Source organism: Streptomyces sp. 549 (genome assembly GCF_030124175.1).
Classification (GTDB): Bacteria; Actinomycetota; Actinomycetes; order Streptomycetales; family Streptomycetaceae; genus Streptomyces.
Window position 1 is genome coordinate 55,014 of sequence record NZ_JASKMT010000017.1, and the last position, 56,197, is coordinate 111,210.

General features: G+C 71.9%; 53 protein-coding genes, 2 tRNA genes and 1 other RNA gene (2 of these 56 only partly in view). 37 read left to right on the forward strand and 19 right to left on the reverse strand.

The features are described from left to right. The 5 genes from QNO07_RS18880 to crcB all read left to right on the forward strand — a co-directional run. Window positions 1-531: the 3' portion of a hypothetical protein gene (locus QNO07_RS18880; RefSeq protein WP_283993341.1), read on the forward strand. It extends 720 nt beyond the left edge of the window; only the last 531 of its 1,251 coding nucleotides appear in the window; its start codon lies beyond the left edge, outside the window; the stop codon is at window positions 529-531. After that, on the forward strand, window positions 528-911 hold the full coding sequence (locus QNO07_RS18885) for an effector-associated constant component EACC1 (RefSeq protein ID WP_283993342.1): 384 nt from the start codon (window positions 528-530) through the stop codon (window positions 909-911). The genes QNO07_RS18880 and QNO07_RS18885 overlap by 4 nt, the downstream gene beginning before the upstream one ends. Further along, on the forward strand, window positions 908-2,062 hold the full coding sequence (locus tag QNO07_RS18890) for a caspase family protein (protein WP_283993343.1): 1,155 nt from the start codon (window positions 908-910) through the stop codon (window positions 2,060-2,062). The genes QNO07_RS18885 and QNO07_RS18890 overlap by 4 nt, the downstream gene beginning before the upstream one ends. Before the next feature lie 190 nt (window positions 2,063-2,252). Then, on the forward strand, window positions 2,253-2,801 hold the full coding sequence (locus QNO07_RS18895) for a fluoride efflux transporter FluC (RefSeq protein ID WP_283993344.1): 549 nt from the start codon (window positions 2,253-2,255) through the stop codon (window positions 2,799-2,801). Then, a complete protein-coding gene (gene crcB / locus QNO07_RS18900) occupies window positions 2,798-3,172 on the forward strand; it encodes a fluoride efflux transporter CrcB (RefSeq protein WP_283993345.1) in 375 nt (124 codons plus the stop codon). Before QNO07_RS18895 ends, crcB begins: the two co-directional genes overlap by 4 nt. 35 nt (window positions 3,173-3,207) lie before the next feature. On the opposite strand, the gene QNO07_RS18905 is transcribed toward crcB, so the two are convergent. After that, a complete protein-coding gene (locus QNO07_RS18905; protein ID WP_283993346.1) occupies window positions 3,208-3,930 on the reverse strand; it encodes a polyamine aminopropyltransferase in 723 nt (240 codons plus the stop codon). A 223-nt stretch (window positions 3,931-4,153) separates the two neighbouring features. Between QNO07_RS18905 and QNO07_RS18910 the strand changes: the two genes are divergently transcribed. Beyond that, window positions 4,154-4,678 (forward strand): SigE family RNA polymerase sigma factor, encoded by a 525-nt coding sequence (locus QNO07_RS18910; protein WP_283993347.1) that lies wholly within the window; start codon window positions 4,154-4,156, stop codon window positions 4,676-4,678. Continuing rightward, on the forward strand, window positions 4,678-5,517 hold the full coding sequence (locus QNO07_RS18915) for a hypothetical protein (protein WP_283993348.1): 840 nt from the start codon (window positions 4,678-4,680) through the stop codon (window positions 5,515-5,517). Before QNO07_RS18910 ends, QNO07_RS18915 begins: the two co-directional genes overlap by 1 nt. Before the next feature lie 102 nt (window positions 5,518-5,619). Here QNO07_RS18915 and QNO07_RS18920 read toward each other — a convergent pair whose 3' ends face one another. The 3 genes from QNO07_RS18920 to QNO07_RS18930 all read right to left on the reverse strand — a co-directional run bounded on the left by QNO07_RS18920 (window position 5,620) and on the right by QNO07_RS18930 (window position 9,233). Further along, complete coding sequence (locus QNO07_RS18920) at window positions 5,620-7,374, reverse strand: cation:proton antiporter (protein ID WP_283993349.1); 1,755 nt, start codon at window positions 7,372-7,374, stop codon at window positions 5,620-5,622. Window positions 7,375-7,426: 52 nt separating this feature from the next. Then, entirely contained in the window at window positions 7,427-8,089 is a 663-nt protein-coding gene (locus QNO07_RS18925) for a hypothetical protein (protein ID WP_283993350.1), read from the reverse strand. 118 nt (window positions 8,090-8,207) lie between these two features. Next, window positions 8,208-9,233: a universal stress protein gene (locus tag QNO07_RS18930; RefSeq protein ID WP_283993351.1), complete on the reverse strand. Its 1,026-nt coding sequence runs from the start codon at window positions 9,231-9,233 to the stop codon at window positions 8,208-8,210. A 132-nt stretch (window positions 9,234-9,365) separates the two neighbouring features. Between QNO07_RS18930 and QNO07_RS18935 the strand changes: the two genes are divergently transcribed. From QNO07_RS18935 to QNO07_RS18945, 3 genes are all read left to right on the forward strand, one after another. Further along, window positions 9,366-10,187 (forward strand): hypothetical protein, encoded by an 822-nt coding sequence (locus tag QNO07_RS18935; protein ID WP_283993352.1) that lies wholly within the window; start codon window positions 9,366-9,368, stop codon window positions 10,185-10,187. A 369-nt stretch (window positions 10,188-10,556) separates the two neighbouring features. Beyond that, window positions 10,557-11,261: a restriction endonuclease gene (locus QNO07_RS18940; RefSeq protein WP_283993353.1), complete on the forward strand. Its 705-nt coding sequence runs from the start codon at window positions 10,557-10,559 to the stop codon at window positions 11,259-11,261. Between the two features lie 223 nt (window positions 11,262-11,484). Next, entirely contained in the window at window positions 11,485-13,746 is a 2,262-nt protein-coding gene (locus tag QNO07_RS18945) for an MMPL family transporter (protein WP_283993354.1), read from the forward strand. 91 nt (window positions 13,747-13,837) lie between these two features. Here the strand turns inward: QNO07_RS18945 and QNO07_RS18950 are convergent, their stop codons facing one another. Next, the gene (locus tag QNO07_RS18950; RefSeq protein WP_283993413.1) at window positions 13,838-14,182 is read right to left on the reverse strand and encodes a hypothetical protein; all 345 of its coding nucleotides are present in this window, start codon (window positions 14,180-14,182) and stop codon (window positions 13,838-13,840) included. Window positions 14,183-14,833: 651 nt separating this feature from the next. On the opposite strand from QNO07_RS18950, the gene QNO07_RS18955 reads away from it, so the two are divergent. Beyond that, window positions 14,834-15,100 carry a hypothetical protein gene (locus tag QNO07_RS18955; protein ID WP_283993355.1) on the forward strand — a complete coding sequence of 89 codons (267 nt, stop codon included), beginning with the start codon at window positions 14,834-14,836 and terminating at the stop codon, window positions 15,098-15,100. Between the two features lie 73 nt (window positions 15,101-15,173). Here QNO07_RS18955 and QNO07_RS18960 read toward each other — a convergent pair whose 3' ends face one another. The 6 genes from QNO07_RS18960 to QNO07_RS18985 all read right to left on the reverse strand — a co-directional run bounded on the left by QNO07_RS18960 (window position 15,174) and on the right by QNO07_RS18985 (window position 21,792). Next, window positions 15,174-17,804, reverse strand: coding sequence for a heavy metal translocating P-type ATPase (locus QNO07_RS18960; protein WP_283993356.1), 2,631 nt, complete (start codon window positions 17,802-17,804; stop codon window positions 15,174-15,176). A 195-nt stretch (window positions 17,805-17,999) separates the two neighbouring features. After that, window positions 18,000-18,908 (reverse strand): F510_1955 family glycosylhydrolase, encoded by a 909-nt coding sequence (locus tag QNO07_RS18965; RefSeq protein ID WP_283993357.1) that lies wholly within the window; start codon window positions 18,906-18,908, stop codon window positions 18,000-18,002. A 115-nt stretch (window positions 18,909-19,023) separates the two neighbouring features. Next, window positions 19,024-19,653, reverse strand: a complete 630-nt coding sequence (locus QNO07_RS18970; RefSeq protein ID WP_283993414.1) for a DUF305 domain-containing protein — start codon at window positions 19,651-19,653, stop codon at window positions 19,024-19,026. Window positions 19,654-19,766: 113 nt separating this feature from the next. After that, window positions 19,767-20,270, reverse strand: coding sequence for a DUF6153 family protein (locus tag QNO07_RS18975; protein WP_283993358.1), 504 nt, complete (start codon window positions 20,268-20,270; stop codon window positions 19,767-19,769). A 106-nt stretch (window positions 20,271-20,376) separates the two neighbouring features. Then, a complete protein-coding gene (locus QNO07_RS18980) occupies window positions 20,377-21,270 on the reverse strand; it encodes a phosphorothioated DNA-binding restriction endonuclease (protein ID WP_283993359.1) in 894 nt (297 codons plus the stop codon). Between the two features lie 102 nt (window positions 21,271-21,372). Beyond that, a complete protein-coding gene (locus tag QNO07_RS18985; protein ID WP_283993360.1) occupies window positions 21,373-21,792 on the reverse strand; it encodes a hypothetical protein in 420 nt (139 codons plus the stop codon). A 310-nt stretch (window positions 21,793-22,102) separates the two neighbouring features. Here QNO07_RS18985 and QNO07_RS18990 point away from each other — a divergent pair, with 310 nt between their 5' ends. Together QNO07_RS18990 and QNO07_RS18995 are read left to right on the forward strand one after the other, a co-directional pair. Continuing rightward, window positions 22,103-23,359 (forward strand): hypothetical protein, encoded by a 1,257-nt coding sequence (locus QNO07_RS18990; RefSeq protein WP_283993361.1) that lies wholly within the window; start codon window positions 22,103-22,105, stop codon window positions 23,357-23,359. 5 nt (window positions 23,360-23,364) lie between these two features. Beyond that, window positions 23,365-23,682: a hypothetical protein gene (locus QNO07_RS18995; protein WP_283993363.1), complete on the forward strand. Its 318-nt coding sequence runs from the start codon at window positions 23,365-23,367 to the stop codon at window positions 23,680-23,682. 243 nt (window positions 23,683-23,925) lie between these two features. Here the strand turns inward: QNO07_RS18995 and QNO07_RS19000 are convergent. Then, a tRNA-Ser gene (locus QNO07_RS19000) sits at window positions 23,926-24,010 on the reverse strand. Between the two features lie 95 nt (window positions 24,011-24,105). On the opposite strand from QNO07_RS19000, the gene ffs reads away from it, so the two are divergent. The 10 genes from ffs to QNO07_RS19050 all read left to right on the forward strand — a co-directional run bounded on the left by ffs (window position 24,106) and on the right by QNO07_RS19050 (window position 32,228). Then, an RNA gene (gene ffs / locus QNO07_RS19005) (signal recognition particle sRNA small type) lies at window positions 24,106-24,204 on the forward strand. 151 nt (window positions 24,205-24,355) lie between these two features. Beyond that, the gene (locus QNO07_RS19010; RefSeq protein ID WP_283993364.1) at window positions 24,356-26,821 is read left to right on the forward strand and encodes a DNA polymerase III subunit gamma and tau; all 2,466 of its coding nucleotides are present in this window, start codon (window positions 24,356-24,358) and stop codon (window positions 26,819-26,821) included. Window positions 26,822-27,060: 239 nt separating this feature from the next. Then, complete coding sequence (locus tag QNO07_RS19015) at window positions 27,061-27,396, forward strand: YbaB/EbfC family nucleoid-associated protein (protein ID WP_283993365.1); 336 nt, start codon at window positions 27,061-27,063, stop codon at window positions 27,394-27,396. 84 nt (window positions 27,397-27,480) lie between these two features. After that, a complete protein-coding gene (gene recR, locus QNO07_RS19020; RefSeq protein WP_283993366.1) occupies window positions 27,481-28,080 on the forward strand; it encodes a recombination mediator RecR in 600 nt (199 codons plus the stop codon). Further along, window positions 28,073-28,744, forward strand: coding sequence for a DUF5063 domain-containing protein (locus QNO07_RS19025; protein ID WP_283993368.1), 672 nt, complete (start codon window positions 28,073-28,075; stop codon window positions 28,742-28,744). Before recR ends, QNO07_RS19025 begins: the two co-directional genes overlap by 8 nt. Before the next feature lie 142 nt (window positions 28,745-28,886). Beyond that, window positions 28,887-29,402 carry a pyridoxamine 5'-phosphate oxidase family protein gene (locus QNO07_RS19030; RefSeq protein ID WP_283993369.1) on the forward strand — a complete coding sequence of 172 codons (516 nt, stop codon included), beginning with the start codon at window positions 28,887-28,889 and terminating at the stop codon, window positions 29,400-29,402. Between the two features lie 490 nt (window positions 29,403-29,892). Continuing rightward, on the forward strand, window positions 29,893-30,303 hold the full coding sequence (locus QNO07_RS19035) for a hypothetical protein (protein ID WP_283993370.1): 411 nt from the start codon (window positions 29,893-29,895) through the stop codon (window positions 30,301-30,303). Between the two features lie 2 nt (window positions 30,304-30,305). After that, window positions 30,306-31,118, forward strand: a complete 813-nt coding sequence (locus QNO07_RS19040) for a transcriptional regulator (protein ID WP_283993371.1) — start codon at window positions 30,306-30,308, stop codon at window positions 31,116-31,118. A 37-nt stretch (window positions 31,119-31,155) separates the two neighbouring features. Then, window positions 31,156-31,590, forward strand: coding sequence for a roadblock/LC7 domain-containing protein (locus QNO07_RS19045; protein ID WP_283993372.1), 435 nt, complete (start codon window positions 31,156-31,158; stop codon window positions 31,588-31,590). A 263-nt stretch (window positions 31,591-31,853) separates the two neighbouring features. Further along, window positions 31,854-32,228, forward strand: coding sequence for a hypothetical protein (locus QNO07_RS19050; protein WP_283993373.1), 375 nt, complete (start codon window positions 31,854-31,856; stop codon window positions 32,226-32,228). 125 nt (window positions 32,229-32,353) lie between these two features. Here the strand turns inward: QNO07_RS19050 and QNO07_RS19055 are convergent, their stop codons facing one another. Beyond that, window positions 32,354-32,587 (reverse strand): DUF7848 domain-containing protein, encoded by a 234-nt coding sequence (locus QNO07_RS19055; RefSeq protein WP_283993374.1) that lies wholly within the window; start codon window positions 32,585-32,587, stop codon window positions 32,354-32,356. Window positions 32,588-32,880: 293 nt separating this feature from the next. Next, window positions 32,881-33,915, reverse strand: coding sequence for an EamA family transporter (locus QNO07_RS19060; protein WP_283993375.1), 1,035 nt, complete (start codon window positions 33,913-33,915; stop codon window positions 32,881-32,883). 151 nt (window positions 33,916-34,066) lie between these two features. Between QNO07_RS19060 and QNO07_RS19065 the strand changes: the two genes are divergently transcribed. The 5 genes from QNO07_RS19065 (at window position 34,067) to QNO07_RS19085 (ending at window position 40,058) form a co-directional block, all read left to right on the forward strand. Further along, a complete protein-coding gene (locus QNO07_RS19065) occupies window positions 34,067-35,089 on the forward strand; it encodes a LysR family transcriptional regulator (RefSeq protein WP_283993376.1) in 1,023 nt (340 codons plus the stop codon). Window positions 35,090-35,260: 171 nt separating this feature from the next. Then, window positions 35,261-36,532 (forward strand): aspartate kinase, encoded by a 1,272-nt coding sequence (locus QNO07_RS19070; RefSeq protein ID WP_283993377.1) that lies wholly within the window; start codon window positions 35,261-35,263, stop codon window positions 36,530-36,532. Window positions 36,533-36,994: 462 nt separating this feature from the next. Then, window positions 36,995-37,570, forward strand: coding sequence for a SigE family RNA polymerase sigma factor (locus tag QNO07_RS19075; protein ID WP_283993378.1), 576 nt, complete (start codon window positions 36,995-36,997; stop codon window positions 37,568-37,570). Continuing rightward, window positions 37,567-38,982 (forward strand): hypothetical protein, encoded by a 1,416-nt coding sequence (locus QNO07_RS19080; RefSeq protein ID WP_283993379.1) that lies wholly within the window; start codon window positions 37,567-37,569, stop codon window positions 38,980-38,982. The genes QNO07_RS19075 and QNO07_RS19080 overlap by 4 nt, the downstream gene beginning before the upstream one ends. Window positions 38,983-39,161: 179 nt before the next feature. Next, a complete protein-coding gene (locus QNO07_RS19085) occupies window positions 39,162-40,058 on the forward strand; it encodes an SURF1 family protein (protein ID WP_283993380.1) in 897 nt (298 codons plus the stop codon). Window positions 40,059-40,095: 37 nt separating this feature from the next. Here the strand turns inward: QNO07_RS19085 and QNO07_RS19090 are convergent, their stop codons facing one another. The 3 genes from QNO07_RS19090 to sp36 form a co-directional block, all read right to left on the reverse strand. Next, window positions 40,096-41,880, reverse strand: coding sequence for a S9 family peptidase (locus QNO07_RS19090; protein ID WP_283993381.1), 1,785 nt, complete (start codon window positions 41,878-41,880; stop codon window positions 40,096-40,098). 100 nt (window positions 41,881-41,980) lie between these two features. Further along, a complete protein-coding gene (locus QNO07_RS19095) occupies window positions 41,981-42,454 on the reverse strand; it encodes a RidA family protein (RefSeq protein ID WP_283993382.1) in 474 nt (157 codons plus the stop codon). After that, window positions 42,451-42,609 carry a Sp36 family protein gene (gene sp36, locus QNO07_RS19100; protein ID WP_003967454.1) on the reverse strand — a complete coding sequence of 53 codons (159 nt, stop codon included), beginning with the start codon at window positions 42,607-42,609 and terminating at the stop codon, window positions 42,451-42,453. The genes QNO07_RS19095 and sp36 overlap by 4 nt, the downstream gene beginning before the upstream one ends. A 44-nt stretch (window positions 42,610-42,653) precedes the next feature. Here sp36 and bagA point away from each other — a divergent pair, with 44 nt between their 5' ends. Together bagA and bagB are read left to right on the forward strand one after the other, a co-directional pair. Continuing rightward, complete coding sequence (gene bagA / locus QNO07_RS19105) at window positions 42,654-43,655, forward strand: ATPase BagA (protein WP_283993386.1); 1,002 nt, start codon at window positions 42,654-42,656, stop codon at window positions 43,653-43,655. After that, window positions 43,652-45,145 (forward strand): ATPase BagB, encoded by a 1,494-nt coding sequence (bagB, locus tag QNO07_RS19110; protein WP_283993387.1) that lies wholly within the window; start codon window positions 43,652-43,654, stop codon window positions 45,143-45,145. Before bagA ends, bagB begins: the two co-directional genes overlap by 4 nt. Here bagB and QNO07_RS19115 read toward each other — a convergent pair. Further along, entirely contained in the window at window positions 45,115-45,474 is a 360-nt protein-coding gene (locus tag QNO07_RS19115) for a WhiB family transcriptional regulator (RefSeq protein ID WP_283993388.1), read from the reverse strand. The genes bagB and QNO07_RS19115 overlap by 31 nt on opposite strands. 398 nt (window positions 45,475-45,872) lie before the next feature. On the opposite strand from QNO07_RS19115, the gene QNO07_RS19120 reads away from it, so the two are divergent. Continuing rightward, window positions 45,873-48,284 carry a transglycosylase domain-containing protein gene (locus QNO07_RS19120; protein WP_283993389.1) on the forward strand — a complete coding sequence of 804 codons (2,412 nt, stop codon included), beginning with the start codon at window positions 45,873-45,875 and terminating at the stop codon, window positions 48,282-48,284. Window positions 48,285-48,400: 116 nt separating this feature from the next. Here QNO07_RS19120 and QNO07_RS19125 read toward each other — a convergent pair whose 3' ends face one another. Continuing rightward, on the reverse strand, window positions 48,401-48,865 hold the full coding sequence (locus QNO07_RS19125; protein ID WP_283993390.1) for a GatB/YqeY domain-containing protein: 465 nt from the start codon (window positions 48,863-48,865) through the stop codon (window positions 48,401-48,403). A 225-nt stretch (window positions 48,866-49,090) separates the two neighbouring features. On the opposite strand from QNO07_RS19125, the gene QNO07_RS19130 reads away from it, so the two are divergent. The 6 genes from QNO07_RS19130 to QNO07_RS19155 form a co-directional block, all read left to right on the forward strand. Continuing rightward, a complete protein-coding gene (locus QNO07_RS19130; RefSeq protein WP_283993391.1) occupies window positions 49,091-50,017 on the forward strand; it encodes a metallophosphoesterase in 927 nt (308 codons plus the stop codon). 129 nt (window positions 50,018-50,146) lie between these two features. Beyond that, window positions 50,147-50,220: transfer RNA gene (locus QNO07_RS19135), tRNA-Pro, on the forward strand. A 172-nt stretch (window positions 50,221-50,392) separates the two neighbouring features. Beyond that, the gene (locus QNO07_RS19140; protein WP_283993392.1) at window positions 50,393-50,839 is read left to right on the forward strand and encodes a very short patch repair endonuclease; all 447 of its coding nucleotides are present in this window, start codon (window positions 50,393-50,395) and stop codon (window positions 50,837-50,839) included. A gap of 224 nt (window positions 50,840-51,063) precedes the next feature. Then, window positions 51,064-53,616: a Z1 domain-containing protein gene (locus tag QNO07_RS19145; RefSeq protein ID WP_283993394.1), complete on the forward strand. Its 2,553-nt coding sequence runs from the start codon at window positions 51,064-51,066 to the stop codon at window positions 53,614-53,616. Next, a complete protein-coding gene (locus QNO07_RS19150) occupies window positions 53,613-54,632 on the forward strand; it encodes a PD-(D/E)XK motif protein (RefSeq protein WP_283993395.1) in 1,020 nt (339 codons plus the stop codon). Before QNO07_RS19145 ends, QNO07_RS19150 begins: the two co-directional genes overlap by 4 nt. After that, window positions 54,629-56,197, forward strand: the 5' portion of a protein-coding gene (locus QNO07_RS19155; RefSeq protein WP_283993397.1) for a hypothetical protein. Its footprint extends 396 nt past the window's final position; the window shows 1,569 of its 1,965 coding nt (coding positions 1-1,569); its start codon is at window positions 54,629-54,631; its stop codon lies off the right edge, out of view. Before QNO07_RS19150 ends, QNO07_RS19155 begins: the two co-directional genes overlap by 4 nt.

Here is a 56,197-nt window from a genome sequence, read left to right on the forward strand (position 1 = left end):
GCCGTTCCGTTCGCGGCCCACGCCGCCGCCTTCTACGAGTGGCTGCTCGGCAGCGCGGCGTCCGAACCCGCCTACCGTGTCCGCATCGTGCTCGCGTCCGACCGGCCCGTCCCGCACGGCCTGCCCGAACTGGTGGCCTCCACGGTCACCGGTCCGCCGCCGCCCGGTGAACGTCCGCGTCCGGGCGCCTTCGTGGGGCGGGTGAGCGCACCAGCCGATGTCCGGCAGGCGTGGCGCGCGTTCACCACGATGCACGACGTGTGGCTGCCGGACGTCCACCAGCAGGGTGTACCGCCGGCGCTCGGCGCCCTCGAACGTGTGCTCGCCGACCGGGTGGTCGTGCCGGAGACGTCGTCCGCGTTCCGGCTGCCGTACGAAGTGCCCGGCCGCGGCATGTTGTTCCGCATGTCGGCGGACACCGGTCGACCCGCTCCCGCGCCGTCACCACCGCCGCCCGGCCCGAGCGGGGTCCCGTTCCCCGAGCCGCCGGACTTCACCACCGCACCGCACCACCACCGGGGGATCACATGACCGCTCAGCTCACCATCACCTTCCAGGCCCCGCCCGAGGAAGCCGACCAACTCGCCCGCGAGGTCAGCGACTGGTACGAGGACGACGAGGAACTCCGCCCCACGGTGAGGCTCGTCATGGCCGAGGCGGAGTCCGGGAAGATGGGCGGCCTCGCGACGGCGGTGGAACTGGTCGGCGCCGTCGAACCGCTGCTCACGGCGGCCGTCGGGGCGTTCGGCTACTGGCTCGGGCAGCGTGTCTCCGCGCGTCCGGTCAGCTTCGAGGTGACCCGTCCGGACGGCAGCAGCCGGAAGATCACCGCCACGGAGGGCACGCTCGACGACGCCCTGCGCCGCTTCGAGGAGTTCGCCGATGATCAGCCCGCGGACGGGACCCCTTGACGGGCTCGGACTCGGACTCGGACTCGGGCTGCGGCTCGGACTGGGCGGCGGTCCGGCCCCGCCGCAGCCACACGCTGGCCGTGCTCACGGGCACGGCCGGCCAGGTGCATCCGAGCAACCTGCGCAGCATTCCGCAGGTCACCCGCAACATCGCCGGGCTGGCCGCCGCGCTGACCGTCCCGGGCGGCTGCTGTGCACCCGAAGGCGTGCGCATCCGGGTCGACCCGCACACCCGCAGCGACGTCCTCGACCTGATCCTGCACCGCCCAGACGGAACACCGCCGGCCGACGGCGGAGAGCTGGACGTGCTGCTCTTCTCCTACGCGGGACACGGTGTCGTGCCCCGCGACGAGAGCCACGTCGGCCTGGCCCTTCCCGGCACCATGGACCGCTCGCCGCGCTCGGGCAGCACCTCCCTGCCCGTCGCGGAGGTCTTCGCCGCGATGCGCAAGGTCCCGGCCCGCCACCGCGTCGCCGTGCTCGACTGCTGCTTCTCCGGCACCGCCCTGCACGCCGCGCACGCCGAACGCATCCACCTGCTGACGGCCACCGAGGCCAAGCGCCGCGCCGACTACAACACCGACCGCCCCGACGAACCCACCGTCTTCACCCATGCGTTGCTCACGCTGCTGCGCACCGGCATCCCGGACGGCCCCGAACACCTCGACCTCACGACCCTGCACCGCCGCCTGGCCATCACGCTCGCGGCAGCGGGCAAGGAGGAGCCCCTGCTCCGCACGGTCAGCCCCGGCGGTGACCTGGCGCTGTTCCCCAACCCCGCCCACGGCACCGCCCGCACCCGCGAAGGCCTGTGGAGACGCGCCGAGTTCGCCGTCACGACCCGCAACGCGGCCCATCGCGCCCGCGCCGCGCTCAACGAGCTGACGTGGCGTCACCGCATCGGCGGCGCGGCCCGGCTCGCGCAGGGCATCGCCGAGGACGGCGGCCGGACCCTCGCGGAGCACGATCCGCACCTCCTCTACTACCGCCAGCTGCTCGGCTCCCTCCTCCACGAGGCGGGCCGCACGGAGGAGGCGGCGCGGGTCCTGGCCGACCTCGTCGCCACCCTGACCCGCGTCGCCGGCCCCGACGACCCCCGCACCTCCCAGGCTCGCGCCGTCCACGCCGCCCTGCGGCCGGACCGCGCCTGAGCCGGGACCGGCCGGCGGGGGGAGCGGGACCGCAGGCGACGACGGCGGTAGCCTGGTGACCAGCGGTGGCGGCCACCACCGCGCGGCGGTGGGGCCCGCCGTTCCCGAACCGCGGCGCTGCCCGCCGCCAACGGTCCCTGCTTGCGGAGGAGCGCGCCCGCGCGGCGCCCGGCGAGTAGGAGGACAACCGGTGAGCAGCCCCCGGCCCCGACCGGTGGAACCCGTCGACCCCGACGTGGACCTGACCGACCCGTCCCAGCGGCGGCAGCGGTGGCGCGACGAGACGCCCGTGGTCGCGGCGGTCGCCCTCGGCGGCGGCCTCGGCGCCGCGGCCCGCTACGCGGCCACCCTGTGGTGGCCGACGCCTCCCGGCGGCTTCCCCTACGCCACCCTCGCCGTGAACGTCGCGGGCTGTGCGCTCATCGGCGTGCTCATGGTCCTCGTCACAGACCTGTGGACGACGCACCGCCTGGTGCGGCCGTTCGTCGGCACGGGTGTGCTGGGGGGTTTCACCACCTTCTCCGCCTACGCCGAGAACATCGAGCACCTGATCACAGGCGGGCACGCCGCCGTGGCGCTGGCCTACCTGGCCCTGACGCTGCTCGCCGCGCTCGCCGCGGTCTGGACGGCCGCGCTGCTCACCCGCCGCCTGGTCCGCGGCCGGGGCGGCTCCGGCCGTTCCAGGGCTGACCAGGCTGACCAGGCCGGCCAGGCCGGCCGGAGTGGGGGGACGGCGTGAACTGGCTGCTGGTGGTCCTCGGCGCCATGCTCGGCGCACCCATGCGGTACCTGACCGACCGGGCGGTGCAGAGCCGCCACGAGTCGGCCTTCCCCTGGGGCACGCTCACCGTCAACGTGGCGGGCTGTGCCGCGGCCGGGTTGGTCGCCGGAGCGGTCGCCTCTGGTGCGGCCGGCTCGTCGTTGCAGCTGCTGTTCGGCGTCGGCCTGTGCGGCGCCCTGACGACCTACTCGACGTTCTCCTACGAGACGATGCGGCTGGTCGAACAGGGCGCCCGGTTGTTCGCGGTGGCGAACGTGGTGGCGAGCGTGGTGGCCGGCCTCGGCGCGGTGCTGCTCGGCGTGGCGGTGGCCGGCGCGCTCTGGGGCTGACAGGTCCAGCCCCGCCCCGCCACCCGAGGGCCGCGTCAGCCGGCGGCGGTGCGCGCCACGTAGACGGTGTTGGTCGAGGTGCCGCCCTGAAGCGGATTGTCGAACGTGACGACGTGGGACCGGGACTCGGGGAAGACCTCCGCCAGCACCGTCTCGAACCACGCCTCCGGCGGATCGTTCGACCACAGGGCGAAGACGCCGCCCGGGTGCAGGCGGTCGGCGAGCCGCCGCAGCCCGGCGGGCTCGTAGAACGCGGCGTGTGCCGGGTGCAGCACATGCTGCGGCGAGTGGTCGATGTCCAGCAGCACGGCGTGGAAACGGCGGCCCGCCGCGTCCGGGTCGAAGCCCACCTCGTCCTCGGCCATCGCGAAGAAACTGCCCTGCACCAGGCGGCAGCGCGCGTCGCCCGCCACCTTCGGGCCGAGCGGCACCAGGCCCCGGCGGTGCCAGTCGATGACGGCGTCCAGGGCGTCGACGACGACCATGGCACGCACCCGGTCGTCCCGCAGCGCGGCCTCCGCCGTGTAGCCGAGGCCGAGCCCGCCGACCACCACGTCGAGTTCGCCCCCGCCCGCCGCGGCCAGGCCCAGCTCGGCCAGCGCCACCTCACCGGCGGTGAACATGCTGGACATCAGGAACTCGTCGCCGAGCTTGACCTCGTGCACGTCCTCTCCGGAGGAGGGGTCGCGGCGCCGCCGGAGGCTGATCTCGCCCATCGGGGTCGGGCGCCAGTCGAGTTCCTCGAAGCGTGTGCTCATGCGCGTGTCCGTTCGCGGGATGTGGTGGTGGGTGGGGGTGGGGAGTGGTGGGACGGGCCAAGAGGGGCGGGCGGCCAGCGTACGGCGTACGGGCTGGTCGTCGGCGCCGAAAGCGCTTGTCCTGACGGCCGGTCCGCTGCCGAGGGCATCGGCGGGCACTGCTATCGTCGCGCTTCCCGCCGCGGCGGGCACCGGCACGGTCACAGCGGAGGTCTCCTCGGACATGGACGTCGATGACGCATCCGTGGAGTTCCACGAGTTCTTCGAGCGCCACCACGCCGAACTCGCCCGATTCGCACACCTGTTGACGGGCGGTGCGGACGAGGCGGACGACGTGGCCGCCGACGCGCTGCTGGCGCTGTGGCACCGCTGGGACCGGGCCCGAAGCGCCGAGCACCGGCTCGCCTACGCCCGCGGCGTGGTGGCCAACCTGGCGCGCAGCCGCATCCGCAGCGCGGTCCGGGAACGGCGGCGCAACGTGCTCTTCTGGTCGCAGCGCCCCGACCGGACCGACGACCCCGACGTGGCCGCCGTCGTGGACGTGCGGCAGGCACTGCGCGCGCTGTCCCACCGCAAGCGGGCCTGCGTGGTGCTGCGGCACGCGCTGGACCTGTCGGAGAAGGAGACCGCGCGGGCGCTCGGCATATCGGTCGGTACGGTGAAGAGCCAGACGTCCAAGGGCGTGGCGGAACTGCAACGGCTGCTGGGCACGCACGCCGGCGAGGAACTGGTCGGGGGGAGGAACTGATGGACGACGACGTGCGCAAGCGGCTGCGCGACGCAGCCGGGGCCCACCGCCCCGACCGGGCCCGCATCCTGGCCCGGGTCGAACGCGGCATGGACACACCGGCCCCCGCCCGGTCGAGCCGCCGCAGCCGGACGGCCGCGCCCTGGCCGCGCATCGCCCTCGCCGGCGCCGCCGCGACCGGTGTGCTGCTGGTCGGCGGGTACGCGGTCGCCTCCGTCGTGCAGGGCGACGGGCCGCAGGGCGGCGTGGTGACGAGCACCGGTCCCACCTCACCCGCACCTGAGCCGTCCGCCACCGAGCCGTCCGCCACCGCTGAGCCGCCCGCCGCGAGCGGCAGCCCGTCCGCGGAGAGCCCCGCCGACCCGGAGGCGCCCTCCTCCTCGCCGCCGCCACCGCCCGAGCCGGACCGGCCGTCCGCGCCGGAGAAGGACGCCCGGAGCACTGAGGACGGCCCATTGTGGTCGGACGGATCCGTCAACCCGGGCAGCAGCAGCTACTGGTCGCAGAGCGACGTCACGTTGCGCACCCGCGAACCGCTCACCGCTCTCACCGTGGAACTGCGGGTCGCCCAGACCGGCGGCGTCGCTCAGACCGGCAACTGGCGGTCGCTGCCCGAGGAGGACTTCACGGTGGCCGTGCGGGAGGACGGCGGTGAGCTGGTCTTCCGCTGGACGCTCAAGGACGGCCGCACGGTGCCGGCCGGGCGGTTCGTCTTCGCCGGCCAGTACGACCACACGACGGACGGCCGCGACGCCAAGGACGACGCCTACACCGCCCGCGCCACCACCGAGGACGGCCGGCAGCTCGCCGTAGGCGGGGACTTCGCCCCGGTGCGGTAGCGCGTGCAAGCGGGCGGTGGCGGGCGTGTGCGGTGACGGGCGGGCGCGCGCGGCGGTGACGGGCGCGTGGAGGGGGCGTGCGGCGGGGTTGGGGCGACGGGCTCACTCCGGCGTCCGGCCGCCGACATCACCCTCGCGGCCTTCGCTGTCCCGGCTGTCCCCGCTGTCCCCGCTGTCCCGGCTTTCCTCAGCGGCCTCGTCGCCGTTCCCCTCACGACCGTCGGTCGTCCTCGGGCCGATCAGGTCCGCCAGCGCGTCGGTGGCTGCGGACGCCGCCGAGGCGAACGGGTCGAGCACCAGGTCGCTGCCCGCGTCCCGCAGGGCCTCCGCGTCCCGCGAGGTGTGGGCCGTCAGCGCCACCGGGCCCGAGAAGCCGTGGTGGCGCAGGCTTCCCAGCAGCGCCCGGTTGGTCTCCGCCAGCGGCACCGTGCTGATCACGCACCGGGCCCGGTGCAGTGGCAGCGACTCCAGGAAGTGCACGTCCTCCGCGCTGCCGAAGACGGCCTTCACCCCCGGCCGGTCGTTCCCGGCCACCCGGTGCGGGTCGAAGTCCACCGCCAGCACCCGGTGGCCGGAACCGCCCAGCCGGTCGGCGATCTGTCCGCCGAACCGGCCCAGCCCGTAGAGGATGACGTCCACGTCACCCTCCGCGTCGGTCAGTTCCGTCCTGCGGCTGCCGGTGCGGTCGAAGAAGGCCAGCGGACGCTTGAGGCGGTCGTAGATCCGGTGCGAGTACAGGATCAGGTACGTCGACCCGCCGATGGTCACCAGACCGACCACCGTGATCAGACTGACCGTGATGTTGGTGATGTGCCCCAGGCTCAGCCCGAGCGCGGCCAGGATCAGCGAGAACTCGGAGATCTGCGCCACCGTCAGCCCGGCCAGGAAGCCCACCCGTACCGGGTAGCGCATCACTGCCATGATCACGATGACGATCAGCGGATTGCCGACCAGGACGAACACCGAGAAGACCGCCGCTTCGGTGAGCTGCTGCCCGGCGTCGGAGAACTCCAGCCGCGAACCGAGGTCGAGGAAGAAGAACAGCAGCAGGAAGTCCCGCAGACTGACCAGCCGGGCCCCCAGCGCGTCCCGGTAGGGCGTGGAGGCGAGGGAAACCCCGGCGAGGAACGCGCCCACCTCGGAGCTGAAACCGAGCCAATCGCTGGTGGCCGCGACCGACACCGCGTAGGCCACCCCGAACAGCACCAGCAGTTCCTGCGAGCGGGCGATGTGGTGCAGCAGCCGGGGCAGCACGAACCGCATCAGCAGCCCCACCCCCGCCAGCAGGCCCAGGCCCTTCGCGAAGACGCCGATCACGGCCGTTCCGACGTCCGCTCCGGCCGGCTGCCCGAACGCCGTCAGCGCGATCATCACCAGAACCACGACGATGTCCTGCACGATGAGGAAGCCGATCGCGATCCGGCCGTGCAACTGCTCCAGCTCCCGCTTGTCGGAGAGCAGCTTCACGATGATGATCGTCGAGGAGAACGTCAGCGCCACCGCCACGTACAGCGCGGTCACCGTGTCCATGCCGAAGGCCACCGCGATCAGGAAGCCGACGACCGACGTGAACGCCACCTGGCCGAGGCCGGTGGCCAGCGCGATGGGGCCCGTCGTCCGGATGAGGTGCAGGTCCAGCCGCAGACCGACGAGGAAGAGCAGGATCGCGATGCCCATCCGGGCCAGCAGCTCCACCGTGCCGTCGGCCTCCACCCACCCCGTCCCCGCCGGGCCGACCAGGATGCCCACGCCGATGAAGGCCACGATCAGCGGCTGCCGCATACGGGTGGCCAGCAGCCCGGCGACGGCCGTCAGGGCCAGAATGCCGGCGAGCAACGGGAAGTCGTGCAGCTGCATACGACCAGCCGACCACGAACCCCCGCCCGTCGCCCGTCGGAACGCCCTGGCCTCACGGCAGCATGGTGTACACCGCGTAGAGCCACACAGCTGCGGCCGGCAGGAGCACCCACGGCTGACCGAGCTTCCGGTGGCCGGCACCGCGCAGCGGCCGCAGCTCCGGGTGGTTCGCCATGACGGTCAGCAGGTCGGCCGCCTCCTGCGCGGTGTCCCGCCGCCGCAGGAACCGGCACAGCACCGGCGGGACGAAGAAGCCGACGGCCAGCCAGCGATCCGCGTCCGGGTCGTCCGGATCCTTCCTGAGCTTCATCTCCAGCCGACCGTGGTCGGTGACCCCGACGCCCTCGATCCGGTCCCAGTCCACGTGCCGGGACGCACCCGGACCGCGCACCCAGACACCGGGCCGGTGCGCAGCCACCCCCCAGTGGCCGACCGCGCAGGCCATGAACGCCCAGATCAGGCATACTCCGACCTGGAACGCCGCCCAGCCCAGGACGGACCAGAAGCCCAGGGCGAGCGGCTCGGCGTCCCGGGCGAACCGGACGGTGTGCCACAGCAGCAGCGCCGCCACCAACCACCCACCCCAGCGGGCCCTCCACGCCACCGCCCGCTCCGGCGCGACCAACTCCCGCGCGAGCGCCCGCAGCCGCTCCTCGCGCGCCCCCTCGTCGGCGCGCCTGCGCGCCGACCGCTTGCCTTCCCCCGCCTCTTTCATACCGGCATTCAGCCACGCGGCACCCGGTCGGCGGAAGCCGCCCCCGGGCAGTGACCGCCCCGCTTCCCTGCCGGAACGCGGAACACCGGCGGGGGCCGCAGCACCCGGGGGCTCGGCGTCAGGCTTCGCCGGCCTCGGCCTGTGCCTGTGCCTGTGGCTTCGCCTGTGCCTTCGCCTGTGGCTCTGCCCCGGCCTCTGCCTGTGCCGCCGGTGGGTGCTGCGGGACGCTGCGCACCACCAGCACATCCCCGGCCGCCCCGTGCACCACATGCTGCGCCACACTGCCCAGCAGCGCGTAGCCGAGCCGCGACCCGGCGCCCGTTCCGACCACCGTCAGGTCCGCGCCCAACCGTTCGGCCGTCTGCGACAGGACGTCATGCGGGCGGCCGGTCTCCACCAGCACCCGTGCCCTCTGCGGACCAGTCAGGCCCGCCTGGCCCATCAGCTCCTCCACTCGTTCCCGGACCCGGTGGGCGTTGCGCTGCCGGTACTCGGCGACCTGGGGCTCGGCGACGCCGCGCATGCGCAGAAGGTGCTCACCCGGTACCACGTGGACGTGCACCACAGTGCGACGCGCTCCGGGCGCCAGCGCGGCGCCCGTCCGCAGGGCACCCACACCGGAGTCGGAACCGTCCACGGCGAGCAGCACCTCGCGGTACTCGTCCGCCGGAGCATCGCGGACCACAAGTACCGGGACGGGCGACGCGCGCACCAGGTTCTCGGCGGTGCTGCCGAGCAGCGCGTCGAGCAGCCCGTGCGAGCCGTGGGCGCCCACGACGAGCAGGTCCACCGACCGTTGGCCCGCCTCCGTCAGCACCACGTCGGCAACGCCGCCCGTCCGTACGAGCACATCGAGCGCCGACCGGCTGGCGGAAAGCTCGGCGGGTACGTGCGTGCCGGAGCCAGTGCCCGCCTGGGGCAGGCCGTCGAGCTGTTCGCGGACATGGTCGTGCAAACGCGCCTGAGCGAACGCGGCCGAATCGGGGTCCACGTCGATCGGCACCACGTGCAGCACGGTGAGTCGTGCGCCGTGCCGGGCGGCGACCATCGCCGCCCGCCGCACGGCCCGGCCGGCCCGGGCGGACAGGTCGGTGGCCGCCAGCACGTGCCGGGGCGGCTCGTCGGGTGCTTCGGCGTCTCGCACCGTACGACTCCTCTCTGCGACCGCCGGGGCCGCCGCGTCAGATCCGTCCCGGCCCCGCCGGAGGTGCGGACCGGCCAAGAGTTCCGCGTCGGGACTTCCCGGTCGGGAAAGTGCTGTGACACAGTCCCTACCATGCCCACTCTGCGCCACAGCGTGATCCTCGAGCCGATACCGCGCCGATGGCTGACGGAAGCCCTGGCCGATCTGCACGCCCTGTGCGAGGAGTTGCGGTCGGAGAAGGGTGTGCTCCACCTGGAGGACGAGGCCCTGCCCAACGTCGAGCACCTGGAAGGCCGCCACCTGGCCCCCGGCTCGCGGTACCGGATCACCGACGAGTTCGGTGGCGGCTACGGCTACGGCTACGGCGACGGGGAGGACGGCGCTGTGGCGGACGTGGTCGAGATGCCCGAGCCGGACCCGGTGTACGTGGAGATCGCGCACTGGAGCCGGACGGGCCCGACCCGGCTGCGGGTGGCCGGCGGGGACGAGCAGACGTCCATGGACACCGAACTGACCCTGGAGAGCGTGCACCGGCCCACCCGCGTCGCCGTGTCGTCCGCCATCCGGGGCGTCGGCTCTTTCGCCCGCTACCGCACCGGTGAGCTGCGGGCCAAGGCGGACCTCGACCGCTGGTACGCCGCCCGCAACTCGCCCGCGCCCGTGACGGCCGGATTCCGCCACCCGCTGGCGCGCGGCGTCGTCCGCTTGACGATGAAGCAGCAGAAGGACGGCCGCTGGCGGGTCACCTTCCTGACCAGCTTCCGGGGACGCAGCTGGGCACGCCCGCTGCTGGCCGTGGGCTGCGTGCTCTTCCGCTCGCGGTTGCGCGAGGGGTACCGCACGGGCCTCGACTCGATGGCCGAGAGCTGGAACGCCGACGTGCCCACCACGGTTGCCAAGCGTCCCCACAACCTGCGCGCCGAACTCCTCGCCGCGCTCCGAGAACGGGACTGACCGCCCCGCTGCTCGCGCGTTCGCGCCCCCACCGCGTGCCAGTACCCCGCCACGTCCGCCGCTCCCCACCCGGAGCAGCGATCTCCGCACCGACCACAAACGAGAGCACTGCTCTCGTTCCGGTCTGCCTCACGCCCTGTCGCTTGCACTGCCTGTCGCCCGCACCGCCTGTCGCCCGTTCGCACTTCCGCCGTTCGCACTTCCGCCGCCCACACCGTCCGCCGTCCGCCGTCCGCCGCCCGCAGTCCGCAGTCCGCAGCGCACGCATCCCCGGACGTCCCGTCGCCCGACCCTTGGCCAACAGGCCCTCTTTCGCCGCGCGTTCCACCGTGTCCACACTGCGGTACGCATCGGACGAGGGGGATGAACATGGCTGCGCGGCGAGGGAGGAGATCGGCGGCACGGCGCCGTCGCGAGGCGTGGCTGCGGGCGGCAGCAACCAGTGGAGGACTGCTGCTGCTCCTGCTGGTCGTCTTCTGGTCGGTGATCTGGTCGTACCTTGCCGCCGCCGTGCTGCTGGCAGGGGCGGCCGCCGGCGGGTGGTGGCTGTGGCGCACCGACAGAGTGCTCCGCGTCCGGGACCGGCACTGGCGGCACGAGGACGCCGTGGAGGCAGGCCACCGCACACTCACCGAGGTCGACCTGATGACGGGCACCGAGTTCGAGGACCTGGTGGCCTCCCTCTGCCGACGCGACGGCTGCACCGAGGTGCGCCGGGTCGGCGGCTCCCACGACAACGGCGCCGACGTGCTCGGGCGGCTGCCCGACGGGCGCACCATGGTCATCCAGTGCAAGCGCTACGCACCCACCAGCACCATCGCAAGCCGTGAGGTGCGCGACCTGCTCGGTGCGAAGGTCCACTTCAGGGCGGACCTCGCCGTCTTCGCGACGACGACCCGGTTCAGCCGCCCCTCGGAGGCGTTCGCTCTGGAACACGGCATTCTCGCCATCCACCGCGACCACCTCGGGCTGTGGAACAACGGCACACCGCTGCCGGCGCTGACCGCGCTCAACGGCTCGGGCCAGGGCGACACCCGCCACCGGGCCCGCTGGAAGCAGGCCTACGGAAACTGACCCGCCCGTCCGCCAACCGGTCCGACACACCAGCCTGCCGACCCCCCGTCCCCACCAGCCCGCCGGCCCCCCGTCCCTCCACCCCGCAGCCCGCCATTCCGCGCCCCGCCACCCCACCACCCCGCGCCACCTCTCACTCCACCGGCCGCCGATCGCCCCGGTCGGCGTGCGCCTCCGCCCGCACCCGCTTACGTTCCGTTTCACGGACTGAACGGGAGACACCATGGCGGCGAGCGGTCCTGGAGTGCTGTACCGAGTGGGCGCCTGGTGCGCCCGTCACTTCGTCGTCGTCCTGGTGGCCTGGTTGGTCGCCGTGGGCGGTTTCGCGGCCCTGAAGTCGACGTTCGGCGGCAGCTACTCGGACGACTTCTCCCTGCCCGGCACCCAGTCCGCGCAGGGCGCCGACGTGCTGCAACGGCACGATCCGGACGCCGGGGGGACCAGCGCGCAGGTGGTGCTGCACGACTCCGGCTCCTCGCTGACCGACCACAGCGACCAGGTGGACCAGGCCGTGGACTCCCTGGGAAAGCTCGCCCACGTGCTGTCCGTGCAGAACCCGCTGCCGTCAGACGGCACCTCCACGGGAGCCCTCACCTCCGACGGCAGCACCGGCTACATCACGGTCCGCTTCGACACCAACCCGACCACGCTGGGCAGTTCCTATCTCGACGGCGTGGACCGCGCGGTCCAGCCGCTGCGGAGCGCCGGCGTGCAGGTCGAGTACGGCGGTCCGCTCGGCGAACTCGCCCGGCCGGAGGCCAACGACTTCCGCAGCGAGGGCATCGGCTTCGGCGTCGCGGTGATCGTCCTGCTCGTCGGGTTCGGCAGCGTCATCGCTGCGGGCGTCCCGCTGGTCACCGCCCTCGTCAGCGTGCTCGTCGGACTGAGCTGCCTCAGCCTGGTGGCCGCCGCCTTCACCTTCGCCAGCGTCTCGCCCACGCTCGCCACCATGATCGGGCTGGGCGTCGGCATCGACTACGCGCTCTTCCTGCTCACCCGCCACCGGCAACTCCTGATGGACGGCCTCGATCCCGTCGAGGCGGCCGGACGGGCCGTCGCGACGAGCGGCCGGGCGGTCATCGTGTCCGGCTGCACGGTCATCGTCGCGCTGATCGGCCTCTACGCCTCCCGCGTCGCCTTCATCGGCAAGCTGGGCGCAGCGGCAGCCATCGCGGTGATCACCGCCGTCCTCGGGGCCGTCACCCTGGTGCCCGCGCTGCTCGGCTTCATCGGCCGGCACATCGACCGGTGGCACGTGCGCACCCCGGTCGCCGAGCGGGCACCCGGCACGGACGGCACCCCTGACGCGGACGGCACCCCCGGCACCGGCGGCACCCCCGGCGGCGGGTGGCACCGCTACGCCCAGCGGATCGAGCGGCGGCCCTGGTGGTTCCTGGCGGGTGGTCTGCTGGTCGTCGCGGTGCTGGCGATTCCGACCTTCTCCATGCGGCTCGGCCACATCGACGACGGGGCCGACCCCACCAGCTTCACCGACCGGCGGGCCTACGACCTGATCGCCGACGGGTTCGGCCCGGGTGCGAACGGACCCCTCACCCTCGTCGTCGACCAGAGCGAGGTGCCCTCCGGCGACCGGGCGTCGCTGGAGAGCAAGGTGAAGCAGGCGCTCACCGACGTGCCCGGCGCGGCCAGCATCAGCACACCGCAACCCACCCAGGACGGTGACCTGCTGATCGCGACGGCCGTCTCCGAGAGCGCGCCTCAGGATGCCGGAACGGCCGACCTCTTCGACCGGCTGAAGGACGACGTGCTGCCGGGGGCGGTGTCCGGTACGGACGCCGACACCTACGTCACCGGCCTCCAGGCCGCCCAGCTGGACTTCGTCGACCTGATCTCCAGCAGACTGCCGCTGATCATCGCCGTGGTGGTCGGGCTGGCGTTCCTGATCATCCTGACCGTCTTCCGCGGTGTGCTGGTCGCGGTCAAGGCCGCCGTGCTCAACCTGCTGTCGATCGCCGCCGCCTACGGCGTGCTCGTCGCCGTCTTCCAGTGGGGCTGGGGTGGCCCCGCGCTGGGCGTCGCGGGAGCCGTGCCGATCGAGAGCTACGTGCCGATGATGATGTTCGCCATCGTCTTCGGCCTGAGCATGGACTACGAGGTGTTCCTGCTCGCACGGGTCCGCGCGGCCTGGCTGCACACAGGCGACAGCAAGGAGAGCGTGGCCCACGGCCTGGAGATCACCGCCCGCGTCATCACCTGCGCCGCACTCATCATGGCCAGCGTGTTCGCCGCCTTCCTCCTCAACGACACCATCGTCGTCAAGATGCTGGGCCTCGGCCTCGCCGTCAGCGTGCTGCTGGACGCCACCATCGTGCGGCTGCTCCTGGTCCCCGCCGCCATGACCCTGCTCGGCCGCCACGCCTGGTGGCTGCCCCGGAGCCTCGACCGCTTCCTCCCCCGTCTCGACCCCGAGGGCGAGGACCCCCGTCCCGGACCGTCCGCACCGCGGGAACAACCAGCGGGCTGAACCGTGACGCGCGCTCGCCCGGCTGCCCCCTGCCGCGAGCGACCCGGCTTGCCTGCGCGACTCGGCCCTCGCCGGAACGGCCTGCCACCGCCTACAGGCGGAGCAGCCGTTGAGTGATCTCCCGGTACTGCCTGAGCGCGAGGTGGAGCTCGGTGGAGTGCGTCTCGGGGTCCGCGCCCTGCCAGCTCGAGCGAAGGGCAAGCCGTTGTTCGGCGAGCAGTTGCACAAGCTGGGCGGCGGCCTCGTCGAAGGCGCCTTCGGCGTTCTCCAGCGCCTCGTGCGGGGCGTCGGGGAACGTGTTGAGAGCTTGTCCGAGGAGTTGGGCGATCCTGTCCCGCTCGTTCGAAGGGAACAGCGCTGCCGGGCCCGGGGCGCGGTGTCCTGCTGCGCCGGGGGGTCGGTCCGCGGGTTGTTGGGCACGTGCCTGGTCGTACATCATCATGGCCGCTTTCCTGTGCGTTGTGCCGGATTCCGCAGCGGCATGGCTCGACGCCGTCCCGCCAGTCAACGTCCGCCTCCGGCCCCTGTCAACGTGAGGCCGCCACCATCGCTCTGCCCGTCTCTGCCCGTCTCTGCCCGTCGCCGGGCTCCGCCGACGGTGCCGTCACCCCGCCGGCGGTCGCTGCTCCCTGCTCCGGGGGCGCCCCTCGTCCGCCGTGGGCCCACGGTGGATGTCCGGGAGCCTGAGCCGTTCGGAGTCCGCGAGGAGTAGGCTCGAAATGCCGAGGGTGTTCTGTGCACAGACTTCCATGTCTGTGACGTTTTCGGCGATCGACTACGCCGGGCCGTGCTCGCTGTCGGCCCGGGGCAGGGTTCGTGTCATGACTGCGACCGTCTTCTCTCCCCCGACGCTCGAAGCCGACGACCGGCTCCCCTCGTCCTCTCCTGGGCCGTCGCTGTCTCCCTCTGGTCCCGAGCCCCACCAGCCGACGGCGGAGGAGGCGCGCCTGCGGAGGGTGGCCGAAGCCGAGCGGGCGTTGGAAGCGGTCTGGGAGTCCGAAGGCGGGCAGGCACGGGCCCCGGCGGCACGTCCACGGACCCCGGCCGCCCCCGCCGTGCGGCCGCAGACGAGGGGAAGGTGAAGATCATGGAGGCACTGGTGACCGTGGTCGCGCTCCTGGCGATGACCGCCCTCGGGGTGTTCCTCATCCACCGGCTCAACTCGCAGCACCGCGACCGCATCGCGGCCTTCCGCTACAGCCGTCCCGGTGTGCCTCCCGCAAGCCCGGACCTCCCGGCGCGGGAGAAGTCCCGGGGCGGGGCGGCAGCGAACGGCACCGGCACCCGCAGCGCCCACCGCCGCGGACGCGGGCGCCATCCGCTCCGGCGCCGCACCCACGGGCCGACCGGGTGAGGCGCACTATCCCGGCGCGTCTCCCCCGGCCTGTCCCAGAGCGTCTCTCCCGGCCTATCCCGGCTCTCCCGGCCTATCCCGGCGCGTCTCTCCCGGCGTCCGAGCCGCCCTTGCCGTCCTGAGCCCGGTCGCCGCCGTCCTGAGCCCGGTCGGCGGCGGACTCGACGCGGGGCTGGACGGGGGTGGGCTCGGCCTCGGGCAGTGGCTGGGCGTGCCAGCGGCGCAGCCGGGAGGCGTTTGTGACGACCGACAGCGAGCTGAGCGCCATGGCTGCGGCCGCGATCATCGGACTGAGACGCAGGCCCCACAGCGGGTACAGGGCGCCGGCGGCGAGGGGCACTCCGACGGTGTTGTAGACCAGGGCGAAGAACAGGTTCTGGCGGATGTTCCGCATGGTTCCCCGTGACAGGCGGATCGCGGTGACCACACCGCCCAGCGAACCCGAGATGAGCGTGATGTCGGCGGCTTCGATCGCCACGTCGGTGCCGGTGCCGATGGCGAGGCCGATGTCGGCGGCGGCGAGGGCGGGAGCGTCGTTGATGCCGTCGCCGACCATGCCGACTGTCCGGCCCTCTCGCTGGAGGCGGCGGATCTCCTCGGCCTTGTGCTCGGGCAGCACGTCGGCCAGCACCCGGTCCACGCCCACCTGGGCGGCGACAGCCGCGGCGGTGCGGGCGTTGTCACCGGTGATCATGACGACCTCGATGCCGAGGCGCTTGAGAGCGGCGATGGCGGGGACGGAGTCGTCCTTGACGGTGTCGGCGACGGCCAGCACACCCGCGGGGCGTCCGTCGATCGCCGCGAGCACGGGAGTCCTGCCGTTGGCGGACAGATCGGCCGCTACGGCGGCCAGGGCGCTGGTGTCGACGCCGCCGTCACCCAGCAGCCGGGCGTTCCCGACCAGCACGGCGTGCCCGTCGACGGTGGCCTCGACGCCCTTGCCCGTGACCGATCCGAAGCCGGTCGCCGCGGGAGGGCGTAGTCCGCGGTCGCGGACACCGGTGACGACGGCCTGGGCGAGGGGGTGCTCGCTGTCGGCCTCAGCTGCGGCGACCAGGCGCAGCAGCTCGGACTCGTCGAACCCTGCCGCGGTGTGGACGTCGGTCAGGACGGGCTTGCCCTCAGTGATGGTGCCGGTCTTGTCCAGGACCACGGTGTCCAGCTTGTGGGCGGTTTCCAGGGCCTCCGCGGAGCGGATCAGGATGCCGGCACGGGCGCCCTTGCCCGTGCCGACCATCACCGACAGCGGAGTGGCCAGCCCGAGGGCGCACGGGCAGGCGATGATCAGGACCGAGACGGCGGAGACGAGGGCGAGGGTCAGCGCGGGCGGCGGGCCCAGGGTGAACCAGAGGGCGAAGGTGCCGACCGCGATGGCGATCACCGCGGGCACGAAGTAGGCCGACACCGCGTCGGCGAGCCGCTGGATGGGGGCCTTGGACGCCTGGGCCTGCTGCACCAGGCGGATGATCTGGGCCAGCATCGTGTCCGCGCCGACCTTGGCCGCCCGCACTCGCAGGGACCCGGTGCCGTTGACGGTGGCGCCGACCACCGTGTCCCCGGCGCGCTTCGTCACCGGTATCGGCTCGCCGGTCACCATCGACTCGTCGACGGCGGAGGAACCCGAGATGACCTCGGCGTCGACGGGGATCTTCTCCCCGGGCCGGATGGCGATCTCGTCGCCGAGCACGACGTCCTCGACGGGGATCTCCCGCTCGGTGCCGTCCCGCACCACCCGCGCGGTACGGGCCTGCAGGCCCAGCAGAGCGCGGATGGCCTCGCCCGTGCCGGCCTTCGCGCGGGCCTCCAGCAGCCGGCCGAGCAGGATCAGGGTCAAGATCACGCCGACGGCCTCGTAGTAGACCTCCCGCACGTTCTCCGGCAGGGTGCCGGGGGCGAGGGTGACCAGCAGGCTGTAGCCGTAGGCGGCACTCGTGCCCAGGGTGATCAGGGAGTTCATGTCGGCGGCCCGGTGGCGCAGGGTCAGCCACCCCGTCGTGTGGATCGGCCAACCGGTGTAGAACATCACCGGAGTGATCAGCGCCAGCTGCAGCCAGTGGTTCAGCACCCAACCGGGCACCCAGTCCGCGCCGAACAGTTCGTGCGTCATCACGGCGAAGAGCACCGGCGCGGTGAGTACCGCGCCCGCCAGCACTCTTCGGGTGAGGTCTTTGATCTCGTCCTGCCGCTCGGCGACGTCCGCGGCCTCGGTCTCGTCTGCCGACCGGTCCTCAGGTGCCGACGGTCCGCCTTCCCGGGCAGCGGGCGCCGGTGTGGAAGCGGATGCGGGCGCGGGGTCGGAGGCGGCCGGAGTGGGTGGTGCGGAGTCCTCCGCGGGTTCGACCAGCAGCGTGCCGTGAATCATGTTCATGCCGCAGGCGAAGCCGAAGGAGCCGGGCCGGTCCGGCGTCAGCCGCACGGTGGTGCGGGTGTGGGCGGGCAGGCCCGCGCCGACCTTGAGATCGGGGAAGACCACACGCGAGGTGCACTCCCCGGCCTCCTTCCGGTCGAAGACCAACTCCACCGGCGTGCCCTGGCGGACCTTGACCACGTCAGGGCTGTAACCGCCCCGCACCGTCACCTCCAGCCGCTGCACGCCGCCTTCCAGGCGGGCCACACCGGCACGGCGCGGCCCGAAGAAGTACCAGCCCAGTACAGCGACCAGCGCGATCGAGGTCAGAACGACGAGTACGTCGACCGCATCCATGGGCTGCTCGCCTCCTCGCGGGGGACTCTCCAGCCTGCACCCGGCCGCCCCCGGTCGGGTAGGGGCTGAACGGCCCACCGGTCCGGGACCGTGGCCCGAGGTGGGATCGACGAGACGAGAAGGGGAGTACCAGCGCCGCCTGACCGCGCTGCACACCGGCCCTCCCACGTAGACCTCGGCCGTGGGCAGGCCGACTCAGTGGCCCCCGGTGGAGGACAGGGGAAGACGCTCCGAGAACGTCCTGCCCCCGTCGAGCGACTCGTGCACGCCGCCCCGAGTGGCGGCCAGGACGTGCCGGCTGTCGACAGCGGTCAGCGCCTGCGGCGGTCCGCCCGGCACGGTGCCCACCTTCTTCCAGGTGGCGGCGGCGTCGGTGCTGCGATGCAGGCCACCCGCCGCGTCAACGCCGTAGAGGACGTCAGCCGAGGGCCATGCGAGGAAAGCCAGCTCCTTTCCGGTGGCGGCGCCGAACGTCCGGCCGCCGTCGGTACTCGTGGCGACGCCGCCCTCCGTGGTGGCCAGCACCAGATCCGGGTCCTTCGGGCTGACGGCGATGTCCAGGGCGGTCAGCCGGGCGCGGTTGTCCCAGGTGGTGCGGTCGGCGCTGACGCGCAGGACACCGCGGGTGCTGTCGTAGCCGTAGACGGTGTCGTGTGCGTACTTCAGCGAGTGGAAGTCGGCGGCGCCGCCCAGCGACAGCGTCCTCCAGGTCTTGCCGGCGTCGGTGGACTCGATCAGGCCTCGGTTGCCGTGGTCGTCGCTGCCCTCGGCGGGATGGCCGCTGCCGAGGAAGGTCTTCGGACCGATGACGGCGAAACCCATGTAGTCGGCCGTGTCACCGACCCGCCTCGCCTGGCCCTTCGACGTGACTGCCACGACTCCTTCGTGGGTGGCGACGTACAGACGGCCGTCGGCCGGGTCGATGCCCAGGCCGTGCACATGGCTGATCGACAGGCTGTTGGAGGGGGCGTCCGTCTCGGTGACGGACGACGTGTCGGTAACAGACGACGTGTCGGTGACGGACGACGTGTCGGAGCAGGCGGCCAGCGAGGCCGCGAGAACGGCCGCCAGGACGGGGGCAGCCGAACGGAAAGGCGTCTTCATCCGGGATCCTTCGGTACGGGGGCGAGGAGGCATGCGGCACAGGGGCCGGGACCGGCGCGAGCGGGGGTTCGGGGACCGCGCGGACGCGGCCCCCGAACCCCTGGCGCGGGTGTCGTCAGCTCCTGCCGAGGAGCTTGTTCATCTCCTCGATCTCAGCGGTCTGCGCGGAGATGATGTCGTCGGCCAGTTCCTTGGCCGGCCCGTACCGGCCCTTCTCCTTCTCGGCCTCGGCCATCTCCACGGCGCCCTCGTGGTGCTCGACCATCATGGTCAGGAACATGGTGTCGAAGCCCTTGCCGGACCCCTTCATCAGCTTGTCCATGTCCTCGGCGTCCATCATTCCGGGCATGCCGGAGGCGTCGTGGTCTCCGTGGTCCATGCCGGGCATCCCCGAGGGCACGTCCTCGCCCCAGGACTTCAGCCACCCGGACAGGGTCTTGATCTCCGGGCCCTGGGCCTTCTCGATGCGGGAGGCCAGATCCTTGACCTCGGCGGAGGCGGCCCGGCTTGCGGCCATCTCCGACATCTGGACGGCCTGCTGGTGGTGGGGGATCATCCCCTGCGCGAAGGAGACGTCCTGGTCGTTGTGAGCGCCGGCGGATTCCCCGGCGCTCGCCGACGCCGACGGTGCGTCAGAACCGGTGTCGGCGCTGTCCTCGCCACCGCAGGCAGCGAGAACGAGGGCGGTGGCCACGGCTGTGGCGACGAGGCCGGCGCGGCGGGTGAGGGAACGGGTACTGGCGATACTGGTCATGCGTGAGCTCCTGCGAAGTACGAGGGTCGCTGCACCCGTGAGGGCGCGGCGTGGACATGGCTGAGCGCCGTACGCCCGAAGAACGGGGACGGCTGGGCCTTGTCCTATATCCGCAGAAGTTGCAGCTCGGCGAGTGAGGGCGGCGCCCGGCCGCCCTCCGGCTCGGCTTCCGTCGACCGGTGGCCGACGGCCGGCAGGGCCACCCGACCAGCGGGGTCGGGCAGCAGCACGGGAAGATCCGGGCCCGAACGGACGGCGCCGGACGAACACGTCGAGTCGGCGTGCTGTGCGTGCCCGCTGCCGTTGAGGCCGCCATGGCAGACGGACTCGGTACTCACCACGCCCGTCACGCCCACCGCATCCGTCACGCCCACCACGCCCGCCGCGTCCCCGTGCACGGCGGCGGGGGAACGATGGCCGGCAGAGGCATGATGGCCGCCGTCAGGGGCTTGGTGTCCGTCGGACGCGTGATGGCTGCTGGCGGCGATCGCGCCGCCCGGAGCGAGGCCGTGCATACCGAACAACCCGGCCAGCAACCCGAACACCAGCAGCGCCGGCCACCACCGCGGTGGCGACGGCGTGCGCTGGAGCTGTGCACGGGAGGTCACGGCCCCATGCTACGCACGCACGCCCGCCTTCGCGGCCGAGCGACCCGGTCGAAGGCACCTGGCATCACCCTGCCGACCGACGGGCTGCATCGCGACGACCGGGCGATCACACTGCCGTGGCTGGGCGGGGACTGCCGTGGAAGACCTGTTCGCCGTGCCAGGACCGGTGGGCCGACGCGATGGTGCGGGCACCCGGTTGAGGCCCGATGAGCGGGCGGCCGGCGAGCGATACGACGTTCTCGCGAGCGGCGGGGCTGCGGCCGACGAAGCGCTGCGAGACCAGGATGCGCTGGCCCTCGCCGATACCGAGGACCCCCATGTCGAAGAGTTTGTGGTGCAGGGAGCACAGGCACAGTCCGTTGTCGACGTCGTCGGGGCCGCCGAACGCCCACCAGCGCACGTGCGCGGCCTCCAGCCCGACCGACACCGCGCCCATGCTGCCGTCGAAGCCACAGAAGGCGCACTGGTACTCGTAGGCCGTCAGGACCAGCTCTCGCATCCGCGGGTCCCGGCGCCTGCGCGCAGTCGGGAGCGGTCCGGTTTCCGCGGGCTCCAGATCCAGGCCGACGAGGTCGCACAGGTCACCGTGCAGTGAGGGAGGGAAGTTCAGTTCGAGCAGGACCCGCGCCATCCGGCCCAGCAGCGACGGCTCGCGCCGCAGTGCAGCACGCAGTTCCGGTGCCAGCCGGCCTGCGGCTCCGACGGCCCGCAACTCCCGCACACCGGTGCCGGGACTGCCCGGCCCGCGCTCGGTGCGCACCTCCCACACGCCGTCGCTCACCAGATGGTGGAACGGGTAGGCGGGAGTGGTCCTGTTGGGCGGCCCGTACTCCTCCAGCAGCCGCCTCAGGTCCTCCTCCACCGCGCTGTACCGCAGTTCGCCGTCGCCGTCCTGCTGGTACCGGCCGAGGGCGTACAGGAACAGCAGTGGCTTGTGCGGAGCGCGGGTCCCGCTTCTGCTCCACTGCCTCAGCTTCGCGGTGCGCTCCAGCCAGTCCATGACCGGCGATCGTAGTGCCGCTCGGCTACGCGGGCATGACCCCTGAGATGCGAGACAGGACGAAGATCCGGTCACCGCCACGCACCAGCCTGGGGGCGGGCGTCAGCCCTTACCCGTCTCCAGCCGGAAGCGCGGGCAGATGTCCGGGTCGGCGTCCTCGAAGAGCACGATGCGGTCGGAGTCCGCCGCGGCCGACAACATGTCGAAAGAGTCGCCCAGTCCCGGCCGGTACCAGTCTCCTGTCGGCCAGTCCGTCACGGTGCCTCGCCCCTCGGATGCCCCGGTCAGTTCCGCATCCGCCTCCAGGGTCAGGGAGATGTCCTTGGGGGCCCGCAGTCCCTGGTACGTGCCGACGACTTCGGCAGAGCTGACCGATCCACCGTCAGGTACGCACTTCTCGGAAGGGGTGAACGAGCAGGCACCGAGCGGGAGCAAGCACGGCAGCAGCACCGCGGCCACTGCGGCACGCGGCCGTCGGGCTGCAACGGCGGAACCGTGGATCGACTTCCAGCGGGTCGCCATGTCAGGAGACCGTGTTCCGGGCGTTGACGTCCTAACCAGTTGCGGCCTTGCCCGGACAGACCACGGTGGCTGAGGTGGCACCGGACGCTTCCGCTGCGGGGGCTCGTACCGGTCGGGGCACGCCGCCACGCAGGCGCGGCGCCGCGCCTGCCAGGGCCTTCTCGTCCACGAGCGGGAAGGCATCCTGCCCCGGTAGACGGGGAGAGCCCCGGCTCGTCGCAGGCTGCGGAAAACCGGGCTCACGCCGTCTTGGCGAGGTCCTAGGGTGGGAGCGAATCACCGACAACAAGACGTGACGAGGTACCCACAGATGGCGCAACAGGCGAACCCACTCGCCACATCTGTCGAAGACACGGGCTCGGGCGCGGTCGCCTCCGGCGGGGGATCCGTGGACATCGCGGCACTGGTGGCCCGGAGCGGAGACCTGAAGAGCGAACTGGTGGAGTTCGTCACGGGTCCGAAGTTCTCAAAGCCGCTGACGACAAAACTCCGGGAAGCGGCGGAAGAGCACGGATGTCTGGACGATGGCTCGGCGACGCTTGTCATCGATCACTTCGCGTTGCAGCACCGCTCGCCCGACGGTCGGACCCCTGTGGAGCGTTTTGTGGCCGAGCGCCGACCTCGCCTGCCCGACGAGGAGCGAGCGATGCTGCTCGGTTGGTCTGACGTGGTGCAGGGCAGCTTCGAGGTGCGGCGTCTCGACGGGGATGCCGTGGTGCTGCACAACCTGATGGATGATCTGGAGTACCGCGTCTACTCCAACATGGGCCGCGGACCGTTCGAGGGCCTTGATGCGGGCATGTTTCTCGTCGGCCGCATCGTGCTGGTCCATCCGGAGGTCGACTCGTGGCTGGTCAGCGGCAGCTTCGCTGCCTACCCCGCGGAGTCCGCGCCGGAGTTCGCACAGGCTGCGCTCCAGGCGCTGACGGAGTCCCCGGGGTTGATGGGCCGTAACGCCGACAAGCTGAGGCGCTCCTGGGAGCTGCAGGCGGAGGCTCGTGCGGACTTCGTCGACTTCTTCGGCTCCGACCTTGTGGTGCTGCCGCCCGTAGAGGCGCAGGAGAGCCTGCGCGAATACCATCGCCGACGGCTGGAGAAGATCCCTCCGGCAGGCGTTGCGGGAGCGTCGATCGCGGGTATTCCCGGGGCCTCGTCGCCAGGCCCCGAGGAGCTGAGCCAGTTCCCCGAAGAACTGCTCGCGGCGGACAGCGTCGCGGTGCTGTACGACGAGGTCGAGGGGCTGGGCTACTACGAGGATTTCGGGCGCCTGGACGAGCTGTTCGCCAACCCGTCCCTGGCCCGCGACCGCGAGCGCCTCGCCCTGCTGCGTGGATACCTCGGGGACGACACGGTGTCCCCGGCGGTCATCCGTCGGCTCGTGGAACGCCACCCGGAAGGCGTGGACGAGGTCTTCCGTGCGCTGCTGCGCAAGCCCGGTTTCCGCTGGGAACGGGACGGCGACGCGCTTCTCCGCACTCATAAGAGGGACTTCTTTCACGCCGATCCGATGCCGACGGTCACGGTCGTGGGTGACCGCCTCCTCGAACTTCTCCGCTCCGGGGAGTGAACGCCGTGCGCGCGGAAGACTGGAGCAAGCCACGGCTGGACGCACTGGTGGAAGAGGCCACCGTGGACGCGTACGACGAGTACGAACAGACCTCAGCCTTCCACGCGATGCTCGAGGAGCATCTGGCGATTCCGTTCGTCACGCTGGTCCTCGGCGTGGAGGTCACGGTCGAGAGGGTCGGCCTGTTTCCGGGAAGCGGGATCGTGGGCGTATGCGCCCGGGACTCGTACCGGCAGGCCATCGGCATCCTCGATCTCCCACTGCCGACCCCGGAGCCGGCGGGCACCGAGTGGATCGCCGCGTACCGTCATTGGTCGCACTGAACCCGACAGGGGTCGCCCTGAACCCGGATCGGCTGCTGTCCGAAGCAGCGGACCAGGTGAAGCGGCACAATCTGACCACTGCGCGGGCCAGGCATGCGCCCGTGCGCGGTAGCCATCAACCCCACCCGATCGAGACATGCGTTGATCGTCCGGTGTGATGACACCGCAACCGAGACGGAGCACGTCGAAGGCCCCCGCTGCGGACAGCGGGGGCCTTCGACGTTGTGCCCGGTGAGAGCACGGCGGAGGATACGAGATTCGAACTCGTGAGGGGTTGCCCCCAACACGCTTTCCAAGCGTGCGCCCTAGGCCACTAGGCGAATCCTCCGCCGCAAACAATACAAGACGCGGGGGAGTGCTCGCGAACCTGATCCCGGGAGGAGGGAGGGGTTCGATCCCTGGTCGCGCGTCGGGTAGTCTGGGCGCAGCCCCTCACGTGGCGCTATCTGACTGAACTCCCCCAGGGCCGGAAGGCAGCAAGGGTAGGTCGGCTCTGGCGGGTGCGTGAGGGGCGTTGTCGTTCCCAAACGGGTTCCGACGGGATACAGGACCAGGCCGTCGCCCCGGGGCGACGGGGGCTGCTGGGGTTTGTGGGGCCCGTGAGGGTGGCGGGGGAGGGGGCCGGGCGGTCGGGGGCGTTCGGATGTCGGCGGGCTCCGCTACCGTCGTACCCGTGTCGTCCCTCGCCCTGTACCGCCGCTACCGTCCCGAGACCTTCGCCGAGGTCATCGGTCAGGAGCATGTCACCGACCCGTTGCAGCAGGCGCTGCGCAACAACCGGGTCAATCACGCGTACCTGTTCAGCGGGCCGCGCGGCTGTGGCAAGACGACCAGTGCGCGCATTCTGGCGCGCTGCCTGAACTGCGAGCAGGGGCCCACGCCGACCCCGTGCGGCACCTGCCAGTCGTGTGTGGACCTGGCGCGCAGCGGTGGCGGGTCGATCGACGTGATCGAGATCGACGCGGCCTCGCACGGCGGTGTGGACGACGCGCGCGACCTGCGGGAGAAGGCGTTCTTCGGGCCTGCGTCGAGCCGGTACAAGATCTACATCATCGACGAGGCGCACATGGTCACCCCGGCGGGCTTCAACGCCCTGCTGAAGGTGGTCGAGGAGCCCCCGGAGCATCTGAAGTTCATTTTCGCGACGACCGAGCCGGAGAAGGTCATCGGCACCATCCGGTCGCGCACCCACCACTACCCGTTCCGGCTGGTGCCGCCCGGCACGCTGCGCGACTACCTCTTCGAGGTCTGCGAGCGTGAGGCGATCCCGGTGGACGAGGCGGTGCTGCCGCTGGTCGTGCGGGCGGGCGCGGGCTCGGTGCGGGACTCGATGTCCGTCATGGACCAGCTGCTGTCGGGAGCCGCAGCCGACGGGGTGACGTACCCCATGGCGACCGCGCTGCTCGGCTACACCGACGCCGCGCTGCTGGACTCGGTGGTGGACGCGTTCGCGGCGGGTGACGGCGCTGCTGCCTTCGAGGTGGTCGACCGCGTCATCGAGGGCGGCCACGACCCGCGGCGCTTCGTCACCGACCTGCTGGAACGGCTGCGTGACCTGGTCATCCTGGCCGCGGTGCCGGACGCGGCGGAGAAGGGGCTCATCGACGCGCCCGTCGACGTGCTGGAACGCATGCAGGGCCAAGCGTCGGTGCTGGGCGCGGCCGAGCTGAGCCGTGCCGCCGACCTCGTGAACACGGGACTGACCGAGATGCGCGGGGCGACGTCCCCGCGTCTGCAGCTGGAACTGATCTGTGCGCGGGTGCTGCTGCCGGCGACCTACTCCGACGAGCGCTCGTTGCAGGCCCGGCTGGACCGCCTGGAGCGCGGCGTGCAGGCGGGCGCGCTCTCGGCACCCGCTCACGCCTCCGCGCCCCCACACGCCCCGGCCCCCGTCCACCCGCCCGCCCAGGTGCCGGTCACGCCTCCGGCGCCTCCGGCGCACGCGCCCGACGTTCCGGCAGCGGGCCACACGGCTGCTCCGGCGCCCGCCGCCACCCCGCCCGGCCCCGTCGCGCCTGCAGAACCGTCGGTTCCGCCCGCGCCCGCCGAGCCGCCAGGCGTCCCGGGGCAGCCTGCGGAGACCGCTCCCCGGCCGGGGGCGTGGCCGACAGCCGGCGGAGCCGGTGCAGTCAGTAGTGCCGGTGTAGGCAGTGCCGGTGCAGGCAGTGGTGGCGTGGGGGGTGGCGGACAGCGGCCCGGGGCGTGGCCCACCGGCGGCGGCTCCGCGCCCGCGAGTGCGCCCAGCGCACCCCCGGCGTCCAGCCCGGCCCCGGCGGCGTCCGCCTCCGGCCCCGCCCCGGCGGGCGGGGCGGCGGGGGCCGCGCAGGTGCGGCAGATGTGGCCGGACATCCTGGAGGCGGTGAAGAGCCGCCGACGGTTTACCTGGATCCTTCTCAGCCAGAACGCGCAGGTCGCGTCGTTCGACGGCACCACGCTCCAGATCGGGTTCTCCAACGCGGGTGCCCGCGACAGCTTTGTCAGCGGCGGCAGCGAAGAGGTGCTGCGTACCGCGCTCAGCGAGCAGTTCGGCGTGCAGTGGAAGGTCGAGGCGCTGGTCGACCCGACCGGTGGCGCCGGCGCTGCAGGCGGCGGCCCGGCGGGCTCCGGCGGCGGCTTCGGCGGCGGTGGCTTCGGGGGTGGCCCGGGAGGTGGTTCCGGCGGCGGACCTGGCGGTGGGTTCAACGGCGGTGGCGGGTTCAACGGCGGGGGGTCCCCCGGCGGTGGCGGCTTCGGCGGTGGCGCGCAGAGCGCGCAGAGCGCGCAGAGCGCGCCGGGCGCGCCGGGCGGGCCCGGCGGCCACGCCGCCCAGGGCGGCGGGCCGGGCCACGGCGGGCCGGGCCAGGTCGGAGGCCAGGGCGGTGCGCCCGGCGGTTTCGGCGGCGGCACCGCCACCGCGTCGGTCGCGGCGCCCGCCGCGCCGCCGGCCGCCCGGGGCGGCGCCCCGGCCGGCGACGGCGGGCACGGCGGCGCTCCCGGCGGCGCGCCGGCCACGGCGCCGCCGCCCCGGACGCCGGTGGCCGCCGAGGACGACGTCGCCGAGGAGGATGATCCGGACCTCGACGAGTCCGCGCTGTCCGGCCACGACCTCATTGTCCGCGAGCTGGGCGCGACCCTCGTCGAGGAGATCCACCACGAGTGAGGCGCGGGGGCCGTTCTGCGAGTCGGGCCGAGCGTGAGCCGGGGCCGAGGGTGAGCCGAGGCCGAGCCGTGAGTCGGCCGAGCCATGCGTGGGCCGAGCCGCGCGTCGGCCGAACCATGCGTCGGCCGAACCGTGAGTGGGACGGACGCATGGGCCGTGGACCACGTAGGCTCAGCACACAGCAGGATTCCGTTCCGGCGGGATCCGGTCCGACGCCGTCGACACCCAGGAGCTAAGCCGTGTTTCCCGGTGGTGGTCAGCCCGACATGCAGCAGCTGCTGCAGCAGGCACAGAAGATGCAGCAGGATCTCGCCGCGGCTCAGGAGGAGCTGGCCGAGACACCCGTCGAGGGTTCCGCGGGCGGTGGCCTGGTGAAGGCCACGGTGACGGGGGCCGGTGAGCTCCGCGCTCTGGTCATCGACCCCGAGGCGGTGGACCCTGAGGACACGGAGACGCTCGCCGATCTGGTGCTCGCAGCGGTGCGGGACGCCAACAACGCCGCGCAGCAGCTCCAGCAGACCAAGCTCGGACCGCTCGCACAGGGGCTGGGCGGCATGCCGGGGCTGCCTTTCTAGGCGTTCCCGGTCGGCGGACGCACCCGTGTCCGTCCCGCGCGGTGCCCGACGTACCGCGCACGGCAGGAGAAGGAGTCAGCGACCGTGTACGAAGGCGTGGTTCAGGACCTCATCGACGAACTGGGCAGGCTGCCCGGCGTCGGTCCCAAGAGCGCGCAGCGGATCGCCTTCCACATCCTGCAGGCGGAGCCGACGGACGTCCGCCGGCTCGCGCACGCGCTGACCGAGGTCAAGGCGAAGGTCCGGTTCTGCGTGGTGTGCCACAACGTGGCGCAGGACGAGCAGTGCCGGGTGTGCCTCGACCCGCGCCGCGACCGCACGGTGATCTGCGTCGTCGAGGAGCCCAAGGACGTGGTGGCGATCGAGCGGACCCGCGAGTTCCGCGGCCGTTACCACGTGCTGGGCGGGGCGATCAGCCCGATCGAGGGAGTCGGCCCCGACGACCTGCGGATAAGGGAACTGCTGGCCAGGCTCGCCGACGGCGGCGTCACCGAGCTGATCATCGCCACCGACCCCAACCTGGAGGGCGAGGCCACCGCCACGTATCTGGCGCGCATGGTGTCCTCCCTGGGTTTGAAGGTCACCAGGCTGGCCAGTGGTCTTCCTGTCGGGGGAGACCTGGAATATGCCGACGAGGTCACGCTGGGACGTGCCTTCGAGGGGAGAAGGTTGCTTGATGTCTGAGTCCACGCAGGCCACCCGCACGTCGTCCGACCCGGACGACTTCGCCGTTCAGATCCACGACCAGGTCCAGAGCTTCATCCTCGCCGTGACCGAGGTCGCCAGGGGCGACGAACCCGACAGCGCCGTGCCGTACCTCCTGCTGGAGGTGTCCCAGCTGCTGCTCGCCGGCGGCCGGCTGGGCGCGCACGAGGACATCGTCCCCGAGGAGCGCTACGAGGCGGACACCGGCCCCGAGCCGGACGTCGACGAGCTGCGGGAGCGGCTGGCGACGCTGCTCGACCCGGTCGACGTCTACTCGGAGGTCTTCGACCCGTACGTGCCGCGCAAGGCCCCGGTGGCCTGCCGCATCTCCGACGACCTCGCCGACGTGCTGACCGACCTGCGCCACGGCATGGCGCACTACCGGGCCGGGCGGGTCTCCGAGGCGCTGTGGTGGTGGCAGTTCTCGTACCTGTCCAACTGGGGTCCGACCGCGTCCGCCGCGCTTCGTGCCCTCCAGTCGCTCGTCGCGCACGTCCGGCTGGACACCCCGCTGCAGGAGCTTGACGGCCTGGACACCGACAGCCCGGGGGTGGAGGTGGACGACGGTGAGCTGGAGCGGGAGGCGGGCGCGGTGATGGCGGCCGAGATCGCCGCACCCCTCGGCCTGAAGCCCGGCCGGTAGCCGCCCGGCGCCCCTGCGCCCGAGCCCCCGCGATCCCACACGCCCCCGGACGGGCCGGTGGGCGGAGACCGATGAGTTTCCGCCCACCGGCCCGTCCGTCCGTGTGCAGGTGTTTCCCGGCGTGAGACAGGAGCGCGGACGTATGGCAGGCACGGAACGGGAACCGGCGGGCGTTCTCGACGCCCGTTTCAGCAGTCCCGGCGCGCAGCCCGTGCCGTGGACGACGGCGAGGGCGGCGCTGGCCGCGGCCGAGGTGTACTGGCTGACGACGGTCAGGGACGAGGGACGCCCGCATGTCACACCGCTGATCGGCGTGTGGCGGGACGACGCGCTGTACTTCTGCACCGGACCGGACGAGCAGAAGGCCCGCAACCTGGCACGGTCGCGGCACTGCGCGCTCACCACCGGCGGCAACCGGCTGGGTGAGGGGCTCGACCTGGTGGTCGAGGGGGCGGCACGGCAGGTGGCCGACGAGGCCCGGCTGCGGTTCCTTGCCTCCTGCTACCGGGAGAAGTACGGCAGCGCGTGGCACTTCGAGGTGCGCGACGGCGCGTTCCTCGGGGACGGGGGCCGGGCGCTGGTCTTCGAGGTCCGGCCCGAGAAGGTGCTCGGCTTCGCCAAGGGCGAGCCGTTCGGCCAGACGCGCTGGCGGTTGTGAACCCGGTGGGGAACGGCGCGGGGAGGCGTGCGCGGCAGGCGCATGGGGACGGTTGGGGACAGCGCGCGGGAGCGGAAGCACGCGGGCGCTTTGCAGAATGACCGTCTGGCATACGCCAGCGGCATGAGGAGCGTTGACGGCGGGGACAGGCCAGGCGAGGACGGCGGGCAGCCGGTCGGGCGGTTCCCCCGCCCGCGCCGCCTCATCACCGGTGTGAGCTGCGGCGACGCAGGACGGGGGAACGCGGTGGGGCCGGGGGGCCCGGGTGGCGACGTGCTCGGCCGGAACGTTTCCGCAGGTGGGCGAGGGACCTGACGCGGCTGATTGTGTGCCCCCGGCACCTGCCCCGCGTGCTTGCGGGCGAACTTTAGACAACAAGCGGGCCCTCGCGCCGCAAAACCGCCGAACTCCCCCGAACGGGCAACACGTTCCGTAACTTCTCCCTTACCGGCGAGGCGGACGCAGCGCCGGGAAGGGGAGGGGAACCGCTGTGCCCGGAATCGACGAGTGCCTGCTGGCGGCCATGACCCTGCCCGGTGCGCGTGGTGCCGCGGTGGTCGACTGGACCAGCGGACTCGCGCTCGGCACCGTCGGTGAGGCGCCCTCCGGAGATCACGAGTCCTCCGCCGCCGAGACCGCCGAGCTGGCCCGGATGGCCGCCGAGCACGTCTCGTTCGAGCCGCACGACCCGGCCTCCCGCTCCGACGGCCCGGACGACAAGGGGCTGCCCGTCGAGGACGTCATCATCACCTCGCGGGTCGGCTACCACCTGCTGCGCTTCGTCGAGACCACCTTCGACAGCAGCGTGTTCATCCATCTGTGGCTCGACCGCGACGCGGGCAACCTGGCACTGGCGCGGCTGAGACTCCAGGAACTCGCCGACCGTCTGGTGCTCGTGTGATCATGACCGAGGCCCCGGCACCCCCTCAGCCCACACTCGACCGGCTCGCAGCCGGCCGCGCGACGGGTGCCCTGCTGTGCGACGCCGGAACGCTCTACCTGGTCGAGGGCGAGGTGGTGCACGCCGAGAGCCCCGCCGCGCCCGGCCTGGACGTGCTGCTGATCCGCACCGGCCGACTGCCCGAGGAGGGATGGCAGGAGGCCGTCAACTCCGGCGGCGCCCGCTGCCAGGTCGCCCACACACTGCTCGACAGCGGACGGCTGGCCCGTGGCGAGTTGGAGCTGTGCCACCTCGCCGCGCTCTACGACGCCGCCTACTTCGTGCTCGCCCCCGACGCGGGCCCGGTCCGCTTCCGCAGCGGGGTGGCGCACTGGCTCGGCCCGGTCCGGCCGGTGCACGCCGGGCACCTGGAGCAGGAGAACCGGCGGCGCCGCCAACTGCTGCACGACATATGGCCGTTCGAGGACGTCGACACCGCCCCCGTCACCCGGCGGGAGGTGGCCGGCGGCGGCCTGCACGGCGGCCACCTCGCGGGAGAGCCGCGCGCCCCCACTCCCACCCGCCGGCAGCGGGACGTGCTCGACCTCGCCGACGGCACGCACACGCCGGCCGCCATCGCCCGGTCACTGGGCAGGCCGGCGTTCCACACTCTGATCGACGTCCGGCGACTCGCCGCCGCCGGCCTGATCGAGACGCCGCGGGAGCCGGTGGCCGTGGCGACGGCCGACGTTCTGCCCTGGGCCGCACAGAACCAGGTCGACCCGGACACCGCACTGCTGCGCCGGATTCGCGACGCTTTGGAGGCAAGCCTGTGAGTTCCCGGTCCATCCGTCAGGCCCCCTCCGCGCCGACATGAGGCGCGCCCTGCGACAGCGCGCCGAGAGGAGACAGATGATGGCCGCCGAGCCCGAAGTGCTGGAGGAGCTGCGCCGGTTGAGGGCGCGGGTGCCGCAGCTCACCGGGGCTCTCGCAGCCAGCATCGACGGTCTGGTCCTGGCGCAGGACACCAGCACGGTCGAGGCGGAGCCGATGGCGGCGCTCACCGCGGCGGCGCTCGGGGTGGCGCTGCGCCTCACCGACCAGACCGGACACGGCGAGTTCCGCGAGCTCGTGGTGCGCGGCGACCACGGCTACGTCGCCACGTACGCGGCCGGGGCGAGCGCCGTGCTCACCGTTCTGGCCGAGCCGCGCACCAACGTCGGCCGCATCCACCTGGAGGCCCGCCGGTCGAGCGCCCGGATCGGCGACCTGGTCGAGAGCGCGCTCGAACGCCGGGACGCTCCCTGAGCCACCCCTGAGTCAGCCTGAGCCACCCCTGAGTCACCGCGCTCGGCACGGAGTTGCCCCACCCACCCGGTTCCGGGCCACCCGTCCGGCACCGGGCCCGTCCACCGTCCATCCCGTACGCCGGGTCATCCGTGCGACCGCCTGGGCGTACCGGATGACACACCGCGCGCCGACCGGTGCGCACCGCGCCTCAGTCCAGAGGCGGACCCTCGTCCGTCGCCACTCCCCGGACCGGTACAACAATGAAGAGAAAGGCCACGACTATGGCTAACACCGAGACCGCGCTCAAGGAAGCGATGACCTCCATCGAGGGAGTCATCGGCGTCGCGCTCGTCGACTACGGCAGCGGCATGGCGCTGGGTACGCTCGGCGGCGGCAAGGACCTGGACCTCAACGTCGCCGCCGCCGGCAACACCGACGTGGTCCGCGCGAAGGTGCGGACCATGGAGCACCTGGGGCTCAAGGACGGCATCGAGGACATCCTCATCACGCTCGGCGGGCAGTACCACCTGATCCGGCTGCTCAAGAGCCGTGACAGCAAGGGGCTGTTCCTCTACCTGGCGTTGGACAAGAGCCGCGCCAACCTGGCGATGGCCCGCCACCAGCTGGCCCGGATCGAGAACGAGCTCGAGGTGTGACCGGTCCCCGTGGGGGGCCGGCGCCCCCCACGGGACGGTCAGCGTTCGACGGACCAACGGAGCAACGGACGCGGACGACGGCGGTGGACGACGGGCGCGCTCCCGGCCACCGGCGGCGGTGTCCGTCAGGGCATCCACGCCCGCCACGGGCGGGTGACGACCTCGCGGTAGGTGTGGTGCTCGGGGTGCGCGCCGGCGTGACGGAACGTCCAGCTCTGGGCGTCGGCGAACTCCTGTGTCGCCTGCGACCGTTCGCCGCACACCGCGCACTCCATCGCGAAGCTGACCGGTTCGGCGTCCGGCTCCGCGTCGGGCGCGAGCTTCCAGGTGGCGAACCGGATGACGGCCCGGGTGCCCATCACCGCCTCCCGCGGGCCGTGGCCGCTGGGGCCGGACCTGGTGGGGCGGACGCTGCCGGGCGCCGTCGCGGCGCACGAGAAGAAACGTTCATGTGGGGGTCTCCCTGGGCCTGGGTGCGTGTCGCTGCGGTGCCCCTTCTCCGGAACACCGCGCCCGCCGGGTTCCGCAAAGGACTGCCCGCTTCAGGCCCGCCGTACACCCCCGGCGGCACCAACGACAACCCTGACCGCCCCACCGGTCACTCCCGGCGCCGCCGCAAGGCCGGTCCCCGGCCTACGTGACCCGGACCGCGTCAGCCGGCGTTCGTGCTGCGGACGCGCGCCGGCTCAGCGGCCACGCCACCCGTCCCCGCGACCGTCCCCGTCCCCGCTGTCGTGCCCGTCCCCGCTGTCGTCCCCGTGCTCGCCCCTGTCCCCGTCCTCGCCTCCGTCGCGGTGGGGGCCAGGTCCGTCGCGGTGGGGGTCGGGCCGCGGCGGCGGCCGCCGAAGGCGGTGACGGCGACGCCGCCCACCAGCAGCGCCGCCGCCAGCCAGCCGGTGGAGGTGAACCGCTCGCCGAGGAAGAGCGCAGCCGCCGACATGCCGAAGACCGGGACCAGCAGTGAGAACGGGGCCACGGCCGAGGCGTCGTGCCGGCGCAGCAGGAAGCCCCAGATGCCGAATCCCAGCACCGTCGCCAGCCACGCCACGTAGAGCAGGGCCCCGACCCCGGCCGGGTCCAGCGAACGCAGGGCGTGCCATCCGGCTTCCGGCCCCTCGAAGAGCAGGGAGAGCGCCAGCAGCGGCAGCGGTGGGACCAGGCTGACCCAGACCATCCAGCTCAGCGCGTCCGGCGGGGATGCCCGCCGGGTCATCACGTTGGACACGCCCCAGCAGGCCGCCGCGGCCACCACCAGCGCGAAGGCGCCGAGCGGTCCGGAGCCGCCGCGGTCGGCGGCGGCGACCGCGATGCCCACCAGGGCGAGCGCCATCCCGGCCAGCCGCACCCGGTCGGGGCGCTCGCCCAGCAGGACGAAGGCGAAGCACGCGGTGAAGACGGCCTGCACCTGGAGCACCAGGGAGGACGTGCCGGCCGGCATTCCCTGGTCCATGCCGAGGAACAGCAGGCCGAACTTGGCGACGCCCAGCACCAGGCCCACGCCCACCACCCAGCGCAGCGCCACCCTGGGGCGGCGGACGAAGAACACCGCGGGCAGCGCGGCCACCAGGAAGCGCAGGGCGGAGAACAGCAGCGGCGGGAAGTGGTCGAGGCCGACGTCGATGACGACGAAGTTGACTCCCCAGACGGCGGCGACGAGCACGGCGAGCGCGCAGTGGGCGGGACGCATGAGCTGATCCTCCGCGACCCGGTGGATGTAGCACCAGCGATGATGTGTGCACGGTTGGATGTAGCAGAGCTGCACGGTCGCGGCAGCGGGAGCCGGCTGAACCAGTGGGAACTGGCGGGAGTCGGCGGGAGCCGGCGGGGAGTGGTGGCGGATGTGGGACCTGGCGCGGTTGCGGGCGCTGCACGCGGTGCGGGAGCACGGCTCGGTCGGTGCGGCGGCCGAGGCGCTGGGCTTCACGCCGTCGGCGGTCTCGCAGCAGGTGGCGAAACTGGAACGCGACACGGGGACGACGCTGCTGGAGCGCCGCGGGCGGGGGGTGGTGCTGACGGAGGCCGCCGACCTGCTGGCCGACACGGCCGCCCGCCTGCTGGGGCTGCTGGAGGAGGCCGAGGTGGCGCTGGAGGAGCGCCGGGGCCGGCCCGGCGGCCTGCTCACCGTCGCGGCCTTCCCCACGGCGGCCCGGGGCCTGCTGCCGGGGGTGCTGGCCGAGCTGGGCCGCCTGTATCCGGCGCTGGAGCTGCGGCTGGTCGAGGAGGACCCGCACCGCTCGGTGGGCCTGGTGGCCCGGGGCATGCTCGACCTGGTGGTGGCGCACGACTGGGACATCGCGCCGTTGCCCGCGCCGGAGCCGCTGCGCCGGGTGGCGCTGGGCGTGGACCGGTGCGACGTGCTGCTACCCGCCGGGCACCCGCTGGCCGCCCGCGAGGTGCTGACCCGGGACGACCTCGGCAGCGTCCGGTGGATCTGCCAGCCGCCGGGCACGGTCTGCCACGACTGGCTGATGCGCACCCTGCGCGCTGCCGGCCAGGAGCCCGACCTGGCACACCTGGTAGCCGAGTTCGAGACGCAGCTCGCGCTCGTCGCCGAGGGCCTGGGCGTGGCCGTGGTGCCCCGGCTGGGCCGGGGGCCGCTGCCGCCGGGTGTGGTGGTCCGCCCACTGCGGCCCGCGCCGGTGCGCAACCTCTTCGCGCTGTGGCGCGCCGGAGCCGCCCGGCGCCCGGCGATCACGGAGACGGTGCGTGTGCTGCGCGCCCGGTACCGGAGATTGGAGGCCGCGGGCCGGGAGGGAGGAGTCGCGGGCCGGGAGGGAGGAGTCGCGGGCCGGGAGGGAGGAGTCGCGGAGACGCGGGAAGCCGGCGTGGAGGGTGGCCGGCCGGTTGGGCCGGGGGTGTGAGCTGCCGCACCTTTGGTGTGTCCCGCCGGTTAGCGGGCAGGGCTGTCCGCTGGACGAGCCCGGTGTCTCACGATGCGGCACCGGATGGGCGGCGAACGCCTGCTCGGTAAAATGAGCCGACCGAGGGCCCCGGCCAAAGGGTCCGGTGAGACTGAGATACGAGGAGCGCACGTGAGCCTTGTCGTGCAGAAGTACGGCGGCTCCTCCGTCGCCGATGCCGAGGGCATCAAGCGGGTCGCCAAGCGGATCGTCGAGGCCAAGAAGAGGGGCCACCAGGTGGTGGCCGTGGTTTCCGCGATGGGCGACACGACGGACGAGCTGATCGATCTCGCGAGTGAGGTGTCCCCGGTCGCGTCGGGGCGCGAGTTCGACATGCTGCTGACGGCCGGAGAGCGCATCTCCATGGCACTGCTGGCCATGGCCATCAAATCGCTCGGCCACGAGGCGCAGTCGTTCACCGGCAGCCAGGCCGGCGTGATCACCGACTCCGTGCACAACAAGGCGCGGATCATCGACGTCACCCCGGGCCGGATCAAGGACTCGGTGGACGAGGGCAACATCGCCATCGTCGCCGGCTTCCAGGGCGTCTCGCAGGACAGCAAGGACATCACCACGCTGGGCCGGGGCGGCTCCGACACCACGGCTGTGGCGCTGGCCGCCGCGCTGGACGCCGAGGTCTGCGAGATCTACACCGACGTGGACGGCGTGTTCACCGCCGACCCGCGCGTGGTCAAGAAGGCGAAGAAGATCGACTGGATCTCCTTCGGCGACATGCTGGAGCTGGCCAGTTCCGGTTCCAAGGTGCTGCTGCACCGCTGTGTCGAGTACGCACGCCGTTACAACATCCCGATCCACGTCCGGTCGTCCTTCTCCGGGCTTCCGGGAACCTGGGTCAGCAACGAACCGCAAGGGGACGAGCCGATGGAGCAGGCGCTCATCTCGGGTGTCGCGCACGACACCTCCGAGGCAAAGGTCACGATCGTCGGAGTGCCCGACAAGCCCGGTGAGGCGGCGGCGATCTTCCGCACCATCGCCGACGTCGAGCTGAACATCGACATGGTCGTGCAGAACGTCTCGGCGGCGTCCACCGGTCTGACCGACATCTCCTTCACGCTGCCGAAGACCGACGGCAAGAAGGCCATCGAGGCGCTGGAGAAGCAGCGCAGCGCCATCGGCTTCGAGTCGCTGCGCTACGACGACCAGATCGCCAAGATCTCCCTGGTCGGCGCGGGCATGAAGACCAACCCGGGCGTCACCGCGACCTTCTTCGAGGCGCTCTCCGACACCGGCGTGAACATCGAGCTGATCTCGACGTCCGAGATCCGCATCTCGGTGATCACCCGCGCGGACGACGTCAACGAGGCGGTCCGCGCGGTGCACACCGCGTTCGGCCTGGACAGCGACTCCGACGAGGCCGTCGTCTACGGCGGCACCGGCCGCTGAGTCGCCGGCCCCGGCGCTCCGGCCCTCGCGGGGCCACGCACGACGGGACGGCCGCACCACCTGTGGTGCGGCCGTCCCGTCGGGTTTTCCGCCCGTCACCTGCGGTTCACCCGGCCCTGCCATCACCTTTGCGTGCTATGTGCATCGCTTGTGATCAAGTTGTGGCGAAGGCCGCTTGATCTGGACCAATGGTCTGAACGACGATTCTTCGGGGGCCGGTGCAACCAGGTCCGTGGCCCGAGCGTCTCTGCCTCCACTGCTGTGGACGAAGAGGCATTAGAAACAGGGCAGTTGTGGAGAGGTGGTGCGCATGGTGACGTTCGTGACGATTGACCCGCGGTCAAAAACGGCGCCGCACGCGTACAACCCTGACGGGGGGAAACGTGTCCAACAGGCGTGGCAGACGTACTGGAACTGGCAGCAGCGCCCCTCCGCCCGGCCCGGGCGGCGGCAGGCGGGAGCATGCCCGTGATCGCACCCTGGCCGGCGTCCCGTCCTTCCGCGGCTCCGGCGCAGCGCAAGGACGCTGAGGAAGCGATGGCAGCGGGCACCACCGTCGACCACCTCACCGAGACCTACCGCGCGCACTACCGGTCCCTGCTCGGCCTGGCCGCCCTGCTGCTCGACGACACCGCCTCGTGCGAGGACGTCGTCCAGGAGGCGTTCATCCGGGTGCACTCGGCCCGCAGCCGGGTCAAGGACCCGGAGAAGACCCTCGCCTACCTCCGGCAGACGGTGGTGAACCTCTCCCGCTCCACGCTGCGCCGCCGCATCCTCGGCCTCAAGCTGCTGTCCAAGCCGATGCCGGACATGGCGAGCGCCGAGGAAGGCGCCTACGAGCGCATGGAGCGCGACGAACTCAAGCAGGCCCTGCGCGGCCTCCAGCGGCGGCAGCGCGAGGTGCTGGTGCTGCGCTACTTCGCGGACATGACCGAGGAGCAGGTGGCCGGCACGCTCGGCATATCGCGCGGCTCGGTCAAGGCGTACGGATCCCGCGGTATCGCCGCCCTGCGGGTGGCCATGGAGACACCGGCATGACCCCGGGCAAGGACAACCGCCCTGCCGAGGAGGGCGCCGACGACAGCCCGGCGAACCGTCCCGCGGATGAGCAGCCGACCGCGGACGCCGGCGCAGATGGCGAAGCCGACGCCGAGCGGCCCGGCGACGCCGATCAGCCCGGCGAGCGCGCGCAGCCTGTCGGCGTCGGGCTCGAGCCGTCCGGAAAGCCCGAGCCGTCCGGAAAGCCCGGGGCAGCCGGGAAGCCTGCCGCTTCCGACACGCAGGGCGGCGGAGCGTTTCCTGAGAGTAGCGCCGGCGGGCCCGATCAGGAAGAGGCGCTGCGTCGCCTGATGCGCGACGTGGTGGGCGACCTCGAACCGTCCGCGAACTCGCTGGAGCACCTGCGGCAGGCCGTGCCCGCGCGCCGCGCCCGGCGACGGCAGACGCTGGTCGGTGCGACGGCGGCGGTGCTGGTCGTGGCCGTGGCGGTGCCCGCCCTGATGCACACCGGGGTGATGCCGGGACCGCTCAACGACCGGCACGCCAACGCGGCCAGCAGCGACCAGGCCGACGTGACCGACGGCGAGCTGGGCCACCTGGACGGCGGCAGCAGCGCCGCGCCCTCCGGCAAGGACGCCGGCCGCGGCGCCGGGGCCGACGGCAAGGACCGCGACGGCTCCTCGGCGTCCCCCTCGGAGGGCAGCAGCGCCTCCCCGGGCAGTACCGACGACCTGGCGTCCACCTCGCCGCGGTGCACCCGCGACCAGCTGGGCGAGGCCCGGGTGCGGGTGGGCGATCCCGACTCGCTCGGCCGGGTCCAGGGCTCGTTCCGGCTGACCAACGTCTCCGGTGACACCTGCCGGGTGAAGGGCACCGACGAACTGGTGGCGTCCGCACAGGGCAAGGCCGATCCGGCGGGCGTCCAGGTCCTCGACCACACCGAGGGCGGCAAGGCCCCCGGCCTGCCGAGCCCCTCGTCGGCTGATCCCGACCTGATCCTGCGGCCCGGCGAGTCCTACCAGGTCCGCTTCGCGTGGCTGCCCGGCAACGAGCGCGGCGGCTGCCGTGTCGACCCCGGTCCGGCGCCCAGCCCCGACCCCGACCCGACGCCCACCGACCCGACCACCGGCGGCAGCCAGACCGGCGGCGGAACCGGTGGCCAGACCGGCGGCACCTCCGGTTCCGGTGGGAGCGACGGCGGAGACGACGCCGGAGGCAGTGAGGGCGGCGACGAGACCGACTCGTCCGGCGGCTCGGCGAACGAGCAGAGCGGCATGAACACCCTCGCCGACTCCGGCACCGGCAGCAGCGGGGACTCGGGCAGCAGCTCCGCCACCGCGGTCGTGCTGCGGTACACGCCCGCGGCCGGGGAGCCGCACGTGCCCCGCGCCTACCTGAACAACGCCTGCGCCGGCACGGTCTACCGCACCGGCGTGCTCCCGGCTTCCTGAACCGGCCGCAGCCCGGCTGACGGGGCCGCACGGCTGCGGTGTCTCGGCGTCCCCGGTGTTCCCGGCGTCCCCGGTGTTCCCGGGGCGGCGTCCCCGGGCGCCGCCGACGGCCTCGGTGGGGGAGGAGATGGGCGGGGGCGGATCCGGCGGGCCGGGCCCGCCCCCGTACCGTTGGGGGCGTGTACCGGTTCCTGCTGACGCCTCGCTGGTGGGCGATCAACGTCTTCGTCCTGCTGGCCGTGCCCTTCTGCCTGTTCATGGGCAGCTGGCAGCTGAGCCGGTTCGAGGACCGGGTCGACACCCACAAGCAGCAGCGCGGCCAGGCCGAGCGGATCGCCCGCGAGGAGGCCGTGCCGCTCGCCGACCTGCTGCCGGTGGACAAGCAGACCTCCGGCCGCATGGCCTCCACCACCGGCACCTTCGACCCCGAGCACCAGTACCTGGTGCCGGACCGCACTCTGGACGACCGGCGCGGCTTCTACGTCCTGGGCATGCTGCGCACCGCCGACGCCGGACCGGGCGACCCCGGCTCCGGTGGCCGGGCCCTGCCGGTGGTGCGGGGCTGGCTGCCGGGTGACGCCGACCCGGCCCGGGTGCCGCCGCTGCCGACCGGCGAGGTGGTCGTCACCGGCGCCCTGCAGGCCTCGGAGAGCGGCGGTGCCACCGGTCTGCCCGCCGGGCAGCTGGGCACGATCAGTGCCGCCGCGCTGGTCAACCTGGTTCCCTACGACGTGTACGACGCGTGGGTGACGGTGCAGGACGTGTCCGCGCCGCTGGAGGCCGTGCCGCCCGCCGCCGCCAAGGGCAGCGGGCTGGACCTGAAGGCGTTCCAGAACCTGGGGTACACCGCGGAGTGGTTCGTCTTCGCCGGCTTCGTGCTGTTCATGTGGTTCCGCTTCCTGCGCCGCGACGTCGAGCTGGCCCGCGACGCCGACCTCGGCCTGCCGCCCGACACCGGCGGCCCCGCCCCCCGCGCCCCCGACGCTCCCAAGGCCGACGCACCTGCCGAGTCGAAGGCCGACGCACCTGCTGCCCCCAAGGCCGCCGCCCCGAAGGCCGACGCGCCGCAGGTCTGACCGGTCGGGGCCGGCCAGACCTGCGGAACCGCCGCGGTCAGCCCAGGTGGCGCTGGGCGAACTCCATCTCCAGCCGCACCTGCTTGATCCGCTCCTCCACGACCAGCGAGCCGTGGCCAGCGTCGTAGCGGTACACCTCGTGCGGGTGGCCGCGGCCCTGCAGGCGCTCCACGTAGTTCTCCACCTGCCGGATCGGGCAGCGCGGGTCGTTGACGCCCGCCGAGATGTAGACCGGCGCCCGCACGGCGTCCACGTAGGTGATCGGGGACGAGGCCTCGTAGCGCTCCGGGACCTCCTGCGGCGTGCCGCCCAGCAGGGTGCGGTCCATCGCCTTCAGCGCGTCCATCTCGTCCTCGTAGGCGGTGACGTAGTCCGCCACCGGCACCACGGCGATGCCGACCGACCACGCCTCGGGCTGCGTGCCCACGCCCAGCAGCGTCAGGTATCCGCCCCAGGAGCCGCCGGTCAGCACCAGCCGCTCCGGGTCGGCCAGGCCGGACTCCACCGCCCACGCGCGGACCGCCGCGACGTCCTCCAGCTCGATCAGCCCGACGCGGTGCTTCAGCGCGTCCGTCCACTCCCGGCCGTAGCCGGTGGAACCCCGGTAGTTGACCCGCACCACCGCGAAGCCGTGGTCCACCCAGGCCGCGGGCTGGGCGGCGAACGCATCGCTGTCGTGCCAGGTGGGGCCGCCGTGGATGTCGAAGACGGTCGGGAACGGCCCCTCGCCGGCGGGCCGCTGCACCAGGGCGTGCACCCGGCCGCCGGGTCCGTCCACCCACACGTCGCTCACCGGCACCGACGCGGGCGCCCGCATGCCCGGCGGGTCGAGCACCACCGCGCCGGTCGTGGAGCGCACCACGGGCGGCTCGGCGGCCGACGACCACAGGTACTCCACCGTGCCGTCGGGACGGGCCGTCGCGCCGGACACCGTGCCCTGCGGGGTCTCCAGGCGCGTCATCCGGCCGTCCGCCAGCTCGTGGCGCCACAGCTCGCTGCGCGCCTGGTGACTGTGCGACACCAGCAGCGCGGTGCCGTCCGGGCACCACTCGGCGGCCACGTCACCGGGCAGGTCGACGGGCAGGTCCGAGGTCTCACCGGTCACCGGGTTCCACACCATGGGCTCCCAACGGTCGCGCCGCTGGTGCCCCACGAGCAGCCGCGGGTCGCCCTCGCCCGGGGCGAAGCCCAGCACGGCCAGGCCCAGCTCGCGGGTGCCGCCCTCGGTGTCGTCCAGCTCGGCGACCACCGACCCGTCACCGCGCACCACGCGCAGCGCCGAGTGCATCGCGTCGCCGTGCTCGGTGTGCTCGATCGCGATCAGCTCGCCGTCCCGCGAGACATCGCCCACTCCGGCCGACTCGCGGCTGCGGTAGATCTCCACCGGCTCCGCGCCGGGGCGCACCACGTGCACGGACGAGCCCTCGTCGTCGGTGGACCGTCCGACGACGGCCCCGCCGCCGCGCAGCAGGGCCAGGCCCGCCGGGTACGACGGTGCCAGGCCGGGCGCCGCCGGCTCGTCCGCGCCGCCGCCGAACGGCTGCCGCATCCACACGCCGAACTCGTCGCCGTCGGTGTCGGAGAACCACCAGATCCACTCGCCGTCGGGGGTGAGCACGCCGTCGGTGGTGCCGTTGGGGCGGTCGGTCACCTGCCGCTGCGCGCCCGTGGCGCGGTCCCAGGCGTACAGCTCGAAGGTGCCGGTGGCGTTCGAGACGAACAGCGACCGGTCGGGCGCGTCCTCCGCCCACTCCGGCAACCCCACGCGGGGCGCACGGAACCGCTTCTCCCAGTCCGGCATGGACGCGTTGTTCTCAGTCATGCGCCCCATTGTGCGCATGACTGAGAACAACGCGGGGCCGGTCAGCCGAGCGGGCCGGCCCCGGCCCGGTCCGGCCGGTCCCGACCCGTTCCCGCCCGGCTCAGTCCGCCAGCTCGACCAGGATCTCCACCTCGACCGGCGCGTCGATGGGCAGCACCGCCACGCCGACCGCGCTGCGCGCGTGCACGCCCTTGTCGCCCAGCACCTCGCCGAGCAGCTCGCTGGCGCCGTTGACCACGCCGGGCTGGCCGGTGAAGTGCGGCACCGAAGCGACGAAGCCGACGACCTTCACGACCCGGGTGATCCGGTCCAGGTCACCGGCGACGGACTTCACCGCGGCCAGCGCGTTCAGCGCGCACGTCCGCGCCAGCTCCTTCGCCTGCTCGGGCGACACCTCGCTGCCGACCTTGCCCGTCACCGGCAGCTTGCCGTCGACCAGCGGCAGCTGGCCCGCGGTGTGCACGTACCGGCCGGTCCGCACCGCCGGCACGTACGAGGCCAGCGGCACCGCCACCTCCGGCAGCTTCAGCCCCAGCTCCGCCAGGCGGCCCTCCACCGTGCCGGAGGTGCTCACGCCTTCTCCCGCTTGAGGTAGGCCACCAACTGCTCCGGGTTGTTCGGCCCGGGGACCACCTGGACCAGCTCCCAGCCGTCCTCGCCCCAGGTGTCCAGAATCTGCTTGGTCGCGTGCACGAGCAGCGGCACGGTTGCGTATTCCCACTTCGTCATGGCCCCGAGGGTAATGCCCCGGCAAGCTGGTTACCCTTCCCAGGGTGAGCAGGCTGCATGTGGTCACCGGCAAGGGCGGCACCGGCAAGACGACGGTTGCCGCCGCACTGGCGCTCGCCCTCGCGGAGGCGGGGCGGCGCACTCTCCTGGTGGAGGTGGAAGGCAGGCAGGGCATCGCCCAGGTCTTCGAGACCGAGGCGCTGCCGTACGAGGAGCGCAAGATCGCCGTGGCGCCCGGCGGCGGCGAGGTGTACGCGCTCGCGATAGACGCCGAGAAGGCCCTTCTGGACTACCTCCAGATGTTCTACAAGCTCGGCTCGGCGGGCCGGGCGCTGAAACGTATGGGCGCCATCGACTTCGCCACCACCATCGCCCCCGGCGTGCGCGACGTGCTGCTCACCGGCAAGGCATGCGAGGCGGTGCGCCGGCGCACCCGCAAGGGCGACTTCGTCTACGACGCGATCGTCATGGACGCGCCGCCCACCGGCCGGATCGCGCGCTTCCTCGGCGTCAACGACGAGGTCGCCGGGCTCGCCAGGGTCGGTCCCGTGCACAACCAGGCGCAGGCCGTGATGCGGGTGCTGAAGTCGCCCGAGACGGCCGTGCACCTGGTGACGCTGCTGGAGGAGATGCCCGTCCAGGAGACCGTGGACGGCGTCGCCGAACTTCGCGCCGCCGGGCTGCCGGTGGGCGCGGTCATAGTCAACATGGTCCGCCCGGCGGTGCTCGACCCGGTCGCCCTGGACGCCGCGGACAGCTCCCGTCCGGAACTGGCCAAGGCGCTCGCCGCGGCCGGCCTGGGCGGCGCCCGGCGCGGCGGCAAGGCCGAACGGCTGGTCGGCCCGCTGCTGGAGCAGGGCCGAGAGCACGCGGCCCGGCTCGCCACCGAGGCCGAGCGCCGGGACGAGATCGCCGCGCTTGGCCTGCCCGCGCCGCAGCTGGAACTGCTGTGGGAGGGCGTGGACCTGGCCGGCCTGTACGAGCTGGCCGGCATGCTGCGCGCGCAGCACGCAGGTACCTCATTCGTCGAAGGAGCAGCCCAGTGAGTCTGGACGCCGTGCCGCTGCTGGAGGTCGACGCACTGCTCGACGACCCGCAGACCCGGATCATCGTCTGCTGCGGCGCGGGCGGCGTCGGCAAGACGACGAGCGCCGCCGCGCTGGGCGTGCGCGCCGCCGAGCGCGGGCGCCGGGCCGTGGTGCTCACCATCGACCCGGCCCGCCGCCTCGCCCAGTCGATGGGGCTGGACGAGCTGGACAACACCCCGCGCGAGGTGGCCGGCGTCGACACGTCCAAGGGCGGCCGGCTGCACGCGATGATGCTCGACATGAAGCGGACCTTCGACGAGATCGTCGAGGCGCACGCCGACCCGGAGCGGGCCCGCGCGATCCTGGACAACCCCTTCTACGCCTCGCTGTCCGCCGGTTTCGCCGGCACGCAGGAGTACATGGCGATGGAGAAGCTCGGCCAGCTGCGGGGCCGCGACGAGTGGGACCTCATCATCGTCGACACGCCGCCGAGCCGGTCCGCGCTGGACTTCCTGGACGCGCCCAAGCGCCTCGGGTCCTTCCTCGACGGCCGGTTCATCCGGTTGCTGACCGCGCCGGCCAAGGCGGGCGGCCGGGCCGGCATGAAGTTCGTCAACCTCGGCATGGCCGGCCTGTCGATGGTGACGGGCACGCTCGGCAAGCTGCTCGGCACCGGGCTGCTGCGCGACGTGCAGACGTTCATCGCCGCCATGGACACCATGTTCGGCGGGTTCCGCAAGCGTGCCGACGCCACCTACCAGCTGCTCCAGGCGCCCGGCACGGCGTTCCTCGTGGTGGCCGCGCCCGAACGGGACGCCCTGCGTGAGGCGGCCTACTTCGTCGAGCGGCTGGCCGCCGACCGCATGCCGCTGGCCGGGCTGGTGCTGAACCGGGTGCACGGCAGCGCCGCCGACCAACTCAGCGCCGAACGGGCCCTGTCGGCCGCGGAGACCCTCACCGAACGCGCCGCCGAGCAGGCGGCGGAGGCGGCCGACGAGGCGGCTGGAACCTCCGGGAACGCGGCCGAACACGACGCGGAATCCGCTGCGGGAGACACCTCGGAATCCGCTGCGGAAAACCTCCCGCCGGTCGGCATTGTGGATCATCCGACCGGGAATGCTGACGACGTTCCCGGTTCCGGCTCCCCCGTCGCCCAGGAACGCGACACCCAACGCCCGGACGTCTCCGGGCGGGGCGAAGCACCCCAGGACGCCGCCGAGCCCGCCCAGGACGGCGCCGGGCCGCCCCACGGCCCGTCAGGCACCGCCGGGTCGCCGGTGGACGCGCTGGCCGCCGGCCTGCTGCGGCTGCACGCCGAACGCATGCGCGTGATCGCGCGCGAACGCCGCACGCGTGACCGCTTCACCGCCCTGCACCCCGAGGTGCCGGTGGCGGAGGTGGCCGCGCTGCCCGCCGACGTGAACGACCTCGACGGTCTGCGCGCCATCGGCCGGCTGCTCGCCGACCAGGTGCCGGGTCAGCCCGCGGCGACGGGCACGCCGTCGTAGTTCTCCTCGTACCTGTCGTGCCTGCCTTCGAAGTCGTCGTTGATGTCGTACGTCTCGTACTCCGCCCGTGCGGTTTCGAGCAGGCGGCGCCAGGAGGTGACCGTCGGCCGCCGGCGCAGCAGCGCGCGCCGTTCCCGCTCGGTCATACCACCCCACACCCCGAACTCGACGCGGTTGTCCAGAGCGTCGGCAAGGCACTCCGTCCGCACCGGACACCCGGTGCAGACCGCCTTGGCGCGGTTCTGGGCCGCTCCTTGCACGAACAGTTCATCCGGATCAGCAGTACGGCAGGCGGCCTGCGTACTCCAGTCGGTAACCCAGCGGCTCATGCTGGTGCCGTCCTCTCCCGAGTTGAGGCTCCCCCACGGCGACAAACGGCATATGCACCGTCGCCAGTTGAGGACGTTACGGAAGGCAGGGCATGAGGCAACACCCCCGACGGGCCCCATCTTGAATGGTCCGATTGGACTATGCGTGAGCGCTGGATCACCCGACGGAGTGAGCGTGCGACAAGCAGGGCTTTTGCCTCTTACGGGACTCATCGGGCAGTCGCCGGGTGGGAGATGAAGGGATTTCTCCTGGCATATGACGCCATTACAGGACGGCTCTCATCACCCACAGGAGTGATGCGCACGAGGTCGCAAAGCAGTCCTGTTCCCGAAGGTGTCCTACAGAGTAGGCGAACAGATGCGCCCCTGTCCGGCGTTTGAGAACGTAGGCTGCCCTCATGGCAAACAAGCGCTCGGGCGGTGGGCTGTCGGCGACCCAGCAGGCCGCCAAGTTCCTCGGTGTCAGCGTCCTGTCGGGCGCGGTACTGGCGGGCATCGCCCTTCCCGCGGTCGGCATGGCCGGGCTGGCGGCCAAGGAGACCGCACAGGGTTTCGAACACATTCCCACTGACCTCAAGCGCCCGCCGCTGAGTCAGAAGACCCGCATCCTGGACGCCGAGGGCGGCCTGATCGCCGACGTCTACTCCCGCAACCGCACAGTTGTGCCCCTCGACGAGATGTCGCCGTGGGTGCGGAAGGCCATCGTCGCCATCGAGGACGCACGCTTCTACGAGCACGGCGCGATCGACCTCAAGGGCGTGCTGCGTGCCGCCAACCGCAACGCCCAGGAGGGCGAGGTCGCCGAGGGCGCGTCGACGCTCACCCAGCAGTACGTGAAGAACGTCTTCGTGGAGGAGGCCGGCGACGACCCCGACAAGGTCGCCCAGGCCACCCAGCAGACCATCGGGCGCAAGATCAAGGAACTGAAGTACGCCATCCAGCTCGAACAGGAGCTGAGCAAGAAGAAGATCCTGGAGAACTACCTCAACATCACCTTCTTCGGCCAGCAGACCTACGGTGTGGAGGCCGCCTCGCAGCGGTACTTCTCCAAGCCGGCCAAGGACCTGGAGGTGGAGGAGGCCGCCCTGCTCGCCGGGATCGTGCAGTCACCCAGCCGGTACGACCCGGTCAACGACGAGCAGGAGGCGACGAAGCGCCGCAACACCGTGCTTCAGCGCATGGCCTCCAACGGCGACCTCACCGCCAAGCAGGCCGCAGCGGCGAAGAAGAAGCCGCTCGGCCTCAAGGTGAGCCGCCCCCAGAACGGCTGCATCACCGCCAGAATGGACGCTGGCTTCTTCTGCGACTACGTCCGCCAGGAGTTCCTGCGCAACGAGGCGTTCGGCCGCACCGACAAGGAGCGCGCGGCCCGCTGGCGGCAGGGCGGCCTGACGATCAAGACCACGCTCTCGCCGAAGGCGCAGAAGGCCGCCGCCTCCGCCGCGTCCAGCAAGGTCAACAAGTCGGACAAGATCGCCGCGTCCGTCGTCTCCGTGCAGCCGGGCACCGGCAAGATCCTCTCGCTGGCGCAGTCCCGCCCGTACGGCACGGAGCAGGAGGACAACGAGACGGTGATCAACCTGGCCGTCGACAACCGGATGGGCGGCTCCTACGCGGGCTTCCAGGTCGGCTCGACGTTCAAGCCGATCATCGCCGCCGCGGCGCTGGAGAAGGGCATCAGCCCCGCCGAGACGTTCAGCAGCGACTGGAAGACCGAGTTCGACCAGGCCGACTTCCGCACCTGCGACAACAAGACCTACGGCCAGGGCCCCTACCCGGTGCAGAACGAACTCCAGTCGGAGAAGGGCACCTGGGACATGACCAGCGCCCTGGGCAAGTCCATCAACACCTTCTCCATCGACCTGCTGAAGAAGGCCGGTCTCTGCGAGACCGCGACGATGGCGAACAAGATGGGCGTGCGCAGCGGCACCGGCAAGGTCCTGGAGGCCCGCCCCTCCATGGGGCTGGGCGCCCTGGAGAGCACGCCGCTGTTCATGGCCAACGCCTACGCCACCTTCGCCAACCGCGGCACGTACTGCACCCCGATCGCCATCGAGTCCGTGAAGGACGCCGAGGGCAAGAAGATCAACCCGCCGAACAGCAAGTGCGGCCGGGTGATGTCGGAGCGCACCGCGGACACCGTCAACCAGATCCTCAAGGGCGTCGTCGAGGACGGCACCGGCACCCGGGCCGGACTCACAGGGCGCGACAACGCCGGTAAGACGGGCACCACCGAGCGCCGCCGCGACGCCTGGTTCGTCGGCTACACGCCGGACCTGTCCACCGCGGTGTGGACGGGCTCCGACGGCGCCAACAAGATCGACATGTTCAACATCACCATCGGCGGCCAGTACTACGACAAGGTCTGCGGTGGCTGCCTGCCCGGCCCGATCTGGCGCTCGGCGATGACCGGTGCGCTGGAGGGCGTCGACGCCACTCCGTTCAACTCGGTCAACGTGCCGCGCGGCAAGTCCGGTGACGACAAGGAGGACGAGGGCGGTGAGGGCGACGCCGGTGAGGGCGACAACCGTCCCGGCAACCGCACCGGCAACCGTCCCGGTGGCGGGGCCCAGGACCCCGGTGAGCCCGTGATCACCCTGCCCCCGGGCCTCTTCGGCGGCGGCGACAACGGCGGCAGCGACGGCGGTGGCGGCGACAGCAACGGCGTGTCCACCGGCGGTACCGGCGGGAACGGCGGCTGGGGCGGCGGAACCGGCGGAGACACCACCGGCGGCAACGGCGGCGGTGACGGCGGCGGCTGGAACAACGGCGGCGGAGACGGCGGCCCCGGCTGGCCCGCCCCCCGCTGACGACCCCGCCACGTGCCACTCACGCCGAAGGGCGCCCTCCCACCGGGAGGGCGCCCTTCGGCGCGTGTGTTCCTCTGCTGCCTCAGCCCGCGAGCTGCTTCAGCCCGCGTCCTGCTTCAGCCCGCGAGCGCGCGCTTGACCGCGGCGGCCACCCGGCCGCCGTCGGCCCGCCCGGCGATGCGCGGGTTCACGATCTTCATCACGGCACCCATCGCTCGCGGCCCCTCGGCCCCGCCCGCCCGGGCCTCCGCGACGGCGTCGGCGACGAGGGAGTTCAGCTCGTCGTCGGACAGCGGCTTCGGCAGGTACTCCGCCAGCACCTCGCCCTCGGCCAGCTCCCGCTCGGCGGACTCCGCCCGGCCGCCCTGGGTGAACGCCTCGGCGGCCTCCCGGCGCTTCTTCGCCTCCCGCGCGACGATCTTCTCGACCTCGTCGTCGGACAGCTCCCGCGCCGTCGTCCCCGCGACCTCTTCCTTCTGGACAGCGGTCAGCGTGAGCCGCAGCGTCGAGGAGCGCAGTTCGTCACGCGCCCTGATCGCGGCGGTCAGGTCGTCCTTCAGCTTCGCCTTGAGCGTGGTCATGGCAGCCAGTCTGCCAGCATCCACCCCGTCCGCCGTACCGATATACCCCGTGTACACCCCGCGCCGCCCGCCCCTGACAGGCGTCCAGCGCGTCCTGGGGCGCCCCGGTCCCGCCCCTTCCCCGTCCCGGCCCCTTCCCTTCCCCGCCGCCGTCGCCGTCGAACGCGGTGGTCCTCGCCGCCGGGCGGCGCCGTACGGACGGCGGGCTTCTGCGACGATGGGAGGATGCGCGCGCGATACGGACTTCCCCTGGGCATCACGGCACTTGGCGCGGCCTGCGCCGGCTACGCGGTGGCGGTGGAGCCCCGCCTCTTCCGGCTGCGACGAGTCACCGTCCCGGTGCTGCCCCCGGGCATGCGCCCGCTGCGGCTGCTGCAGGTGTCCGACATCCACATGGTGAGCGGCCAGCGCAGGAAGCAGCGGTGGCTCCAGTCGCTCGCCGGCCTCCGCCCCGACCTGGTCGTCAACACCGGCGACAACCTCTCCGACCCGGAGGCCGTGCCTGAGCTGCTCGACGCGCTCGGCCCGCTGATGGAGTTCCCCGGCGCCTACGTGTTCGGGTCCAACGACTACTACGGCCCCCGGCCGCGAAACCCCGGACGGTACCTCCTGGAGAAGGCCAGCGGCCGGCACGGCCTCAACGGCAACCCGCCCGTGGTCGGCGCCGTCCACAACCCGTGGGAGCCGATGCGGGACACCTTCGAGGCGGCAGGCTGGGTGGGGCTCACCAACACCCGTGGGCGCCTCAAACTGGAGAGCGGCGACCTGGCTCTGACCGGCCTCGACGACCCGCACATCAAGCGCGACCGCTACGGCGAGGTCGCCGGCGGCCCCGACCCGGACGCCGACGCCTCACTCGCCGTGGTCCACGCCCCCTATCTGCGGGCCCTCGACGCCTTCGCCGCCGACGGCTACCCGCTGATCCTCGCCGGGCACACCCACGGCGGCCAGCTCCGCATCCCCTTCTACGGCGCCCTCGTCACCAACTGCGACCTCGACACCGCGCGGGTGCAGGGCCTCTCCGCCCACCACGCCGGCGGCCACCGCGCCTACCTGCACGTCTCCGCCGGCTGCGGCGCCAACCGCTACACCCCCATGCGCTTCGCCTGCCCTCCGGAAGCCACCCTGCTCACCCTCACCGAACGCCCCTGAGTACCCGCTCCCGGACCGTCCCCGGGCAACCCCGCGCCCTTCCACGACCCGGTCGGGGCCCGGCCGTCACCGCCCCGAAACCGGATTTCGCGCCAGCGCCACGGTGGGCTAAAGTAATGCTCGTTGCTTCGGGGTGTGGCGCAGCTTGGCAGCGCGCTTCGTTCGGGACGAAGAGGTCGTGGGTTCAAATCCCGCCACCCCGACAGAGGAAACACCAGGTCAGGGGCCTGATCCGCGAGAGCGGGTCGGGCCCCTGAGTGGTTTGTGAGGGCGACACGGGTTCACGGCAGGGGCATCGCTCAGTGTCGCTCCGCGAGATCCGCGCCTCTCTGGGCAGGGATCGGGCCCACGTTCTGTCGGTGCCAGACTGGGCTCATGGCACCGACAGCATCGACGCCGGCTGTGGCATCGCGCATGAGTCGTCAGCCGTCCCGAGACACGGCACAGGAACTGGCTGTTCGACGCTTGTTGCACGGCCGCGGGCTTCGGTATCGGCTGCACGTGCGGGTACCTGGCATGCCGCGTCGGACGATCGATGTCGCATTCGGAGGCCTCAGGGTCGCGATCTTCTTCGATGGCTGTTTCTGGCACGGCTGTCCGGTCCACGCCACAAGCCCGCGGGCGAACGCGGAATGGTGGCGCTCCAAGCTCGACCGGAACATGGCGCGCGATCGTGAGACGACGGAGCATCTGCTCTCCGAGGGGTGGATGGTCCTCCGGTTCTGGGAGCATGAGCCGGCGGACGATGCCGCACGGCGGATCGCCCTGGCCGTCGACTCAAGACGGTCGTCAGGGGCGCACACACCCCGCGCTCGACGGTGATGCGTCGCCCGCCGCGTGCGGCTGAGCAGCAGGCCGAGCGTGCTCGGGACGGCCTGCACCGCTTGGGTCGGAAGTTCGACAACCACGTGGGCCGACGTTGTATAAGTAACGTGCCGGTACGCGCTCCGGGGGCTGTCGTCCACGGCAAGGGCGCCCGGGGTGGGCGCACGGCGCCGGGGGCCGGTTCGGGCCCCGGCGAAAGAGAGCGGGGGAAGCCGAAGGCCATGTCGGACGCATTCGATGACAATTACGACACATTCAAGGCGTTCCTGGACCTGTTCTCCCCTCCTGAAGCGGTCAAGCGCATGGAGCAGCTCAGGATTCCGCAGGACATCATCGAGCGGGTCCGCGAGCGGCACGAGCAGGAGACGCTCCGCATCAAGGAGCTCGAGGAACCGCACGCAGTGGTCCTCGGCAACCGGGACACCTGGTACACCGGGCCGCAGACCAAGGACAAGTGTTGGCCGGCGATCGTGGAGGAGCTGCGCAAGGACGGCTGGCCGCAGTCCCCTGCGATCGACGATCTCGACAATTCCTCGACCCGTGTCGTCTCGCTGCTGAACCACCCGAAGGAGAAGTCGTTCTCCACCAGGGGACTGGTGGTGGGCTACGTGCAGTCGGGAAAGACCACGAACTTCACGTCCGTCATGGCGAAGGCCGCGGATCGTGGTTACAAGCTGTTCATCGTCCTGGCGGGCATCCACAACGGTCTTCGGCGCCAGACACAAGCCCGCCTTGTGCAGCAGCTGGTGGAACCGAATCCCGCGCTCTGGTCGCAGCTGACAGGTCTCGAAAAGGACTTCACGCCGACGGAGAATCCGGCCTCGTACTTCGGAAAGAGCAACAAGACCCACGTTCTCTGCGTGGTGAAGAAGAACGCCACGGTCCTGCGCAAGCTCGCCCGCTGGTTGGCGAAGGCATCCGACTATCTCGGGGACTGCCCGGCCCTGATCATCGATGACGAGGCCGACCAGGCCACTGTCGCCACGAAGTCGATCAACCCGCTCATCCTCAGCATCATGGCCAGCCTGCCGAGGTCCGCCTACGTCGGGTACACGGCCTCTCCGTTCGCCAACCTGCTCATCGACCCGAGTGCTCAGAACCTTTATCCCAAGGACTTCGTCGTCAACCTCCCCAAGCCCACTGGTCACTTCGGGACGGAGGTTCTGTTCGGGCGGTACGCGCTCGACGGCGAGGACCCGGAGCAGGTCGACGACGGGCATGACATGATCCGGTCGATTCCTGAGGCCGAGGTCTCGTGCGTACGCCCGGAGACAAAGGCCGACGTCGAAGAGTTCGAGCCCTTCATCACTGAAACCCTCCGGGCTGCGGTGGAGTACTTCTGGCTGGTCACAGCTGCTCGCCGTGTCCGGGGCACCGGTAATCCGCACAACACGATGTTGATCCACACCAGCGTCAACACCTCTGTGCACAACAGTTTCAAGAGGCCGTTGCAGCATCTCCGCGACACTGCTGCCCGGTCACTCGAGGATCCCGCCCACCTCGCCCGGCTGCGTGATCTCTGGGAGCAGGAGAACGCACGGGTCCCGGCGGAGGAATTCGGCGAGACACGCGTGGAGTTCGAGCGATTGGTCGAAGAACTTCCCGGAGTTCTCCGTAGCTGCCGCGTCATCATGGACAACTCGAGCAGCGAGGATCGCCTGGACTACGAGAACGGTCCTGTCGTGGCCATCGCGGTGGGCGGCAACACGCTGTCCCGAGGTCTGACCTTGGAAGGACTGTCGGTCAGCTACTTCGTCCGAGCCGTCTCGGCGTACGACACCCTCCTGCAGATGGGTCGTTGGTTCGGCTTCCGGAACGGGTACGCCGATCTGCCCCGCATCTGGATGACGGACGAGTTGGCGGAGTGGTTTCGGCATCTGGCCACGGTCGAGACCGAGATGCGCCGTGACATCGATGTGTACATGACCGAGGATGAGACCCCGCTCACCTTCGCTGTCCGGCTGCGCACGCACCCTGCTCTGCGCGTGACCGCTGCAGCGAAGATGCGAGACGCGATCACGGCGGCCTCCTCGTACGGCGGGAAGCGGGTGCAGACTCACTACTTCCACACCGATGCGGAGTGGCTGATCGAGAACATCGCCGCGGCTCGCGCCTTGGTCGCCTCGTCCCTCGCGCATGCAAGCACGGTCGACGAGCGCCCTGCCGATGGGCGATACGTCTTCCACGAGGTGCCCCACGACCTTGTGATCCACTTCTTGTCGTCCTACAAGTTCCACGAAAGGTCCCCGGAGAACGACGCCGACCTGATTATCAGTTACATTCGCAAGCGTGTCTCCACCGTCGGCTCCCTGCAGCGGTGGAACGTGGCGATCGTCGGCAATCCGAAGGGTGAGGACTTCGCGTTCGCGCCCGGGGTATCCGTCGGCCTCAACACCCGCGCCCGGCTGGCCGTCACCAACCCGGTTCCGGACTTCGCCGACATCAAGACCCTGATGAGCCGCCGTGATGCAGGTGTGGATCTGGAGGGTGACGTGGGGAGTCTGACGGACGACGGCATCATGGAACTGCGTCGCCGTCTCCTGCCGAACACCGGCCTTCTGGTCCTCTACCCCATCGACAAGGTGTCCGCGCCGACCCCGTCGAAGAAGCTGCGTGCACCGTTGAACGCCGAGGAGCACGTCATCGGCATCGGGCTGGTGTTCCCCAAGCCGACGCACGAGGACAGCGCAGTGGAGAAGTACATCTCCGCGGACCTTGCCAACGTACGGATCGAGGATGAGGACTACAGCGCCCTCGACAGTGAGGAGGCATGAGCGAGGACGCACTGCGTCGACTTCTCGACACGAAGTGGGCCGCACTCGACGCCGAGCAGGTGTCCCACGAGCGGCGCATGCGAGTCTCCGAGCTGCCCGCCGTGGGCGCCCAGGGACCGCTGGCCGTTGCCGTCGACCACGGAGGGCACCGCCACCTGTTGGTTCCGATCCACGCGAACCGCAAGGTACGACGAGGGCTGGACGGCCCCGTGCTGCACATGCGCAAGCGTCCGCTCGAGGACGCGGACACGTATCAGCACTACGTCGATCTGGCCTGCCTCAGGTCTGACCTCGACGATCTGTTCACGGACATGTGCGTCGATGTGCTGGAGGCCGTGAAGGCCTCGCCCGGGAACCCGGTCAGAGCCCTCTACGGAGTTCTGGATCGATGGAAGGCGCTCTTCCAAACGCAGGGGCCTCCGTTGAGTGTCGAGCAGCTTGCCGGCCTGTTCGGCGAGTTGACGCTTCTCAACCGCTTGCTCGAAAGGGACCCGAGTGCGCACCGGCTCTGGCTCGGGCCCACCGGCCATCGTCACGACTTCTCCGCCGCGACGAACGCCGTCGAAGTCAAGTCCGGGCTTGCCAGGGAAGGGCGGAGGCCGCGGATCCATGGGCTCGACCAGCTCGAGGCGCCCGAGGGCGGCACACTCGGCCTCGTCTGGTTCCGACTGCAGCGTGCCGGAGCATCCGGTACCGCCCTTCCGGACCTGGTCGATCGGGCCCGAGGTCTGTGCGACGACGAGTCCGCGCTGATCGGGCTGCTCGCAGCCATCGGGTATCACGCGTCCCAGATGGGCGTCTACCACGAGGTGCGCTTCGTCGTCGCCGAGGAGTGTTGGTACCGGGTCGATGCCGGCTTCCCCGGCCTGACGGGCCGGGACCTTGTCGCCGCCGGTGTGCCGGTGTCGGTGCTGGACGTCGAGTACACGATCGACCTGTCCGGGAGGACGCCGCCGGCCCTGCCACCGGATGAGATCTCGCAGATCATCGATGCAATGCTCGAGGAGTCCGTGTGACGGCGCCCCGTTGGTTCTCCCAGCCCTACCCGCCGGAGGGCGCAAGTGCTGCCGAGGGCATCCGCAACCAGCTCGGTCGCCCCGAGCTGGACCTGCTCACGATCTTGGTCCGTGAGTCCGCCCAGAACAGTTGGGACGCCCGGCGCCCGGGGTCCGCCGACGTGGTCGACTACGGCATCGACATCTGGACGGTCGGCGCGGGGCACGCCAACGCATGGCGTGAGTTGCTGCTCGCAGGTGCACCTCCCGCAACGAAGGCCTTTCCCCTGCACGACAGCCTCAAACGGGGCACGATCCAGGTCCTCGCCGTCTCGGACAGAGGCACCAGGGGGTTGGGGGGACCGACGCGGGCCGATACGGCAGTGGGTCCCGATCGTGACTTCGTTTCCTTCGTCCGCAACATCGGCGAACCGCGGGAAACACCATTGGGCGGTGGCACCTACGGATTCGGCAAAGGCATCTTCTACCTGTTGTCGAAGTCCGGGACGGTGCTCGTGCATTCGCGATGCCGGACGGCGCGAGGTCTGGAGACCAGGTTGATCGGCTGTGCTCTGTGGAAGAGCTACGTCGCCTCCGGGGCCCGGGGCGATCGGCGCCACACGGGCCGGCACTGGTGGGGTGACACCTCAGGTGACCTCGTCGAGCCCCTGATCGGACGGGAGGCGGAGGCGGTGGCTCGACGCCTGGGCCTCAAGCCTTTCGGGGAGGACGAGACCGGTACCAGCATCGTGGTGGTCGATCCGCATCTCGACGAGCTGGAACCCCACGCAGCAGCCGACTACCTTGCCGAGACAATATCCTGGCACCTCTGGCCGAAGATGCTCTCCCACGGGGCCGCGCCGCCGGCCATGCGTTTCTCCGTCCGCTGCAACGGCATGCCTCATCCGGTACCTGACCCCCGCGAGACACGACCGCTGAACCTGTTCGTTTCTGCCCACGCGAAAATGAGCGGCCCGGACGGTCAGGATCTCGCATGCGGTAATCCGAAGCGTCATTTGGGGCGACTCGGTCTGGTCAAGCGGACGATGCCGCCCCTGGAACCGTCCCGTGCATCCCGCATGCTCGGGGTGGAGGACCTCGTGCACCACGTATGCCTGATGAGGCCCGCCGAACTGGTCGTCACCTATCACGCCGGCCCGAAGCCTCCGAGTGAGAACCTCGGGTACGCGGGAGTCTTCCGGGCGGACAAGTCGATGGACGAGATCTATGCGAAGGCGGAACCTCCCACACACGATGCTTGGCATCCCCAGTCGCTGGAGAGGCCCGAGAGCACCTTCGTGCAGACGACGTTCCGACGCCTCTCGGAAGCGCTGGAAGGTCTGCTCACACTCGGTGGTGTCGCACGCCCCGGCAGCAGTGAGGTCGCGTTGGGGGCAGCCAGTACTTTCTTCTCGGGCCTGGTCGGCGGTGCGTGGGGAACGGGAGGCGACACCGCGTACTCGAAACCGGGCAGCACTGTCAGACGTCCTCCCCGGACCGGCCCGGGGAGCGCGGACCCCGGAACCACGGCCGGAGGACTCACTCCCGACGCGCGAACGGCGTTCCCGTCGGACCACAGCAGTGCC

What these genes read in the sequence shown, in the direction of transcription:
- QNO07_RS18885 (WP_283993342.1), top strand. Translation starts at nt 528, where the DNA reads ATGACCGCTCAGCTCACCATCACCTTCCAGGCCCCGCCCGAGGAAGCC.
- QNO07_RS18905 (WP_283993346.1), bottom strand. Translation starts at nt 3,930, where the DNA reads ATGAGCACACGCTTCGAGGAACTCGACTGGCGCCCGACCCCGATGGGC.
- QNO07_RS18910 (WP_283993347.1), top strand. Translation starts at nt 4,154, where the DNA reads ATGGACGTCGATGACGCATCCGTGGAGTTCCACGAGTTCTTCGAGCGC.
- QNO07_RS18915 (WP_283993348.1), top strand. Translation starts at nt 4,678, where the DNA reads ATGGACGACGACGTGCGCAAGCGGCTGCGCGACGCAGCCGGGGCCCAC.
- QNO07_RS18920 (WP_283993349.1), bottom strand. Translation starts at nt 7,374, where the DNA reads ATGCAGCTGCACGACTTCCCGTTGCTCGCCGGCATTCTGGCCCTGACG.
- QNO07_RS18925 (WP_283993350.1), bottom strand. Translation starts at nt 8,089, where the DNA reads ATGAAAGAGGCGGGGGAAGGCAAGCGGTCGGCGCGCAGGCGCGCCGAC.
- QNO07_RS18935 (WP_283993352.1), top strand. Translation starts at nt 9,366, where the DNA reads ATGCCCACTCTGCGCCACAGCGTGATCCTCGAGCCGATACCGCGCCGA.
- QNO07_RS18940 (WP_283993353.1), top strand. Translation starts at nt 10,557, where the DNA reads ATGGCTGCGCGGCGAGGGAGGAGATCGGCGGCACGGCGCCGTCGCGAG.
- QNO07_RS18945 (WP_283993354.1), top strand. Translation starts at nt 11,485, where the DNA reads ATGGCGGCGAGCGGTCCTGGAGTGCTGTACCGAGTGGGCGCCTGGTGC.
- QNO07_RS18950 (WP_283993413.1), bottom strand. Translation starts at nt 14,182, where the DNA reads ATGTACGACCAGGCACGTGCCCAACAACCCGCGGACCGACCCCCCGGC.
- QNO07_RS18955 (WP_283993355.1), top strand. Translation starts at nt 14,834, where the DNA reads ATGGAGGCACTGGTGACCGTGGTCGCGCTCCTGGCGATGACCGCCCTC.
- QNO07_RS18960 (WP_283993356.1), bottom strand. Translation starts at nt 17,804, where the DNA reads ATGGATGCGGTCGACGTACTCGTCGTTCTGACCTCGATCGCGCTGGTC.
- QNO07_RS18965 (WP_283993357.1), bottom strand. Translation starts at nt 18,908, where the DNA reads ATGAAGACGCCTTTCCGTTCGGCTGCCCCCGTCCTGGCGGCCGTTCTC.
- QNO07_RS18980 (WP_283993359.1), bottom strand. Translation starts at nt 21,270, where the DNA reads ATGGACTGGCTGGAGCGCACCGCGAAGCTGAGGCAGTGGAGCAGAAGC.
- QNO07_RS18985 (WP_283993360.1), bottom strand. Translation starts at nt 21,792, where the DNA reads ATGGCGACCCGCTGGAAGTCGATCCACGGTTCCGCCGTTGCAGCCCGA.
- QNO07_RS18990 (WP_283993361.1), top strand. Translation starts at nt 22,103, where the DNA reads ATGGCGCAACAGGCGAACCCACTCGCCACATCTGTCGAAGACACGGGC.
- QNO07_RS19025 (WP_283993368.1), top strand. Translation starts at nt 28,073, where the DNA reads ATGTCTGAGTCCACGCAGGCCACCCGCACGTCGTCCGACCCGGACGAC.
- QNO07_RS19030 (WP_283993369.1), top strand. Translation starts at nt 28,887, where the DNA reads ATGGCAGGCACGGAACGGGAACCGGCGGGCGTTCTCGACGCCCGTTTC.
- QNO07_RS19040 (WP_283993371.1), top strand. Translation starts at nt 30,306, where the DNA reads ATGACCGAGGCCCCGGCACCCCCTCAGCCCACACTCGACCGGCTCGCA.
- QNO07_RS19045 (WP_283993372.1), top strand. Translation starts at nt 31,156, where the DNA reads ATGAGGCGCGCCCTGCGACAGCGCGCCGAGAGGAGACAGATGATGGCC.
- QNO07_RS19050 (WP_283993373.1), top strand. Translation starts at nt 31,854, where the DNA reads ATGGCTAACACCGAGACCGCGCTCAAGGAAGCGATGACCTCCATCGAG.
- QNO07_RS19055 (WP_283993374.1), bottom strand. Translation starts at nt 32,587, where the DNA reads ATGGGCACCCGGGCCGTCATCCGGTTCGCCACCTGGAAGCTCGCGCCC.
- QNO07_RS19060 (WP_283993375.1), bottom strand. Translation starts at nt 33,915, where the DNA reads ATGCGTCCCGCCCACTGCGCGCTCGCCGTGCTCGTCGCCGCCGTCTGG.
- QNO07_RS19065 (WP_283993376.1), top strand. Translation starts at nt 34,067, where the DNA reads ATGTGGGACCTGGCGCGGTTGCGGGCGCTGCACGCGGTGCGGGAGCAC.
- QNO07_RS19075 (WP_283993378.1), top strand. Translation starts at nt 36,995, where the DNA reads ATGCCCGTGATCGCACCCTGGCCGGCGTCCCGTCCTTCCGCGGCTCCG.
- QNO07_RS19080 (WP_283993379.1), top strand. Translation starts at nt 37,567, where the DNA reads ATGACCCCGGGCAAGGACAACCGCCCTGCCGAGGAGGGCGCCGACGAC.
- QNO07_RS19090 (WP_283993381.1), bottom strand. Translation starts at nt 41,880, where the DNA reads ATGACTGAGAACAACGCGTCCATGCCGGACTGGGAGAAGCGGTTCCGT.
- sp36 (WP_003967454.1), bottom strand. Translation starts at nt 42,609, where the DNA reads ATGACGAAGTGGGAATACGCAACCGTGCCGCTGCTCGTGCACGCGACC.
- QNO07_RS19115 (WP_283993388.1), bottom strand. Translation starts at nt 45,474, where the DNA reads ATGAGCCGCTGGGTTACCGACTGGAGTACGCAGGCCGCCTGCCGTACT.
- QNO07_RS19120 (WP_283993389.1), top strand. Translation starts at nt 45,873, where the DNA reads ATGGCAAACAAGCGCTCGGGCGGTGGGCTGTCGGCGACCCAGCAGGCC.
- QNO07_RS19125 (WP_283993390.1), bottom strand. Translation starts at nt 48,865, where the DNA reads ATGACCACGCTCAAGGCGAAGCTGAAGGACGACCTGACCGCCGCGATC.
- QNO07_RS19130 (WP_283993391.1), top strand. Translation starts at nt 49,091, where the DNA reads ATGCGCGCGCGATACGGACTTCCCCTGGGCATCACGGCACTTGGCGCG.
- QNO07_RS19140 (WP_283993392.1), top strand. Translation starts at nt 50,393, where the DNA reads ATGGCACCGACAGCATCGACGCCGGCTGTGGCATCGCGCATGAGTCGT.
- QNO07_RS19145 (WP_283993394.1), top strand. Translation starts at nt 51,064, where the DNA reads ATGTCGGACGCATTCGATGACAATTACGACACATTCAAGGCGTTCCTG.
- QNO07_RS19150 (WP_283993395.1), top strand. Translation starts at nt 53,613, where the DNA reads ATGAGCGAGGACGCACTGCGTCGACTTCTCGACACGAAGTGGGCCGCA.